This window comes from Streptomyces clavifer, assembly GCF_036345975.1.
GTDB classification, from domain to species: domain Bacteria; phylum Actinomycetota; class Actinomycetes; order Streptomycetales; family Streptomycetaceae; genus Streptomyces; species Streptomyces clavifer.
Genome location: NZ_CP107793.1, coordinates 5,319,680 through 5,377,350 on the forward strand (window position 1 = coordinate 5,319,680; position 57,671 = coordinate 5,377,350).

46 protein-coding genes, 5 tRNA genes and 1 pseudogene (2 of these 52 running past the window's edge) are annotated in these 57,671 nt (G+C 71.1%); 35 read left to right on the forward strand and 17 right to left on the reverse strand.

The features are described from left to right. From OG927_RS23415 to OG927_RS23465, 11 genes and pseudogenes are all read left to right on the forward strand, one after another. On the forward strand, positions 1 to 849 hold the 3' portion of the coding sequence (locus OG927_RS23415) for a branched-chain amino acid aminotransferase (RefSeq protein ID WP_330320727.1). Its footprint begins 255 nt before the window's first position; only the last 849 of its 1,104 coding nucleotides appear in the window; its start codon lies beyond the left edge, outside the window; its stop codon occupies positions 847 to 849. A 400-nt stretch (positions 850 to 1,249) separates the two neighbouring features. After that, on the forward strand, positions 1,250 to 2,857 hold the full coding sequence (cimA, locus tag OG927_RS23420) for a citramalate synthase (protein ID WP_056794629.1): 1,608 nt from the start codon (positions 1,250 to 1,252) through the stop codon (positions 2,855 to 2,857). 1,174 nt (positions 2,858 to 4,031) lie between these two features. Next, the gene (locus OG927_RS23425; RefSeq protein WP_056794631.1) at positions 4,032 to 5,006 is read left to right on the forward strand and encodes a LacI family DNA-binding transcriptional regulator; all 975 of its coding nucleotides are present in this window, start codon (positions 4,032 to 4,034) and stop codon (positions 5,004 to 5,006) included. Positions 5,007 to 5,153: 147 nt separating this feature from the next. Continuing rightward, entirely contained in the window at positions 5,154 to 6,836 is a 1,683-nt protein-coding gene (locus OG927_RS23430; protein WP_056794633.1) for an ABC transporter substrate-binding protein, read from the forward strand. A 19-nt stretch (positions 6,837 to 6,855) separates the two neighbouring features. Next, positions 6,856 to 7,909, forward strand: a pseudogene (locus OG927_RS23435) (ABC transporter ATP-binding protein). Further along, positions 7,906 to 8,886 carry an ABC transporter permease gene (locus OG927_RS23440; protein WP_056794638.1) on the forward strand — a complete coding sequence of 327 codons (981 nt, stop codon included), beginning with the start codon at positions 7,906 to 7,908 and terminating at the stop codon, positions 8,884 to 8,886. The pseudogene OG927_RS23435 and the gene OG927_RS23440 overlap by 4 nt, the downstream one beginning before the upstream one ends. 4 nt (positions 8,887 to 8,890) lie before the next feature. Then, on the forward strand, positions 8,891 to 9,880 hold the full coding sequence (locus tag OG927_RS23445; RefSeq protein WP_056794640.1) for an ABC transporter permease: 990 nt from the start codon (positions 8,891 to 8,893) through the stop codon (positions 9,878 to 9,880). Next, positions 9,877 to 10,872 carry an ABC transporter ATP-binding protein gene (locus OG927_RS23450; protein WP_124281101.1) on the forward strand — a complete coding sequence of 332 codons (996 nt, stop codon included), beginning with the start codon at positions 9,877 to 9,879 and terminating at the stop codon, positions 10,870 to 10,872. Before OG927_RS23445 ends, OG927_RS23450 begins: the two co-directional genes overlap by 4 nt. A 39-nt stretch (positions 10,873 to 10,911) precedes the next feature. After that, positions 10,912 to 12,324 (forward strand): GH1 family beta-glucosidase, encoded by a 1,413-nt coding sequence (locus tag OG927_RS23455; protein ID WP_056794645.1) that lies wholly within the window; start codon positions 10,912 to 10,914, stop codon positions 12,322 to 12,324. A gap of 105 nt (positions 12,325 to 12,429) precedes the next feature. Then, on the forward strand, positions 12,430 to 15,516 hold the full coding sequence (locus OG927_RS23460; protein WP_330320728.1) for a glycoside hydrolase family 3 N-terminal domain-containing protein: 3,087 nt from the start codon (positions 12,430 to 12,432) through the stop codon (positions 15,514 to 15,516). 61 nt (positions 15,517 to 15,577) lie between these two features. Further along, on the forward strand, positions 15,578 to 16,954 hold the full coding sequence (locus OG927_RS23465) for a hypothetical protein (RefSeq protein ID WP_124281099.1): 1,377 nt from the start codon (positions 15,578 to 15,580) through the stop codon (positions 16,952 to 16,954). An 88-nt stretch (positions 16,955 to 17,042) separates the two neighbouring features. Here OG927_RS23465 and OG927_RS23470 read toward each other — a convergent pair whose 3' ends face one another. Further along, a complete protein-coding gene (locus tag OG927_RS23470) occupies positions 17,043 to 17,459 on the reverse strand; it encodes a Fur family transcriptional regulator (RefSeq protein WP_056794650.1) in 417 nt (138 codons plus the stop codon). A 245-nt stretch (positions 17,460 to 17,704) separates the two neighbouring features. Here OG927_RS23470 and OG927_RS23475 point away from each other — a divergent pair, with 245 nt between their 5' ends. The 3 genes from OG927_RS23475 to ppk2 all read left to right on the forward strand — a co-directional run bounded on the left by OG927_RS23475 (position 17,705) and on the right by ppk2 (position 20,770). Continuing rightward, on the forward strand, positions 17,705 to 19,168 hold the full coding sequence (locus OG927_RS23475; protein ID WP_056794653.1) for a catalase: 1,464 nt from the start codon (positions 17,705 to 17,707) through the stop codon (positions 19,166 to 19,168). Between the two features lie 12 nt (positions 19,169 to 19,180). Beyond that, on the forward strand, positions 19,181 to 19,567 hold the full coding sequence (locus tag OG927_RS23480; RefSeq protein ID WP_056794655.1) for an ankyrin repeat domain-containing protein: 387 nt from the start codon (positions 19,181 to 19,183) through the stop codon (positions 19,565 to 19,567). A gap of 252 nt (positions 19,568 to 19,819) precedes the next feature. Further along, complete coding sequence (gene ppk2 / locus OG927_RS23485) at positions 19,820 to 20,770, forward strand: polyphosphate kinase 2 (RefSeq protein ID WP_056794658.1); 951 nt, start codon at positions 19,820 to 19,822, stop codon at positions 20,768 to 20,770. Between the two features lie 345 nt (positions 20,771 to 21,115). Here ppk2 and OG927_RS23490 read toward each other — a convergent pair whose 3' ends face one another. The 5 genes from OG927_RS23490 to OG927_RS23510 form a co-directional block, all read right to left on the reverse strand. Further along, complete coding sequence (locus OG927_RS23490; RefSeq protein ID WP_330320729.1) at positions 21,116 to 22,111, reverse strand: ornithine cyclodeaminase family protein; 996 nt, start codon at positions 22,109 to 22,111, stop codon at positions 21,116 to 21,118. 62 nt (positions 22,112 to 22,173) lie between these two features. Continuing rightward, on the reverse strand, positions 22,174 to 23,097 hold the full coding sequence (locus OG927_RS23495; protein ID WP_319104290.1) for an ABC transporter permease: 924 nt from the start codon (positions 23,095 to 23,097) through the stop codon (positions 22,174 to 22,176). Then, on the reverse strand, positions 23,094 to 24,212 hold the full coding sequence (locus OG927_RS23500) for an ABC transporter permease (protein ID WP_079099435.1): 1,119 nt from the start codon (positions 24,210 to 24,212) through the stop codon (positions 23,094 to 23,096). Before OG927_RS23500 ends, OG927_RS23495 begins: the two co-directional genes overlap by 4 nt. 157 nt (positions 24,213 to 24,369) lie before the next feature. Next, positions 24,370 to 26,046, reverse strand: coding sequence for an ABC transporter ATP-binding protein (locus tag OG927_RS23505; RefSeq protein WP_330320730.1), 1,677 nt, complete (start codon positions 26,044 to 26,046; stop codon positions 24,370 to 24,372). After that, positions 26,043 to 27,053 (reverse strand): BMP family protein, encoded by a 1,011-nt coding sequence (locus OG927_RS23510; protein ID WP_330320731.1) that lies wholly within the window; start codon positions 27,051 to 27,053, stop codon positions 26,043 to 26,045. Before OG927_RS23510 ends, OG927_RS23505 begins: the two co-directional genes overlap by 4 nt. 165 nt (positions 27,054 to 27,218) lie before the next feature. Between OG927_RS23510 and OG927_RS23515 the strand changes: the two genes are divergently transcribed. From OG927_RS23515 to OG927_RS23550, 8 genes are all read left to right on the forward strand, one after another. Further along, on the forward strand, positions 27,219 to 27,974 hold the full coding sequence (locus tag OG927_RS23515; RefSeq protein ID WP_056794667.1) for a GntR family transcriptional regulator: 756 nt from the start codon (positions 27,219 to 27,221) through the stop codon (positions 27,972 to 27,974). A 264-nt stretch (positions 27,975 to 28,238) separates the two neighbouring features. Next, positions 28,239 to 29,438, forward strand: coding sequence for a Cmx/CmrA family chloramphenicol efflux MFS transporter (locus OG927_RS23520; RefSeq protein ID WP_056794669.1), 1,200 nt, complete (start codon positions 28,239 to 28,241; stop codon positions 29,436 to 29,438). A 300-nt stretch (positions 29,439 to 29,738) separates the two neighbouring features. Further along, the gene (locus tag OG927_RS23525; protein ID WP_371612844.1) at positions 29,739 to 30,245 is read left to right on the forward strand and encodes a hypothetical protein; all 507 of its coding nucleotides are present in this window, start codon (positions 29,739 to 29,741) and stop codon (positions 30,243 to 30,245) included. Then, positions 30,242 to 30,640, forward strand: a complete 399-nt coding sequence (locus tag OG927_RS23530) for a transcriptional regulator (protein WP_330320732.1) — start codon at positions 30,242 to 30,244, stop codon at positions 30,638 to 30,640. Before OG927_RS23525 ends, OG927_RS23530 begins: the two co-directional genes overlap by 4 nt. Further along, the gene (locus OG927_RS23535) at positions 30,637 to 31,548 is read left to right on the forward strand and encodes an ABC transporter ATP-binding protein (protein ID WP_124281092.1); all 912 of its coding nucleotides are present in this window, start codon (positions 30,637 to 30,639) and stop codon (positions 31,546 to 31,548) included. The genes OG927_RS23530 and OG927_RS23535 overlap by 4 nt, the downstream gene beginning before the upstream one ends. Next, entirely contained in the window at positions 31,545 to 32,480 is a 936-nt protein-coding gene (locus OG927_RS23540) for an ABC transporter permease (protein WP_079099433.1), read from the forward strand. The genes OG927_RS23535 and OG927_RS23540 overlap by 4 nt, the downstream gene beginning before the upstream one ends. A gap of 150 nt (positions 32,481 to 32,630) precedes the next feature. Next, entirely contained in the window at positions 32,631 to 33,671 is a 1,041-nt protein-coding gene (locus tag OG927_RS23545; protein ID WP_330320733.1) for an NAD(P)/FAD-dependent oxidoreductase, read from the forward strand. Further along, entirely contained in the window at positions 33,668 to 34,309 is a 642-nt protein-coding gene (locus OG927_RS23550; protein ID WP_330320734.1) for a class I SAM-dependent methyltransferase, read from the forward strand. The genes OG927_RS23545 and OG927_RS23550 overlap by 4 nt, the downstream gene beginning before the upstream one ends. A 69-nt stretch (positions 34,310 to 34,378) precedes the next feature. On the opposite strand, the gene OG927_RS23555 is transcribed toward OG927_RS23550, so the two are convergent. Continuing rightward, a complete protein-coding gene (locus OG927_RS23555; RefSeq protein WP_330320735.1) occupies positions 34,379 to 34,996 on the reverse strand; it encodes a YceI family protein in 618 nt (205 codons plus the stop codon). Positions 34,997 to 35,250: 254 nt separating this feature from the next. Here OG927_RS23555 and OG927_RS23560 point away from each other — a divergent pair, with 254 nt between their 5' ends. After that, complete coding sequence (locus tag OG927_RS23560) at positions 35,251 to 35,775, forward strand: hypothetical protein (RefSeq protein WP_124281088.1); 525 nt, start codon at positions 35,251 to 35,253, stop codon at positions 35,773 to 35,775. Positions 35,776 to 35,843: 68 nt separating this feature from the next. Here OG927_RS23560 and OG927_RS23565 read toward each other — a convergent pair whose 3' ends face one another. Further along, positions 35,844 to 37,055, reverse strand: a complete 1,212-nt coding sequence (locus OG927_RS23565) for a glycoside hydrolase family 64 protein (RefSeq protein ID WP_330321346.1) — start codon at positions 37,053 to 37,055, stop codon at positions 35,844 to 35,846. A gap of 835 nt (positions 37,056 to 37,890) precedes the next feature. Between OG927_RS23565 and OG927_RS23570 the strand changes: the two genes are divergently transcribed. Together OG927_RS23570 and OG927_RS23575 are read left to right on the forward strand one after the other, a co-directional pair. Next, entirely contained in the window at positions 37,891 to 39,474 is a 1,584-nt protein-coding gene (locus tag OG927_RS23570; protein WP_056794690.1) for an acyl-CoA carboxylase subunit beta, read from the forward strand. Positions 39,475 to 39,537: 63 nt separating this feature from the next. Next, positions 39,538 to 39,741, forward strand: coding sequence for an acyl-CoA carboxylase subunit epsilon (locus OG927_RS23575; protein ID WP_056794693.1), 204 nt, complete (start codon positions 39,538 to 39,540; stop codon positions 39,739 to 39,741). 101 nt (positions 39,742 to 39,842) lie between these two features. Here OG927_RS23575 and OG927_RS23580 read toward each other — a convergent pair whose 3' ends face one another. The 8 genes from OG927_RS23580 to OG927_RS23615 all read right to left on the reverse strand — a co-directional run bounded on the left by OG927_RS23580 (position 39,843) and on the right by OG927_RS23615 (position 50,377). Beyond that, complete coding sequence (locus OG927_RS23580; RefSeq protein WP_330320736.1) at positions 39,843 to 40,424, reverse strand: GTP-binding protein; 582 nt, start codon at positions 40,422 to 40,424, stop codon at positions 39,843 to 39,845. Continuing rightward, positions 40,405 to 41,052, reverse strand: coding sequence for a DUF742 domain-containing protein (locus tag OG927_RS23585; protein ID WP_330320737.1), 648 nt, complete (start codon positions 41,050 to 41,052; stop codon positions 40,405 to 40,407). The genes OG927_RS23580 and OG927_RS23585 overlap by 20 nt, the downstream gene beginning before the upstream one ends. An 89-nt stretch (positions 41,053 to 41,141) precedes the next feature. Continuing rightward, a complete protein-coding gene (locus OG927_RS23590; protein WP_037649449.1) occupies positions 41,142 to 41,555 on the reverse strand; it encodes a roadblock/LC7 domain-containing protein in 414 nt (137 codons plus the stop codon). 10 nt (positions 41,556 to 41,565) lie between these two features. After that, positions 41,566 to 44,829, reverse strand: coding sequence for a sensor histidine kinase (locus tag OG927_RS23595; protein ID WP_330320738.1), 3,264 nt, complete (start codon positions 44,827 to 44,829; stop codon positions 41,566 to 41,568). 349 nt (positions 44,830 to 45,178) lie between these two features. Beyond that, the gene (locus OG927_RS23600) at positions 45,179 to 45,760 is read right to left on the reverse strand and encodes a GTP-binding protein (RefSeq protein ID WP_209469676.1); all 582 of its coding nucleotides are present in this window, start codon (positions 45,758 to 45,760) and stop codon (positions 45,179 to 45,181) included. Beyond that, complete coding sequence (locus OG927_RS23605) at positions 45,741 to 46,148, reverse strand: DUF742 domain-containing protein (RefSeq protein WP_003966010.1); 408 nt, start codon at positions 46,146 to 46,148, stop codon at positions 45,741 to 45,743. Before OG927_RS23605 ends, OG927_RS23600 begins: the two co-directional genes overlap by 20 nt. A 134-nt stretch (positions 46,149 to 46,282) precedes the next feature. Beyond that, a complete protein-coding gene (locus OG927_RS23610) occupies positions 46,283 to 46,696 on the reverse strand; it encodes a roadblock/LC7 domain-containing protein (RefSeq protein ID WP_006127850.1) in 414 nt (137 codons plus the stop codon). A gap of 9 nt (positions 46,697 to 46,705) precedes the next feature. After that, positions 46,706 to 50,377, reverse strand: coding sequence for a sensor histidine kinase (locus tag OG927_RS23615; protein ID WP_330320739.1), 3,672 nt, complete (start codon positions 50,375 to 50,377; stop codon positions 46,706 to 46,708). Between the two features lie 577 nt (positions 50,378 to 50,954). Between OG927_RS23615 and OG927_RS23620 the strand changes: the two genes are divergently transcribed. The 9 genes from OG927_RS23620 (at position 50,955) to OG927_RS23660 (ending at position 55,078) form a co-directional block, all read left to right on the forward strand. Then, positions 50,955 to 51,137, forward strand: coding sequence for a hypothetical protein (locus tag OG927_RS23620; protein WP_056790980.1), 183 nt, complete (start codon positions 50,955 to 50,957; stop codon positions 51,135 to 51,137). Between the two features lie 261 nt (positions 51,138 to 51,398). Then, positions 51,399 to 52,175 (forward strand): fumarylacetoacetate hydrolase family protein, encoded by a 777-nt coding sequence (locus OG927_RS23625; protein ID WP_056790984.1) that lies wholly within the window; start codon positions 51,399 to 51,401, stop codon positions 52,173 to 52,175. Beyond that, positions 52,168 to 53,640, forward strand: a complete 1,473-nt coding sequence (gene gltX / locus OG927_RS23630; RefSeq protein WP_330320740.1) for a glutamate--tRNA ligase — start codon at positions 52,168 to 52,170, stop codon at positions 53,638 to 53,640. Before OG927_RS23625 ends, gltX begins: the two co-directional genes overlap by 8 nt. A 169-nt stretch (positions 53,641 to 53,809) precedes the next feature. Beyond that, a complete protein-coding gene (locus tag OG927_RS23635) occupies positions 53,810 to 54,520 on the forward strand; it encodes an HAD family hydrolase (protein ID WP_056790994.1) in 711 nt (236 codons plus the stop codon). An 85-nt stretch (positions 54,521 to 54,605) separates the two neighbouring features. Then, a tRNA-Gln gene (locus tag OG927_RS23640) sits at positions 54,606 to 54,677 on the forward strand. Positions 54,678 to 54,696: 19 nt separating this feature from the next. Next, a tRNA-Glu gene (locus tag OG927_RS23645) sits at positions 54,697 to 54,769 on the forward strand. A gap of 60 nt (positions 54,770 to 54,829) precedes the next feature. After that, positions 54,830 to 54,902, forward strand: a tRNA-Glu gene (locus OG927_RS23650). Between the two features lie 12 nt (positions 54,903 to 54,914). Then, a tRNA-Gln gene (locus OG927_RS23655) sits at positions 54,915 to 54,986 on the forward strand. Positions 54,987 to 55,005: 19 nt separating this feature from the next. After that, positions 55,006 to 55,078, forward strand: a tRNA-Glu gene (locus tag OG927_RS23660). A 496-nt stretch (positions 55,079 to 55,574) separates the two neighbouring features. On the opposite strand, the gene ndgR is transcribed toward OG927_RS23660, so the two are convergent. Next, a complete protein-coding gene (gene ndgR / locus OG927_RS23665) occupies positions 55,575 to 56,291 on the reverse strand; it encodes an IclR family transcriptional regulator NdgR (protein WP_014048551.1) in 717 nt (238 codons plus the stop codon). 174 nt (positions 56,292 to 56,465) lie between these two features. On the opposite strand from ndgR, the gene leuC reads away from it, so the two are divergent. Next, on the forward strand, positions 56,466 to 57,671 hold the 5' portion of the coding sequence (leuC, locus tag OG927_RS23670; RefSeq protein WP_056790997.1) for a 3-isopropylmalate dehydratase large subunit. It continues 219 nt past the right edge of the window; 1,206 of the gene's 1,425 nt are visible here — the first part of the coding sequence; the start codon lies at positions 56,466 to 56,468; its stop codon lies off the right edge, out of view.

The window sequence follows — 57,671 nt, forward strand, 5'->3', positions numbered from 1 at the left end:
GGGACGGTCGCCACGTTCCGTCCGGAGTCCAACGCCGCGCGGTTCCAGCGGTCCGCCGCCCGGCTCGCGATGCCCGAGCTCCCGGCCGAGACGTTCATCGAGGCCTGCGACGCCCTCGTCCAGCAGGACAAGGCGTGGGTTCCGGCGCACGGCGGCGAGGAGTCCCTGTACCTGCGCCCGTTCATGATCGCCTCCGAGGTCGGCCTGGGCGTGAAGCCCGCCAACTCGTACCTCTTCCTCGTCATCGCCTCCCCGGCCGGCGCCTACTTCCCCGGCGGTGTGAAGCCCGTCTCGATCTGGCTCTCCCAGGACCGGGTCCGCGCCGTCCCCGGCGGTATGGGCGACGCCAAGACCGGCGGCAACTACGCCGCTTCCCTCCTCGCCCAGGCCGAAGCCGCCGCGAAGGGCTGCGACCAGGTCGCCTACCTCGACGCCGTCGAGCACACCTGGGTCGAGGAGCTGGGCGGCATGAACCTCTACTTCGTGTACGAGCAGGAGGACGGCGGCAAGCGGATCGTCACCCCCTCGCTCACGGGCTCGCTGCTCGCCGGCGTCACGCGTGACTCGCTGCTCACTGTCGCCCGCGACCTCGGCTACACCGCCGAGGAGTCGCGCGTCTCCGTCGACCAGTGGCGTGACGACACCGCGAAGGGCACGCTCACCGAGGTCTTCGCCTGCGGGACCGCCGCGGTCATCACCCCCGTCGGCACCGTCAAGTCCGCGGACGGCGAGTGGACCCAGGGCGACGGCACCCCGGGCGAGGTCACGCTCAAGCTGCGCGAGCGGCTGCTGGACATCCAGCGCGGCACCGCCGAGGACACCCACGGCTGGATGCACCGCCTCGGCTGACCCTTTTGAGGTGCCGTTGTGAGGCAGGGGACAGGAAAATCCGGCATAACGCCCACTTTCCTGTCCGCTGGCTCACAGCGGCCGTCGGCCCACCCCCGCGCCCAACCCCCACGCCCGCATGGTGAGACGGGGCGGAGCGGGGGCGGGGGGCTGTGGGAGACTTCCCGCGTGTCCTCGTTCGCCATGATTATCGGCAGCAGGCGCGCCGGTCCGCAGTGACCGTCCGTACCACCACGTACGGCACGGCCATCGTGCCCCAGACCCGCGCGCAGACCTCTCGCACCCGCGAGGGGTTTTTTCGTTTTCCGGCCCCCACCACGGCCGGGGCGAGGCACACGGGATGATGGGGGCAAGTGGAGCCGATTCGTCCGGATCCGCTCACCGACAGGAGTCAGACAGCATGACCACCAAGGCCACGGCCCCCGACGACAGCTTCCATGTCTTCGACACCACCCTGCGCGACGGTGCGCAGCGTGAAGGCATCAACCTGACGGTCGCGGACAAGCTGACCATCGCCCGGCATCTGGACGACTTCGGTGTGGGATTCATCGAGGGCGGCTGGCCGGGGGCGAATCCCCGCGACACCGAGTTCTTCGCCCGCGCGCAGCAGGAGATCACCTTCGAGCACGCCCAGCTCGTCGCGTTCGGCGCCACCCGCAGAGCGGGCGGAAAGGCCGCCGAGGACCCCCAGGTCCAGGCCCTCCTGACGTCGGGCGCCCCGGTGATCACCCTGGTGGCCAAGTCCCACGACCGCCATGTGGAGCTGGCCCTGCGCACCACCCTGGAGGAGAACCTGGAGATGGTGCGCGACACCGTCTCCCACCTTCGCGAGCAGGGCCGTCGGGTCTTCGTCGACTGCGAGCACTTCTTCGACGGCTACCGCGCCAACCCCGAGTACGCCAAGTCGGTCGTACGCACCGCCTCCGAGGCCGGCGCCGACGTCGTCATCCTCTGCGACACCAACGGCGGCATGCTCCCCGCCCAGGTCCAGGCCGTCGTGGCCACCGTCCTCGCCGACACCGGTGCACGGCTCGGCATCCACGCCCAGGACGACACCGGCTGCGCCGTCGCCAACACCCTGGCCGCCGTGGACGCGGGCGCCACCCATGTGCAGTGCACCGCCAACGGCTACGGCGAGCGGGTCGGCAACGCCAACCTCTTCCCCGTCGTCGCTGCGCTGGAGCTCAAGTACGGCAAGACCGTCCTGCCCGAGGGCGCGCTCGCCGACATGACCCGCGTCTCGCACGCCATCGCCGAGGTCGTCAACCTCACGCCCTCCACCCACCAGCCGTACGTCGGTGTCTCCGCCTTCGCCCACAAGGCCGGACTGCACGCCTCCGCGATCAAGGTCGACCCGGACCTGTACCAGCACATCGACCCGGAACTCGTCGGCAACACCATGCGGATGCTCGTCTCCGACATGGCGGGTCGCGCGTCCATCGAGCTGAAGGGGAAGGAGCTCGGGATCGACCTGGGCGACGACCGCGCGCTCGTCGCACGGGTCGTCGAGCGGGTCAAGGAGCGCGAACTCAAGGGCTACACCTACGAGGCGGCCGACGCCTCCTTCGAACTGCTGCTGCGCGCGGAGGTCGAGGGCAGGCCCCGCCGCTACTTCCGCATCGAGTCCTGGCGGGCCATCGTCGAGGACCGCCCCGACGGCACCCACGCCAACGAGGCGACCGTGAAGCTCTGGGCGAAGGGCGAGCGGATCGTCGCCACCGCCGAGGGCAACGGCCCCGTCAACGCCCTCGACCGGGCACTGCGCGTCGGCCTGGAACGGATCTACCCGCAGCTGGCCAAGCTGGAGCTGGTCGACTACAAGGTCCGCATCCTGGAGGGCCGCACCGGCACCGAATCCACCACCCGGGTGCTGATCACCACGGGCGACGGATCCGGTGACTGGGCGACGGTCGGCGTGGCCGAGAACGTCATCGCCGCCTCCTGGCAGGCCCTTGAGGACGCGTACACCTACGGGCTGCTGCGGGCCGGCGTCGAGCCGACCGACTGACGGACGTCGTCACCGGAGCCGCCACCTCCGGCCGGCGGCTCCGGTGCAGGTCCGGGACCGGGCGCGCGGATGCCGTTCGCCGAGGACCCGCCGGTCACGTCGAGGACCCGCCGGTCACGTCGAGGCGCCTGTGCGCCTAGGCGTCGACCACGTCCCCGGCCGTGTCGTGTCGTGGTACGTCCGGTGGTGCGCTTCCGACCCGTTGCAGGTGTGCAGCCGGGCCTTTGCCGCGTCGGTCTGCCGACCCCGGGATGGCGACCGGGCAGGCGCCGAATACCTGGACCGGGGCGCCCGCGGAGACAGGCCGGTGCCGGGTGCCCGCACCCGTGCGGTCCCGGAACCGGACTGTGCACCGTGTGAACCGGAATGCCACTGTGCGCCGTGTGCAACGGACCGGACTGAGCCAGGCCGCGTGCGGCGCGGTGGAGGCGATGTGGACGGCGCGGTCCGCGGTGGGGCAGCCGCCGTCAGGCCGGGCCGAGCTGCTCGGCCTGCCTGGTGAGCGGCGGTGAGTCCTGCCGACCATGTGCGATCGGGAAGCCCGGGGGAGGAGCCCTGTCGGAATGGCGTACGAGCCGAGCGAGAGGCGGCCGATGCCCTGCGTGGGGGAGCGGAGCCCCGCGTCGTGTCGTCACGGGTCGGCCGGCTGAGCGCACGGCTGCCCTTCGTCAGCCAGAACGCCATGTCCGTGGCCGTGTCCCTGTACGAGGCGGCGCCGCCGCCCGTGCAGGTCCGGTCGCGGGCGTCGGCGGTGATGCCGGCGCCGGAAGCCGGAGCGCTGGTCCCGTGGTCGGCGCCGAGGGCGGCCGGCGTCCGCGCATCGAGGCCGCGGGTGACCTCGTGGCCGCCGCCGTCGGACGTGGTGGTGAGCGCCACGGCAGCGGTCCCGCCCGTGGCCTGCGTGGTACCGGAGGAGAGCCCGGTCGGAACCGCGGTCGCGAGCGCGGGTGATGAAGGCTGCGCGCAGCCGTCAGGAAGTGAACACACGGCTTCCCGATGCCGCCGAGATCAACGGTACGGACCAATGTCGGTGTGAAGTATTGACGCTCCTGTTCCAGCGGGGTTAACTCCAGCCGCAACGCCGGTACCGGTTCCGGTACCGGTTGCGGAACCGGTACCGAAGCCGTGACCATCCGCTTGCCCCGCCCTGTCCTGCCTTGTCCCTGGAGGCCCGTTGCGTGTCACCATCGCCGATGTCGCCCGCCAGGCCGGCGTCAGCAAGACGACCGTGTCACGGGTCGTCAACCTCAAGGGTGAGGTGGACGGCTCCACGGCCGCCCGCGTTCGTGAAGTGATCGCTCATCTCGGCTACGTGCCCAGCTCGGGCGCCGTGGGGCTGGCCCGCGGCAGCAGTCGTACGGTCGGGATGCTGGTGCCCTCGCTGACCTGGCCGTGGATGGGCGAGGTGCTGCAGGGCGTCGTGGACACGGTCGAGGCCGCCGACTACGGGCTGTTGCTCTTCACCTGCAACCGGGGCGCCGAGTCCGTGGAGCGCTTCACCAGCCAGGTGTCGGCGCGTGCCTTCGACGGACTCGTCGTCGTCGAGCCGGAGAACACCCTCGACCACCTGACCGCACTGCACCGGTCCGGCCTGCCGATCGTCCTCATCGACGACCGCGGCCACCACCCCGAATTCCCCTCCGTCGTGACCACCAACCACGAGGGAGGCGCGTCGGCGGCCCGCCATCTGCGGGCTTCGGGACGCACCAGACCCCTGGTCCTCACCGGACCCGAGCACTTCGGCTGCGTACGCGACCGGCTCGCGGGATTCCGGTCGGTCCTGCCCACCGGCCTGGTCGTGCAGGGGGACTTCACCGAGCGCTCCGGCCGGCTCGCCGTGGAGCGGCTCCTGGCGGCCGGGACGGAGTTCGACTCGGTCTTCGCCCACAACGACATCAGTGCGGCGGGCGTCCTGCGGGCCCTGCGCGGCGCCGGCCGCCGGGTCCCGGACGACATCGCGGTGGTCGGCTTCGACGACATCCCGATGGCGGAACACACCGAACCCCCGCTGACCACCGTGCACCAGCCCACGCGGCAGATGGGAGAGACGGCGGCCCGTCTCCTGCTCTCCCACCTCAGCGGCACCGCCGTACCGGACGGGCCGGTCGTGTTGCCCACCGAACTGGTCGTGCGCCACTCGGCGCCGTAACGGAAGGGCCCATGGGCCCGCCCGTCCCTGAGTCCTCCGACACGCACCGCCCCGTCCCGCCCGCAGGACACCGCCCCGCCCGCACCCGGCGCGCCGAGTGCTGCCCACGTCCCGGATCTCCCTGACCCGCAGTCTCCTGGAGTCGACATGTCCGTACACAGCCGTCGCCACACGCTGAGAGCGCTCTCGGCCGCCATCGCCGTGGCAGCACTCGCCACCGGCTGCTCGAACGCCAACTCGGGCGCCAGCAAGGGGGGAGGCGCCGGTGCCTCCGGTGTACTGACCCTCGGCAAGCCGGACGGGCCGCAGACGAACAACAGCAACCCGTTCCTGTCGACCTCCGCGAGCGCGACGCTCGGCTACCGGCACATGATCTACGAGCCGCTGGCGATGACGAACCAGATCCGCCCCACCGACAAGGCCGACCCCTGGCTGGCGACCGACTGGGCGTGGGAGTCCAACTTCACGAAGGTCACCTTCACCCTCGACGACCGGGCGAAGTGGGCCGACGGCAAGCCGCTCACCGCCGCCGACGTCGGGTACACCTTCGAGCTGCTCAAGAAGCACCCGGCGCTCAACGGCAACGGCATCCCGTTCGACGGGGTCGCGGTGGAGGGCGAGAAGGTCGTGCTGACCTTCAAGGAATCGCAGTTCGTCAACCAGAACAAGATCATCCAGACCTACATCGTGCCCAAGCACATCTGGGAGAAGGTCGAGAACCCGGAGACCTGGCCCAACCGCACCCCGGTCGGCTCCGGCCCGTACAAGCTGAAGACGTTCACCCCGCAGACCACCACCCTGACCGCCACGCCCACCTACTGGAAGGGCGAGACGAAGGTCAAGGAGCTCCGCTACACGGCCTACAACGACAACAGCGCGGCCACCACGGCGCTGGCCAACGGCAAGGTCGAGTGGTCGTTCGTCTTCATGCCGAACTACAAGCAGCTGTACATCGCGAAGGACCCGGAGAACCACAAGCTGTGGTTCCCCTCCGGGCTCGGCATCCACGGGCTGTGGTTCAACACTGCGCGCAAGCCGTTCGACAACCCGGCGCTCCGCAAGGCGATGGCCATGGTCGTGGACCGCAAGGCGATCCACGTCCAGGCCCAGGCGACGCTCTACCCGGAGATCACCAACCCGACCGGCATCCCGCTGCCCGCGGGCGACCCGTTCCTTGCGCCGGAGTACAAGAGCGCCACCACGAAGCCCGATGTGGCCGGTGCCAAGAAGCTCCTCGAAGAGGCGGGCTTCACGCTCGGCGGAGGAGTGCTGAAGGACCCGGGCGGCAAGCCGGTGAAGCTGACCTTCACCGACCCGGCCGGCTGGAACGACTACATCACCGGGCTCTCGATCATCAAGGACAGCGTCAAGGAGCTCGGCATCGAGGCCAAGGTCAAGACGCAGACCGCCGAGGCCTGGGGCAACGACGTCGCCACCGGCAACTTCGACGCCACCCTGCACTGGACCAACAGCGGTGCCACGCCGTACGACATGTACCAGAACATCATGGACGGCGCGATCCTCCAGCCCGTCGGCAAGAGCTCCCAGCTCGGCAACTTCGGCCGCTTCAAGAGCCCCGAGGCCACCGCGGCGCTGAAGGACTACGCCAACGCCACGGACGACGCCACGCGCACGAAGGCCATGAACCTCCTCCAGAAGATCATGGTCGAGGAGGCGCCGGTCATCCCGACGGCGGCAGCCCCCATCGGCGCCGAGTACTCCACGAAGAACTGGGTGGGCTGGCCGACCGAGGCCGACCCCTACGCGCCGCCGCAGCACACCCAGCCGACCGCGCTGGAGATCGTGCTGAACCTCAAGCCCGCCAAGTAAGCACGGGGAAGAACCGGCCATGACCACCGAACAGTCCGCAGCCGCGCACACCGGGACCGATGTGGTGCTCGAAGCACGCGGAGTCACCAAGCACTTCCCCGTGCGGCGCACGGGCGGCGACGTCCTCGCCCGCAGACGCCGCACCGTCCACGCCGTCGACGACGTCTCGCTGAAGCTCCGGCGCGGCACCGTCACGGCCCTGGTGGGGGAGTCCGGCTCCGGGAAGTCCACCGTCGCACGGCTGCTCGCCCGGCTGTACCCGCTCACCGCGGGCGAGATCCAGCTGGGCGGCGAGGCGGTCGGGGCCGGACGTGGCCGGTCCTTCCGTACCTACGTGAACCAGGTCCAGCTGATCTTCCAGGACCCGTTCGCCTCGCTCAACCCGGTGCACACCGTGCGCTACCACCTCACCCGGGCGCTGAAGATCCACGGCCGGGCGGGGGACGGGGACGCGGACCTGCGGAAGAACCTGGCCGCCCTGCTGGAACGCGTCCAGCTGACTCCTCCCCATCAGTTCCTGGACAAGTTCCCGCACGAGCTGTCGGGAGGGCAGCGCCAGCGCGTCGCGATCGCGCGCGCTCGGCGCCGACCCCCAGGTCCTGCTGGCCGACGAGCCGGTGTCGATGCTCGACGTGTCGATCCGGCTCGGTGTGCTCAACCTGCTGCGCGACCTCAAGGAGCGGCTGCACCTCGCGATCCTGTACATCACCCACGACATCGCCTCCGCCCGCTACTTCGCGGACACGACCCTGGTGATGTACGCCGGCCGGATCGTCGAGGGAGGGGACAGCGAGACCGTCACCCAGCACCCCGCCCACCCCTACACCCAGCTGCTGATCGCCTCCGCACCCGACCCCGACCGGGTCGCGGACGAGGAGGCGCAGGAAGAGGCCGGGAGCGGTGAGCCGCCCTCACTGATCACCCCGCCGGACGGCTGCCGCTTCCACCCCCGCTGCCCGAAGGCCATGGAGCGCTGCCGCACCGAACCGCCCCCGCGCTTCGACCTGGCGGACGGCCAGTGGGCCGCCTGCTGGCTGTACGACGGAGCCGAGGGACAGGAGGCCGGGAAGTGACGTACGTACTGCAGCGACTGGCCTTCTACACCGTCACCGCGTGGGCCGCGATCACCATCAACTTCATGATCCCGCGCCTGATGCCGGGCGACCCGGTCGAGGCCCTCATGAGCCGCTACCAGGGCCAGCTCGACACCAGCGCCATCGCCTCACTGAAGGCGCTGTTCGGCCTGGACGAGAACAAGTCCGTCTGGGAGCAGTACACCGACTACTGGTCCCACCTCCTGGACGGCGACCTCGGGCTGTCGTTCACCTTCTTCCCGACCCCGGTCGGCGAGGTGATCGCCCAGGCACTGCCGTGGACGCTCGCGCTCGTCGGCATCACGACCCTGATCAGCTTCCTGCTCGGCACCGGGATCGGTGTCTACAGCGGCTGGCGGCGCGGCTCCTGGCTGGACGCGCTGCTGCCCGTCACCACGTTCATCTCCGCCGTCCCGTACTTCTGGCTCGGTCTCATCGCCATCGCGCTGTTCGCCGTGAAGTGGCCGATCTTCCCCTTCGAGGGGGGTTACGACAACTCCCTCGTCCCGGCCTTCGACTGGCCGTTCATCTCCAGCGCGCTGTACCACGGGGTGCTGCCCGGAGTGACGATCGTGCTCAGCGCCATCGCCGGCTGGATCCTCGGCATGCGCAACATGATGGTCACGGTCTCCTCCGAGGACTACGTGATGGTGGCGCAGGCCAAGGGGCTCTCCGAGCGGCGCGTCATGTTCGGCTACGCCGCCCGCAACGCGATCCTGCCCAACATCTCCGGCTTCGCGCTCTCCCTGGGCTTCATCGTCAGCGGCACGCTCCTGGTCGAAATGGTCTTCAACTATCCGGGCATCGGCTTCCAGTTGCTGCAGGCCGTCGGCGCCAAGGACTACCCCCTGATGCAGGGCGTGTTCCTCATCATCACGCTGTCCGTGCTCGCCGCGAACCTGCTGGCGGACATGGCGTACGCCCTCCTCGACCCCCGTACCCGGAAGGAGGCCTGATCCCGTGTCCGTCATCACGACCGACGTCACCGCGCCGGCCGACGTCCCCGCCCCGGCGGCGCCCGGCCGGGCCAGGCTCCGCTTCCTGCGCGGCGGGAAGACCCGCACCGGGCTGCTGATCCTCGCGTTCTTCGCGGTCCTCGCCGTCGCAGGGCCCTGGCTCGCCCCGTACGACCCCGACGCGATGAGCGACGACCTGCTGCAGGCGCCGTCCGCCGCCCACTGGTTCGGCACCACCCACACCGGCCAGGACGTCCTCTCCCAGATCCTCGTCGGCACCCGCGGCGTGCTCGTCGTCGGCTTCCTGGCAGGCTTCCTCGCCACGGTCCTGTCCGTGCTGATCGGGGTCACGTCCGGCTTCCTCGGCGGTGCCGCCGACGAGGCCCTCTCGATGCTGTCCAACATCTTCCTGGTCATCCCCGGACTGCCGCTGATCATCATCATCGCGAGCTTCGTCGAGGACACGACCGATCTGCTGATCGCCGCCGTCATCGCCCTCACCTCCTGGGCGTGGGGATCACGCATCCTGCGCGCCCAGACCCTGTCGCTCAGACGCCGCGACTACGTGGAGGCGGCCCGGGCAACCGGCGAGTCCACCTGGCGGATCATCCTCTTCGAGATCATGCCGAACCTGACCGCGGTCATCGCGTCCGGCTTCGTCGGCACCGTCATCTTCGCGATCCTCTCGGAGATCACCCTCGCCTTCATCGGCGTCGCCGACATCTCCCACTGGAACTGGGGCACCGTGCTCTTCTGGGCCCAGTCCAACCAGGCCCTGGCCCAGGGCGCCTGGTGGTGGTTCGTCCCCGCCGGCCTGTGCATCGCCCTCCTCGGGACCGCCCTCACCCTGATCAACTTCGGCATCGACGAGTTCGTCAACCCGCGGCTGCGCTCCTCGGCCGGCGGCTCGCGGAAGGTCCGGATGCGCGTCGGCTTCACCCCGGTGGCCCGGACCGGCACACCCGGAAAGCCCAGCAAGGAGCAGAGCGAATGACCGCCGAGCCGATCCTCACGATCAGCGGACTGAACGTCGACTACGGCACCGGGCCGACCGGCGTGCACGCGCTGCGCGACGTCGACCTCACCCTGCACCGCGGCGAAGTCCTCGGCCTGGCGGGCGAGTCGGGCTCCGGCAAGTCCACCCTGGCCTACGCCGTCACCCGGCTGCTCTCCCCGCCCGGGGTGATCACCGGCGGGGACGTCCACTACCACCGGCCGGGCGCCGGCCCCGTCGACATCCTCTCCCTCTCCCCGGACGCGTTGCGCGCGTTCCGCTGGCAGGAGCTGTCGATCGTGTTCCAGGGGGCGATGAACTCGCTCAACCCGGTGCACACCGTCCACAGCCAACTCACGGACGTGCTCAAGGCGCACCGCCCCGCCATGCGCTCCGCCGAACGGACCGCGCGGGCCGAGGAGCTGCTGACCCTGGTCGGCATCTCCAGGGACCGGCTGACGGCCTACCCGCACCAGCTCTCCGGCGGCATGCGCCAGCGCGTGATGATCGCGATGGCGCTCGCCCTGGAACCCGAGATCGTCATCATGGACGAACCCACCACCGCCCTGGACGTCGTGATGCAGCGTCAGATCCTGCGGCAGCTGGTCCGGCTGAGGGAGCAGCTCTCCTTCTCCGTCGTGTTCATCACCCACGACATCTCCCTGCTGATCGAGTTCTCGGACCGGATCGCGATCATGTACGGCGGCCGGATCGTGGAACAGGCGGGCGCCTCCGAGATCTACCGCGCCCCCCGCCACCCCTACAGCGAGGGGCTGCTGCACTCCTTCCCCGCGCTGCACGGTCCCCGGCGCGAGCTGACCGGCATCCCCGGCACACCCCCGCACCTGTCCGCGATGCCGGCCGGCTGCGCCTTCCACCCGCGCTGCGGCAAGGCCCACGACCCGTGCGCCGACCAGATCCCCGTCCTCGCCCGGCCGGAGGCGGGCCAGGACAGGGAAGTCGCCTGCTGGCTGCACACCCGGCCCGCCTGACCCTTCACGCCCACCGGACCCACGGAGTTACGGAGAGCCATGAATCCCGCCACGTCCCGCAGCGGCCTGCAGCCCACCGCAGTCCAGGGACTCCCCGCCGACTTCCGCTGGGGCGTCGCCACCTCCTCGTACCAGATCGAGGGGGCCGCCCGGGAGGACGGCCGCACCCCGTCGATCTGGGACACCTACTGCCGGGTCCCGGGCGCCGTGCACAACGCGGAGCACGGCGACACGGCCTGCGACCACTACCACCGCATGCCCCAGGACGTGGAGCTGATCGCGGGCCTCGGCGTCGACACGTACCGCTTCTCGCTGGCCTGGCCGCGCATCCAGCCGGGCGGCAGGGGTCCCGCCAACGCCAAGGGCCTGGACTTCTACAAGCGGCTGGTCGACGAGCTGCGGGGCCGCGGCGTCACCCCGTGGATCACCCTCTACCACTGGGACCTGCCGCAGGAGCTGGAGGACGCCGGCGGCTGGCCCGCCCGCGACACCGCCTTCCGGTTCGCCGAGTACGCCATGCTCGCGTACGAGGCGCTCGGCGACCGGGTCGAGCACTGGACGACGCTGAACGAGCCGTGGTGCTCGGCGATGCTGGGCTACGCCTACGGGGCGCACGCGCCCGGCCGCACCGACCTGGGCGACGCCATGGCCGCCGTCCACCACCTTCTCCTGGGCCACGGTCTCGCCGCCCGGCAGATGCGCGAGGCGGCCGGTGGCAACCCGCTGGAGCTCGGCATCACCCTGAACCTCGGCACCGCCACCCCGGAGACCGGCAGCGAGGCCGACCGCGAGGCCTGCCGCCGTGCCGACGGCATGGGAACCCGCCTCTACCTGGACCCGATCGTCCGCGGCTGCTACCCGCAGGACATCGTCGGCGATCTCGCGGCCCAGGGCATCGAACTGCCCGTGCGGGACGGCGACCTGGCCGCCATCGCCACCCCCCTCGACGTCCTCGGCGTCAACTTCTACCGCGGCGCCCTGTTCTCCGGGGTCACCGAGGACGGATCGCCGACCGACGCCGACGGCCTCCCCGTCACGCGCGGTGTGGAGCGCGACCTGCCCCGCACCGCCATGGACTGGGAGATCACCCCCACCGAGCTCACCGATCTGCTGCTGCGGCTGCAGCGCGACTACGCGCTGCCGACCGTCATCACCGAGAACGGGGCGGCCTTCGACGACACCGTCGCGCCCGACGGCTCCGTGCCCGACGCCGACCGCACCGCCTATCTCGCCGACCACATCGCAGCCGTGTCGGAGGCCCGCCTCCGGGGCGCCGACGTCCGCGGCTACTTCGCCTGGTCGCTGATGGACAACTTCGAGTGGGCCTACGGCTACGACAAGCGGTTCGGGATCGTCCGGGTCGACTACGACACCCAGCGGCGGACGCTCAAGGACAGCGCCAAGTGGTACCGCGACACGATCCGCCTCACCCGCAACGCCCGTCGCGACTGACCGCACCGGAGCACCCTCCACGCCCCCACCTACGGAGACCGCCGGGTGCGGGGCGGGCGGAAGCAAGCCACACCACAGACCGGACACCGGAAGAGACGAGTCGCAATGCCACGCACACCGCACCACAGCGCACGTCGCAGGGCGAGACCGGCCACGGCCGCGCTCGCCGCCGTCACCGTCCTCGCGGGACTGCTCGCCGGGGCGGTCCCCAGCGCCGCGGCCGAGGGAGACGAGCCCGCACCGGTCCTCGTCGACCGCTTCGAGGGCGAGGTCCCGCTCGGCAACCCGCCCGCCGACGCCCTCTTCACCTGGGGCGGCGACGCCGACGACCACCCCGCCCTGGAACTCAAGGAGCGCGCCGACGCCCCCGAGGGGGCCAAGGTCCTCCAGGGCACCTATGACATCAGCGCCTGGGGCGGGCTCAGCCACGAGTTCGCCGTCGACCAGCCGCCCAAGAACTGGACGGCCCACAAGGGCATCCGCTTCTGGTGGTACGGGCAGAACACCGCGCCGCTGCCGCCCGGTTCGGGCAAGCGCGTCAACTTCGAGATCAAGGACGGCGGCGCCAACGGCGGCGCGTCCGAGCTCTGGACCACCTCCTTCACCGACGACTGGGAGGGATGGCACCAGATCGAGATCCCGTTCGCGGACTTCGTCTACCGCGCCGACTACCAGCCCGTCGGAGGCATCGACCAGGTCCTCGGCCTCGACGAGATGTGGGGCTACGCGCTCACGCTGCCGACCGGCGCCCCCGGCGCGTTCGCCATGGACGCCGTCGAGCTGTACGGGAAGGCCGACCCGGCCCTCAAGTCGAGCGTCGTCGTCGACTCCGCCGTGCACCCGGTGAAGGAGGGCGGCACGGCGGACATCAAGATCTCCGTCGCCACCACCGGCTCCGTCCCCATCGAGGAGCCCGTCACCGTCGCCTACACGACCGAGGGCGGCAGCGCCGAGTCCGGCAAGGACTACACCCCGGTCACCGGCACCCACACCTTCCCGGCGGGCACCGCCTCCGGCACCACGCACACGGTCTCCGTGGCCACCGCCAAGGACAGGGGCGCCGAGTCGGCCGAGACGGTCCCGCTCGCCCTCACCGTCACCGGTGCGAAGCCGCCCAAGGAGAATCCGCAGGTCGTCATCGACGCCCACGGCCTTCCGTACCAGAACGCCAGGCTTCCGGTGAAGAAGCGCGTCGCGGACCTGCTGTCCCGGATGTCGCCCGCCGAGAAGGCCGGCCAGATGACCCAGGCCGAGCGCAACGCGCTGCGGTCCCCGGGCGACATCGCCACCTACGACCTCGGCTCGCTGCTCTCCGGCGGCGGTTCCGTACCCACCCCCAACACGGCAGCCGCCTGGGCGAAGATGGTCGACGCCTACCAGCTGCGCGCACAGACGACCCGCTTCCAGATCCCGCTGATCTACGGCGTGGACGCGGTGCACGGCCACAACAACGTGATCGGCTCGACGATCATGCCGCACAACATCGGCATCGGCGCGGGCCGCGACCCGAAGCTCGCCGGGAAGACCGGGGCCGTCACCGCGAGCGAGGTGCGCGCCACCGGCATCCCCTGGGACTTCGCCCCCTGCGTGTGCGTGACCCGCGACGAGCGCTGGGGCCGTTCCTACGAGGCCTACGGCGAGGACCCGGCCCTGGTGGAAGCCATGGAGACGGTCATCACCGGCATGCAGGGCAGCCCCTCCGGCGAGGACCTGGACCGCAACGACAAGGTGCTGGCCAGCGCCAAGCACTTCGTCGGTGACGGCGGCACGGAGTTCGGCTCGTCCACCACCGGCTCGTACACCATCGACCAGGGCGTCACGAAGGTCACCCGCGAGGAGCTCGAAGCGGTGCACCTCGCACCGTTCGCCGAGTCCGTCAAGCGCGGCGTCGGCACGGTCATGCCGTCGTACTCCTCGCTCGACATCATCGGCGACGACGCCGGCCCGCTGAAGATGCACGCCCACGACGAGATGATCAACGGCGTGCTGAAGGACCGGATGGGTTTCGAGGGCTTCGTCATCAGCGACTGGCAGGCCATCGACCAGATCCCCGGCGACTACGCCAGTGACGTGCGGACGTCCGTGAACGCCGGACTCGACATGATCATGGTGCCGACCGCGTACCAGGACTTCACGAAGACCCTCCGCGAGGAGGTCACCGCCGGGCGGATCGGCCAGGCCCGGATCGACGACGCGGTGTCCCGGATCCTGACCCAGAAGTTCCGCCTGGGCCTCTTCGAGAAGCCGTACGCCGACACCTCCAACCTGGACAGGGTCGGCTCGGCCGCCCACCGTGCCGTCGCCCGTGAGGCTGCCGCCAAGTCCCAGGTCCTGCTGAAGAACGACGGCGCGGTCCTCCCGCTCAAGCCGTCCCAGAAGGTGTACGTCGCCGGATCCAACGCCGACGACCTGGGCAACCAGGCCGGCGGCTGGACCGTCAGCTGGCAGGGCGCCTCCGGCGCGACCACCACGGGCACGACGATCCTGCAGGGCATCGAGAAGAACACCTCGTCGGCCACCTTCTCCAAGGACGCCTCCACCCCGACCGAGGGGTACGACACCGGAGTCGTGGTCGTCGGGGAGAAGCCGTACGCCGAGGGCATCGGGGACGTCGGCAACGGCCACGACCTGGAGCTGTCCGACGCCGACAAGGCGGCGGTCGACACGGTCTGCGCAGCCATGAAGTGCGCGGTCCTGATCGTGTCCGGGCGCCCGCAGCTCATCGGTGACCGGCTCGGCGACATCGACGCCCTGGTCGCCTCCTGGCTGCCGGGCACCGAGGGCGACGGCGTGGCCGACGTGCTCTACGGCAAGAAGGCCTTCACCGGACAGCTCCCGGTGACCTGGCCGAAGTCCGAGGCGCAGCTGCCGATCAACGTCGGCGACGCGGCCTACGACCCGCAGTTCCCGTACGGCTGGGGACTGACCACCCTGAAGAAGGCCCCGGGAGGCGGCGAGCTCACCCTCACCGCCCTCGCCGCCGCCGCGAAGCTCGCGCAGAAGGCGGGCCTCGGCAGGACCGCGGCGGGCAAGGAGATCGTGGACCGGGCCAGGCTGCTGGTCCAGCAGAAGACCGGCGGGAAGCCGACCGCGGCGGTGTCCAAGCCGTTCGCCGAGGCCGACCACCTGCTGCTCACCGGTGACCTCACCGGAGCGGTGGCGAAGCTGCGCACGGCGTACCGCGCCGTGTAACCGCGGGGGAGCGACCCGGGTGGGCGGTGCATCCGTCGCCCATCCGGGTTACTTTCGGAGTATGCGGAAGAGGCTGTTCGCTCCCCTGTGGGCCTGCCTGCTGCTGATCCTCACGGCGGCCGTGCTGGCGATGTCCCCGGCTGCTCCGGCCGCCGCCCCCGCCACGGTCGACGAGGTGGGCCAGGCCCTGCGCGAGGATCCGGTGTACGTGGACCCGGCGGCGGCCGGCCGGCTCTCGGCGGCCCAGGAGGGTGCCCTGGAGCGGAAGATCCTGAACGCCGACAAGCCCGTGTTCGTGGCGGTGCTCCCGGCGACCTCCGAGTTCCCCGAGCAGAACCTCCTCCAGAACATCCGTACCGACACCGGTATCACCGGCGTCTACGCGGTACGCCTGGGCGACGGATTCGACGCGGGCGCCGACCCGCAGGTGATGCCGGTCCGGGCGGTCGACAACCTCACCACGGCCGTGAAGGCCCCCGCCGTGGACACGGACACCGTCACCCAGCTCAACGCCTTCGTGGACCGGGCCGTCGAACAGGCCCGGGGCAGCGCCCCCGCCTCCTGGTCGGACGGCGGCGGCGACACGGCGGGCGGAACGGCCACGACCGGCCTCGTCGTGCTCGGCGCGGTGGCCGTGGCGGGCGGTGCCGGCGCGTACGCGGTCGTCCGCCGCAACCGGAGGCGCAAGGAGGAGGAGGAGCGGGCCTCCCTCGAGAAGCTCCGGGTCGTCGTCGACGAGGACATCACCGCGTACGGGGAGACCCTGGACCGGCTCGACTTCCACCCCGGCGAGGCGGGCGCCGACGACGAGATGCGCGCGGACTACGAACGGGCGCTCGACTCCTACGAGGACGCCAAATCCCGGATGGGCGACGCCCGGCACCCCTCCGACGTACGCGGAGTCACCAGGGCTCTGGAGGACGGCCGCTTCTCCCTCGCCGTCCTGGAGGCGCGGCGCAGGGGGCGTGAACTCCCGGCCAGGCGCCCGCCCTGCTTCTTCGACCCGCGCCACGGCCCCTCCGTCGCCGACGTCCGGTGGACCCCGTCCGGCGGCGCGGCCCGCGAGGTCCCGGTCTGCGGCGCCGACGCGGTGCGGCTGCGCGAGGGCGAGGAGCCGATGGGCCGCACGGTCGACGTCGGCGACGGGCGGCGCCGCCCGTACTGGGAGGCGGGCCCGGCGTACGGCCCCTGGGCGGGTGGCTACTTCGGCGGCGGCCTGCTGCCGGGCCTGCTGGTCGGCACGGTGCTCGGCTCGATGCTCGCGACCCCGGCGTACGCGGCGGAGTACGGCGGCGGTGACTTCGGCGGTGGCGGCGGGGAGTGGAGCGGCGGCGACTTCTCCGGCTCCGACTTCGACTCGTCCGGTTTCGGCGGTGGCGGCGGTTTCGGCGACGGTGGCGGTTTCGGCGGTGGCGGTTTCGACGGCGGCGGGTTCTAGGAGCTCGACGCGTGGCCGGTCCTGTGAGCGGCCCCGGCCGCCCGGCTCACCGCACGGACAGGGGCCGGTGAAGCGACCGGGCGTCCGGCTACGCCGTCACGCAGCCGGGGCACACGCCCCGGTACGTCACTTCCGCTTCGGAGACCGTGAAGCCGAAACGCTCCGCCTGCGGCAGTGCCGCCAGGGGGTCGCCCACCGGATGCACGTCGCGGATCGCGCCGCAGCGGGCGCAGACCAGGTGCTGGTGCGGGCGGTGCGCGTTCGGGTCGTACCGCTTGGCACGGCGGTCGGTCGACACCTCCAGCACCTCGCCGAGGCTCACCAGCTCGCCCAGCGCGTTGTAGACGGTCGCCCGCGAGATCTCCGGAAGCCTCTTCACGGCGCGCGCGTGCACCTCGTCGGCGGTCAGATGCACATGGTCGCCGTCGAGGACCTCGGCCACCACACGCCGCTGTGCGGTCATGCGCCAGCCCCGTACGCGGAGTCGTGCCAGGAGGTCACTCATACGAGCCAGCCTAACAGTGACCAGTAATAATTCCCGAACGGATATGGCTTTGGATGACTGCTTGACTTGGATCGAGTCCAATGTAGGGTTGGTCCCGGCAGACGCCGAGGGGGCGGAGCACCGTCCGGGCGGACGACCACACCATCAGGTCGGCCGTACGCGCAGTGTCCGGGCCGGCCGGTTGCGCGACCGGCGAGGCAGCAGGTCTCGACGCACGCGACGAACAACTCACCGAGGAGCGAGCTTTGCCCGAGAACAACCAGAAGCCGTTGACCACGGTCGCCGGCGCACCGGTTCCCGACAACCAGAACTCCCTGACCGCCGGTCCGCGGGGCCCGATGCTCCTGCAGGACGTGTGGTTCCTGGAGAAGCTCGCGCACTTCGACCGCGAGGTCATCCCGGAGCGCAGGATGCACGCGAAGGGGTCGGGCGCGTTCGGGACCCTCACGGTGACCCATGACATCACCCGCTACACCAGTGCCAAGGTCTTCTCCGAGGTCGGCAAGAAGACCGAGATGTTCGCGCGCTTCTCCACGGTCGCGGGCGAGCGGGGCGCGGCGGACGCCGAGCGCGACATCCGCGGTTTCGCGCTGAAGTTCTACACCGACGAGGGCAACTGGGACCTCGTGGGGAACAACACCCCGGTGTTCTTCTTCCGCGACCCCCTGAAGTTCCCCGACCTCAACCACGCCGTGAAGCGGGACCCGCGCACCAACCTGCGTGACGCCGAGAACAACTGGGACTTCTGGACCAACCTCCCCGAGGCGCTGCACCAGGTCACCATCGTGATGTCCGACCGCGGCATCCCCGCGTCCTACCGGCACATGCACGGCTTCGGCTCGCACACCTACAGCCTGATCAACGCCGAGGGCGAGCGGTTCTGGGTCAAGTTCCACCACCGCACCCAGCAGGGCATCAAGAACCTCACCGACGCCGAGGCGGAGGCCCTGGTCGGCAAGGACCGCGAGTCCCACCAGCGCGACCTCTTCGACGCGATCGAGGACGGCGACTTCCCGAAGTGGAAGCTGTTCATCCAGGTCATGCCGGAGGCCGACGCCGAGAACTACCGGTACCACCCCTTCGACCTCACCAAGGTCTGGTCGAAGAAGGACTACCCGCTGATCGAGGTCGGCGAGTGGGAGCTCAACCGCAACCCCGACAACTACTTCGCCGACGTGGAGCAGGTCGCCTTCACCCCGGCCAACGTGGTCCCGGGCATCAGCTACTCGCCCGACCGCATGCTGCAGGGCCGGCTGTTCTCCTACGGGGACGCCCAGCGCTACCGCCTGGGCGTCAACCACCACCAGATCCCGGTCAACGCGCCGAAGAACCCGGTGAACTCCTACCACCGCGACGGCGCCATGCGCGTCGACGGCAACCAGGGCGCCACCCCCGGCATCGAGCCGAACTCGTACGGCCGCTGGCGGGAGCAGCCCGCCTACCGCGACCCGGCCCAGGCCGTGGGAGCGATCGCCGACCGGTTCAACTTCCGCGAGGACGACGACAACTACTTCGAGCAGCCCGGCATCCTGTTCCGCAACATGAGCCCCGAGCAGCAGCAGGTGCTGTTCGCGAACACCGCGCGGGCGATCGACGGCGCTTCGCAGGCGACCGTCGAGCGGCACATAGGCAACTGCACCCAGGCCGACCCGGCCTACGGCGAAGGCGTGCGCAAGGCGATCGACGCGCTGGCCGCCGGAACGCTCTGAGCGGAGGTACCGATGAACGACGCCGGACTCACCCCCGAACAGACCGGCCAGGTCGTGGACATCGCCATGGAGCTGGCCCGGTCGGGCCGCACCGAGCAACTGGCGGAGTTCGTCGACCACGGGCTCCCGGTCGACTCGGCCGACCCGGACGCCAACACGCTCCTCATGCTCGCGGCCTACCACGGGCACGCCGGGACGGTGAGCGCGCTGCTCGACCGCGGCGCGAATCCGGACCTGCGCAACGCGCGCGACCAGGCTCCCCTCGCCGGCGCGCTGTTCAAGGGTGAGGACGAGATCGTCGCCCTGCTGCGCGCGGCCGGTGCCGACCTCGACGCGGGGACGCCGAGCGCACGGGCTGCCGCGGCCATGTTCGGCCGGGAGCACCTGCTGGCCGGCTGAACCGCCCGGGAGGGCTACGACTTCGGCGGGCGGCCGCGGGCCGCGGTCCAGGCCCTGCGCGGCCCGCGGCACCGCCCGCCGTCGAGGAAGGGGCCGGATCTCCGTCCAGGGGGCCGGCCCCTTCCGCCTGTCCGGGCAGCCCTCCGCGACCACTTGTCCGGCGTGCGGCCCTGGGGCCCGAGGGCGGCGAGGCCGCCCGGACGGATACCGGGCCCTGTGGCAATCGAGCCGAACGGGTGTCAGGCTGGGCAGGTGGACCGTGATCAAGTGGGCAAGCAACTGCTGGACGGGCTGACCGTCGACACGAGCAGGCCGGAACGGCCGATCCTGCTCGACGAACAGGGCCGGCCGATCAAGACCTGGCGGGAGAACTACCCCTACGACCGCAAGGTCCGCCGCAAGGAGTACGAGCGGGCCAAGCGCGTCCTGCAGATCGAGATGCTGAAGCTGCAGCGCTGGACCAAGGAGACCGGGGCGCGGGTCGTCGTGGTGTGCGAGGGCCGTGACGCGGCCGGCAAGGGCGGCACCATCCAGCGCTTCACCGAACGCCTCAACCCCCGTGGCGCGCGCATCGTCGCCCTGGACAAGCCCACGGACCGTGAGCGCGGGCAGTGGTACTTCCAGCGGTACGTGGCCCACATGCCGGCCCGCGGTGAGATCGTCTTCTTCGACCGCTCCTGGTACAACCGGGCCGGCGTGGAACGCGTCATGGGCTTCTGCACCCCGCCCGAGTACGAGCTGTTCCTCAGGCAGTGCCCGGCGTTCGAGGAGATGCTGGTGGACGACGGCGTCATCCTGGTGAAGTTCTGGTTCTCCGTCTCCCGGGCCGAACAGCGCACGCGTTTCGCGATACGCCAGGTCGATCCCGTCCGCCAGTGGAAGCTCTCCCCGACGGACGTCGACTCGCTCGACCGCTGGGACGACTACACCACGGCGAAGATCCACATGTTCCGGGCCACCGACACCGGACACGCTCCCTGGACCGTCGTGAAGAGCAACGACAAGCGGCGTGCCCGCCTCGAAGCCATGCGCAGCCTGCTCGCGCGGATCGACTACACGCCCAAGGACGCCGACGCCGTCGGTGCGCCCGACCCCCTGGTCGTGGGCCCGGCAGCCACCCTGCTGGAGCCGGGCGAGGAGGACACGGTGCTGTCACCCACCCCGCTCGCGGGGCACACCGAGGGTCCGGGAGCACATCCGTAGACCTGACCGGCGAGCGCGGTTCCCGAGGGCGGCACTTTCGGCAGGCCGGTCCGTCCGGGGGCCCGAGGGCTGCGCGCAGCGGGAGGCCGATCCCGTGGACTGCTTCGCCAGGTCCGACCTCCACGTCGAGGTGGCCTACCAGCCGGCCGACCGCTACTGGACGTTCCAGTGGATCGAGACGGCGGTTTCCTCGTCATGGCCGGACTTGTGACCGGCTTCTGCGCCTGGTGGCTGCGCCGCCGACTGAACTGACGGGGAACGCGGAGGGCGGCCGAAGCCAACGCAACTGGCTTCGGCCGCCCCCGCGACTCTACGGGTTCGTCCCCCGCGCGCCCGGGGCCGCCGTCAGCCGGAGAGGTCGATCCGGGTTCCCGAACCCCGCTCGTGGGCGAGGTCGATCAGCAGCCGGGCCACGGCCAGGTCCTGGAGTCCGACACCCACCGAGTCGAAGAGGGTGAGGTCGGAGTCGGCTGTGCGGCCCGGCTCGCGGCCCGCGAGTACGTCACCCAGTTCGCGGCGGAAGTCGTCCTCGCCGAGTGCGCCCTCGGCGAGCGGGATCAGGACCTCGCCGGACTTCGCCCGGGCCGTGGAGTAGGCGTCGACGACGATCCGGCAGCGGACGACGCCCTCCGTGTCGATCTCCCGGTGATCGGGGCGCGGCGGGGCGCCGACGGCGTTGATGTGCTGGCCCGGGGACAGCCACGCACCCCGGATCAGCGGCTCGCGCGACGGCGTCAGCGTGCACAGGACGTCCGCGGACTCCGTCACGGCCTGCGGTCCGGCCAGCACGCGCGCCTCGACGCCGAGTTCGGCGGTGATCCAGCCGGCCAGCTCCCGGCTCCGGGCAGGCGTACGGCCCCACAGCACGACCTGCTCGTAGGCGCGCCCCGGCAGCAGCGCGCGGGCGTGGGCGCGGGCCAGCGGACCGGTGCCGACGAGTCCGAGGACGCGGGCGTCCTGCCGGGCGAGTACGCGGGTGGCGACCGCGGTGGCCGCGGCGGTCCGCGCGCGGGTGATCTCGGCCCCGTCGACGAGCGCCTCGCACGCACCGGTCCGCGCCGACACCGCGAGGACGGCCGACCGCTGCACGGGAAGCCCCCGTTCGCGGTTGCCGGGCAGGTCGGCCAGCAGCTTCACCGCTGCCAGCCCGGCCGGGCCGGACGCCGACGCCATCGCGAGGAAGGTCCCGTCCGAGCCCTGGAGCCGCATGGCCGGCGGGGGCGGCAGGACGGCTCTGCCCCCGGCGAGATCCAGGTGGCACCGCTCCACCGCCGCCTCGACGTCCTCCAGGGCGTCCGCGAGCAGGGCGACGACGTCGGAGCGGGTCAGGATCAGTGTCATGTCTTCGTTCCTTACGGAGAGTTGCGCGCGTGCGGGTGCGCGTCCGGGTGCGGTGGGCGCGGTCAGCTGCCGCGCAGGAAGGGGACGGTCAGCCCCGAGGGCGCCCGGCTGCGGCCGACCAGTCCGCTGACCGCGAGCAGCGCGACGACGTACGGCAGCGTCGTCAGGAGCGGCGCGGACACGTGCAGTCCGAGAGCCGGTGCCGCGAACTGGAGGGACTGCGCCACGCCGAAGAACAGGCAGGCCAGGATCGTGGGCCAGGCCAGCCAGCGTCCCGCGATCACCGCGACGACCGCCAGGTAGCCGATGCCCCCGGTGATGTTGTCGCTGAAGGCGTGCACCTCCGACAGCGCCAGCTGGGCGCCCGCCAGGCCCGAGACGGCGCCGGTGAGCAGCACGGCCGCGAAGCGGACGGCCCGTACCGGGAGGCCGCACCGGTCCGCGGTGGTCGCGTCCTCGCCGATCGCGTCGACCGCCAGGCCCCACCCCGTACGGCGGCTGAATCCCAGGGCCAGGGCCGCGGCGACGGCGAAGGCGGCGTAGCCGAGGGCCGTCTGCTCGAAGAGGGCCGGCCCCAGGACGGGGATGCGGTGCAGGCCGGGCACGGGGATCGGATCGAACCCGGGCACCGAGTCGGCGGAGGCATCGCCGAACACGAGACGGGATCCGTACGTCGTCGCGCCGAGGGCGAGGGCGTTCGCGGTGATGCCCGTGACGATCTGGTCGGCGCGCAGGACGACGCTGAGCAGCGCCTGGAGGGCGGCGAAGAGCAACCCCGCGGCGAGGGCGGTCAGCACCCCCACGCCCGCGCTCCCCGAGGCGAGGGCCCCGGCGGCACCCGCGAAGGCACCGGTCAGCATCATGCCCTCGACGGAGAGGTTGAGTACGCCCGCCCGTTCGCTGAGCAGTTCGCCCGACGAGGCGAGCAGGAGAGGGATGGCCAGGCGCACCCCGCCCGCGGCGAGTTCGTCCAGGACCGCACTCATGAGGTACTCCGGTTACGTGTGGTGGCGAACATGGCCGCGGCGACGAACAGCACGAGCAGGCTCTGCACGATCTGTACGGAGGAGGCGGGGACCCCGGCCGCCAGCTGGAGGTTGATGCCGCCGTTGGTGAGGAAGCCGAAGAGGAGTGACACGGCGGCCACGGCGGTGAGCGATCCGCGGGCCAGCAGGCCCACCACCAGTCCGGAGAAGCCGTACCCGGAGGAGAAGTGCTCGGCCAGCACGTACGGGGCCATGGCGACGAGGCCCGCGCCCGCCACGCCCGCCGCGCCCCCGGCGAAGGCCAGACCGCCCGTCTCCAGCCGTGCCACGGGCAGACCCAGTCGGGCGGACGCGGCGGGGGAGTGCCCGACGGAGCGCAGACGCAGACCGACGGCCGTGCGGCGCAGCACCACCCCGGTGATGACGGCGGCCAGCGCCGCGATGACCACGATCGCGGTGGCGGGCGACTCGATTCCGCCGATCAGCGGCAGCCGGGCCCCTTCGGGCAGGGGCGCGGACTGCGGCAGCGTCTCGGACGACGTCACGGGCTGGCGCAGCAGAGCCTCTTCGTGGACGGCCACCGAGACGAGGCCGACGCCGATGAAGTTGAGGAGCAGCGTCGTGATGACCTCGCTGGTGCCCCTCCTCGTGCGCAGCCGGGCGGCGATCCCGGCCCAGGCCGCTCCCGCCGCGAAACCGGCCACGAGGACCAACGGCACTCCGAGCACGGCGGGCACGCCCGCGGGCAGTGCCAGGCCGACGGCCGCGGCTGCCAGCCCGCCCGCGCAGAGCTGTCCTTCGCCGCCGACGTTCACCAGCCCGGCACGGTGCGCGACGGTGAAGCCGGTGGCGATGAGGGCCAGCACGGCCGCCGAGTTGAGGGAGCTCCCGATGGCGTACGGCGAGCCGAACATGCCCTCGGCCAGGGCGTTCCAGGCGGTCGCCGGCGTGGTCCCGGCTCCCAGCACGAGCCCGAGGCCCGCCGCGCCCGCGAGCACGACGGCGAGCAGGCCGACGCTGACGGGGTGCCCCAGGAGAGGGGCGAGACGGGGCAGCGCCGCGCGCGGGGCGGAGGAGGGAGCGGGGGCGGACGGGGGAAGCGGTGGGGGAGGCATGGCGGCTCCTTCGGACGGGGCGGGGTGCGCGCGGCCGGGCAGCGGACGCGGGAGTGCCGGCGCGCGGGTGCGGCGTACGTGGTGCGGGGTTCGGGGTTCGGCTTCCCGGGGGACGTCCCCCGGGAAGACGCCGTGGGGTGGCTGAGGCGTGGGTGGTTCAGTGCCGGGGAGCGTCGCCGGGCACGGGCCGGGGGGCGGTCGCGGCCGCGCGGCCGGCGCCTTTCGTACCGGATCCCGCAGGGTGGTCGGCGCCGAGCATCAGGGCGCCGATCCGCTCCCGGGCATCCGGCTGCGACGGGTCGACCGGGCCCAGCAGCTTCCCGCGGTAGGCCACGACGATCCGGTCGCACAGGACGAGGAGTTCGGACAGCTCGCTGGAGACCACCAGCACGGCCGTTCCCTTCGCGGACGCCTGGCGGATACGGGAGTGCACGGCGCCCACCGCCCCGATGTCCAGGCCGCGGGTGGGCTGGGCGGCGGCCAGGCACACCAGCGGGTCGAGCGCCAGTTCCCTGGCCAGCACCACCTTCTGCTGGTTGCCGCCGGACAGCGACGACATGAGGGCCCCCGGGCCGCCCGACCGGATGCCGTGCCCGGTGATCACGGCATCGGCTGCGCGGCCCATGGCCCGCCTGTCCAGGAACACCCCGTACCTGCGGAACCGGTCGAGCCGGCCGAGGAAGAGGTTCTCGGCCACCGGGAGTTGAGGGACGCATCCCTCCCGGTGGCGGTCCTCCGGCACCACGCCCAGACCCGCCCGGGTCCGCTCCCGCGGGGCCGCGCGCGTGATGTCGCGTCCGGCGAGTTCCACCCGCCCGGTGTCGGGGGCGAGCGCGCCGCCGAGCAGGGCCATGAGCTCGCTCTGCCCGTTGCCCTCGACCCCGGCGATCCCGACGATCTCCCCGAACCCGACGTCCAGGGAGGTCCTGTCCAGTGCGTACGACCCGTCGGCGCGCCGTACACCGACGTCGCTGAGGCGCAGCGCCCCCGGCCCGCGGCGGCGCTCCGCGCCGGACGTGCCGGTCTCGGGGGAGGTCCCGGTCCCCGGCCCGGCCGACGCCCCGGCCCCGGGGGAGGGCCTGTCCTCCGTCAGGCCGATCGTGCCCGCGAGCCCCGCGTCCAGCGAGGCGGCGGGCCGTCCGATCATCAGCGGGACCAGCCGTTCCGGGGGCAGTTCGGCCAGCGGTCCGCCACCTGCCACCCGTCCCACGCGCAGGACGGTCGCCGCATCCCCCGCCCGTGCCGCCTCGCCGAGTTTGTGCGTCACCAGGACCACCGCGTGCCCCGCCGCCGCGATCCGGCGGCAGGTCGCCAGCAGGGCGTCCGTCTCCGCCGGCCCGAGGACACCGGTCGGCTCGTCCAGCACGAGGAGCCGGGGCTCCCGCAGGAGCGCCTTGACGATCTCGACGCGCTGTCGCACGCCGACGGGCAGATCACTCACCCGCGCGTCGAGGTCCGGTTCGAGGCCGTACTCCTCGCGCACGCGCGCCACCCGCCGCGGCAGGTCCCGCAGCCGCAGGAGGCGCAGGTTCTCGCCGACCGTCAGGGTCGGCACGAGGCTGAAGTGCTGGTGGACCATGGCGATCCCGGCAGCGAGCGCGTCGGCGGGGCGACGGGGCGCGTAGGGCGTGCCGTACAGCCGCAGCACGCCCTTGTCCGGGACGAGGGCGCCGCCCACCACGTGGCACAGGGTCGATTTGCCGGCGCCGTTCTCCCCGAGCACGCAGTGCACGGTGCCTGCCTCGACGACGAGGCGCACATCGTCCAGGGCCCGCATCGTGCCGAAGGACTTGGTGAGCCCGGAGATCTCCAGTGCGGGTGCCGTCGCGCTCATCGGGTGGTGATCTCCCCGGCCGTGATCTTCCGCTTCAGCTCGTCGAGCTTCTCGCCCACGGCCGGGCCGGGGTCGCCGCAGAGCACGATGTCGTTGTGCGGCTCCGCGAACGTCAGCCCGAAGTGGACGGCCTCCGCCTTCCAGTCCCCGGCGACGAGGTGGTCCACCGCGTACTCGATCTCCGCGCCGACGTCCGTCTCCACGTACGCGGCGAACGCCGGGTCGGACCCGCACTCCCGGGCAATGGGTCCGCCGACCAGCGCCCCGTCGCGCTGCCCGGCGGCCTGGGCGACCCCCTTGTGGCCGAGGTTGAGGATCTGCCCCAGCACATCCGCGCCCGCGCCGAAGCCGGCCAGAGCGGACTGCTTGGCCTTGGCCACGTCGTTGAAGTCGCCCACGTACTGCGGGGTGAGGACCTTCACGTCCGGGTCGGCCGCCTCGGCCCCCTTCCGGTACTCCTTCGCGGCGTTCACGATCGCCGGGAGCTCCGCACCGCCTATGAACCCGACCGTGCCGGTCTTCGAGAGCAGCGCGGAGGCCGCGCCGGACAGGAAGGCCGCCTCGGCCTGCTGCGGGTCGTACACGGAGAGGTTCGCCCCCGGCTTTCCGTCGGCGGGGCCCCCGATCTCGGCGAACTTCACCTTCGGGAAGCGTGCCGCGACGTTGCGGACGTCCGCGTCCGTCTGCCCGCCGAGGGAGATCACCAGGTCCGAGGTGGTGGCAAAGCGGACCAGGGCCTTCTCGTAGTCGGCTGTCGCCACCTGCTCGACCTTGCTGAACCGCACCGCGCCGGCGTGCTTCTCCGCGGCCCGCTGGTAGCCGAGGTACGCCGACTCCATGAAGCCGTCGTCGGAGAGCGAACCGGGGAAGAGGACGCCGACCTCGAGCGTGTCACCGCCGTCCGCGCCGTCGGCCGCGGAGGAGCCGCCGCAACCGGTCAGCAGGAGGAGACCCGCCACCGCGGCGGCGACGGCGACGAGGGAGGGAAGAGTTCGGGAAGGTGCCACTGGGGTGCCTCCAGGAGACGGGGCCCGCGAGCCGGTTAGTGGTATACCGCTATGTGGCCCCAGTTTCCGGGTGGGATGTTGCCGCTGTGTTAGCGAGCGGTTAGCAGTAGTGGACCTGCTGCCCGGTCCGATTACGGTGGGAGCGTTCCGACCGCGGAGGAAGCCTTGGAGTCAGCAGCGCAACCGTCCGGCCCGGGACGCCGCTCACTGCGCGACCACGCGTACGAGACCCTGCGGCGACGCATCATCGAGGTCGAACTCCGGCCGGGGGAAAGGCTCGTGGAGCGCGACCTGGCCACGGAGCTGCGGGTCTCGCGCATCCCGCTTCGCGAGGCACTGCGCCTCCTGGCGGCCGAGGGCCTGGTCCTGCTGGTGCCGCACCGGGGCGCCCTGGTCGCGCCGTTCACCCCGAGCGACGTCCGTGACCTCTTCGACGTACGCGAGTCCCTGGAGTCCCTCGCGGCCCGTCTGGCGGCGGAACGGGCGGACGAGGAGGGGTTGCGGCGCCTCGCGGCCCGCCTCGACGCCGCCCGCACGGCGACCCGCGAGCACGACCGCCCCACGATCGCCGCCGCCAACGCGGCCTTCCACACCGACATCGTCGATCTCGCGGCCAACGCGCTGCTCAGCGGGGTGATGCGCCCCCTGGAGGCGCGCATGCACTGGCTCTTCCACCTGACGGCCCAGCGCGATCCCGCCCAGCAGTGCGCGGAACACGAGCGCCTGTACGAGGCCATCGCCGCTCGCGACGGTGACCGTGCGGCCCGCCTGGCGCACGAACACGTCGCGGACGGACGCCCGGCCAGCCTGGCCCTGGCCGCCCGGTGGTCCATGCCGGACATCGACCCGGAGGCGATCGCCGCACGGCGGCGACGCGGACGGGCCGAAGCGGGCAAGCGGGGGGCGGCGGGAGACGCCTAGCCGGCGCGGGACATGGCGCCGCGGCACCCGCCGGCCCCCGTATAACCACGTGCCGCGACGGGCGTCGGTCGGGTAGCGTGCGGGACATGTCGAGTCCTGAGTCGGACGAGGTGGGGGCTTTCGGTCACGCCGTCAGCCCCCTGAACCACTGAGCTCGAAGCCCTGTCGTCGCGCCGCGTCCGCGGACGGGACGAGGCGCTGCTGCCGGGGTTGACCGCGGTGACGAGATGACCCTCTCGTTCCTCCTCACCCCGGAGCCACTCGATGCCACTCCCGCTGTATCTGCTTGCCGTGGCGGTCTTCGCCATGGGCACCTCCGAGTTCATGCTCGCCGGCCTCCTGCCGGACATCGCCTCGGACTTCGATGTCACCGTCGGGACCGCGGGCGTACTCACCTCCGCCTTCGCGATCGGCATGGTCGTCGGCGCGCCCCTCGTGGCCGCACTGGCCCGCAACTGGCCCCGGCGCTCCAGCCTGCTCGGTTTCCTCCTCGCTTTCGCGGCGGCTCACGCCGTGGGCGCCTGCACCACGAGCTTCCCCGTGCTGCTGGCCACCCGGATCACCGCCGCGCTGGCGAACGCGGGGTTCCTCGCCGTCGCTCTGACGGCTGCCGCCACCCTGGTCCCGCCCGACCGGAAGGGACGCGCGCTGGCCGTGCTGCTGTCCGGCACCACGCTCGCCACGATCGCCGGTGTCCCCGGCGGTTCGGTGCTCGGCACGCTGTTCGGCTGGCGGGCCACCTTCTGGGCCGTCGCGGTCCTCTGCCTGCCCGCGGCTCTCGGCGTCCTGAAGGGCATCCAGGACGTACGTGCGCGGGAACAGGCCACTGACGGGCCGGACCTGCGGGCCGAGCTCGCCCAGACGGCAAGGCCGCAGCTGATCCTGATGATGCTGCTGGGCGCGCTGGTGAACGCCGCCACCTTCGCCGGCTTCACGTTCCTCGCCCCCGTCGTGACCGGCACCGCCGGGCTGAGCGCGTTGTGGATCTCCGTCGCCCTGGTGCTCTTCGGTCTCGGCTCCTTCGTCGGCGTCACCGTTGCCGGGCGGCTGTCCGACCAGTACCCCGGTCCGGTCGTCGCGGTCGCCGGCCCGCTGCTGCTCATCGGGTGGCCGGCCCTGGCCGTGCTGGCCGACAGGCCGGCCGCCCTGCTCGTCCTCGTGTTCGTCCAGGGCGCTCTGTCGTTCGCGCTGGGCAGCACGCTGATCACACGGGTCCTCTACGCCGCCGCAGGAGCCCCCACCATGGCCGGTTCGTACGCGACGGCGGCACTCAACGTCGGCGCCGCCGTCGGCCCCCTCGTCGCCGCGGCCACGCTCGGCACCGCAGCCGGGAACCTCGGGCCGTTGTGGGCGAGCGGGTCCCTGGTCGCCCTCGCACTGCTCATCGCGTTCCCCTTCCGTGCGCTGATCGCGGCCGGCCGAAGCGCGGAGGCGCCGGGGCAGCCCCTGCGCCTCTCCCCCTGACCACAGGGGAAGGCGAAGACCCGCACCGCCGCGCCCGGCACCGCACTCCGGTCCGCGCAGGGCCCGAGGGGCTGTCCGATCACGCCCGGACAGCCCCTCGGCGCGATCTTCGCGGTCCTGCCCCCCCGACTTGCCTGAGAGGAAAGCCGAAGGTAGCTTTCCTGGTGGGAAAGTCGGGGGGTGGTCGTTCCGCGCGGGTGTACGCCGCCGTCCCGGACCCTCCCGCAGCTCTTTCGAACCACCCGGCACCGCACCTGAAGTGCCGTGAACCGACGTGATCGTCAAGGGAAGGCGACGGCTGTGAGCACACCGATGAGTGCCGAACAGGCGTGGAGGGACCTGCAGCGCATCCGGGTGCCGCAGGAACGGGTGTACGACGAAGTGGAGCGGTCCGCCTCCGGCGGCCGCCGCGCCGCATACGCCACGGCCGCGATCATGTGGGTCTTCCTGGCCGGCCTGGGCCTCGACCTGCCCCGATGGGGCGTCTGGCTGATGGTGGCCGCCTACCTCGTGCTGCTGAGCGTGCCGGCCGTGCACCACCACCGCAGGAGCCAGGTGCTGCTGCACCACTCCCACTGCACCTGGCGGATGTTCGCCACCTTCGCCGCGGGGGCGGTGGTGACCGGCGGGACGGCCCTGCTGTCCGGGCGCCTGACGGAGTCGCTGGCGCCGATGACCGCCGGCCTGATCCAGGCCACGGCCTCGGCCACCGCGTTCCTGCTGTTCGTCGGGCCCGCGAGCCGCTGGGCGGTCGGCTCGCTGCGACGCCCCGGCGCACGGACCTACCGAGCGGGAGCGGACCGATGAGTGCCCCCGCCGGTTTCGACGAGCTGATCCACCCGGCCACCCGGCTGTCGCTCGTCGCCCTGCTCGCCACCACCGAGTGGGCCGACTTCGCGTTCGTCCGCGACAGCCTCTCCCTCAGCGACTCCGCGCTCTCCAAACAGCTCCACACCCTGGAAGAGGCCGGTTACCTCGAGATCCACAAGGAGGGAGGCGGCCGCAAGCGACGCACGAGGGTACGGCTGACGGACCACGGCCGCACCGCCTTCGACGGCCATGTCTCGGCGCTCCGGGCGATCGTCGAGGGCGCCGGGCTCACCGCGGCGGCCGGCGCCGCAGCAGCGGCGGACGGCATCCCCGTGCCGACTGCGAGCGGCTCGACACCACCACGGCAGGACCATGCGGAGGCAGGACGATGACGACGCCCACCACGACCGCCCGACCTGTCGTCCGGGCACGCGACGTGACCATGTCGTACGGCGGCATCGACGTCCTCCACGGCGTCGACCTGGACATCCACCGCGGTGAGGTCTTCGCACTGCTCGGGCCCAACGGCGCCGGGAAGACCACCACCGTCGAGATCCTCGAGGGCTTCCGGCGGCGCTCCGCCGGTGAGGTCAGCGTCCTCGGCGCGGACCCGGAGCGGGGCGACGACGCATGGCGCGGCCGCATCGGACTGGTCCTGCAGTCCTGGCGCGACCACCGCCGCTGGCGGGTCGCCGAGCTGCTGACGCACTTCGCGACGTACTACCCCGACCCGCGCGACCCGGCCGCACTACTGGCGCTGGTGGGCCTCACCGGCCAGGCCGGGCAGCAGGTGGACCGGCTGTCCGGCGGCCAACGCCGACGGCTCGACGTCGCACTCGGCATCGTCGGCCGCCCCGAACTCCTCTTCCTGGACGAGCCGACCACCGGCTTCGACCCCGAGGCCCGCCACGAGTTCCACGTCCTGGTCGAACGGCTGGCCCGCGAGGAAGGTGTCACCGTGCTGCTCACCACGCACGACCTGGTGGAGGCCGAGCGGCTCGCCGACCGGATAGCCATGCTGGTCGGCGGCCGGATCCGGGCCTGCGGCACCCCGACGGAACTGGCCCTGCGGGCCGCCGCGCAGGCCGAGGTCCGCTGGACGGCCGACGACGGAACGCCCCGCCGTGAACGCACCGAGGACCCCTCGCGGCTGGTCTGGGAACTCCACCGCGACGCGGACGGACCGATCGCCGGGCTCGAGGTCCGCCGCCCGACGCTGGAGGACACCTATCTGCACATGGTGCATCAGGAGAACGACGGCACGGACGGCGCCGTGAACGGGAAGGTACGGGCCGCATGAGGGGGACACGCGTGACGAACGAGCCGGACACGGCCGACGTGGACGAAGCACCGGGCGGGACGAACGGGCCGCGCCGCCCCACCCGCCGCTACTGGCGGGCCGGCCTCCTCCGCGGCGGCATCGAGCTGCGGCACCTGCTCCGCAATCCCAAGGAGATGTCCGGCCACCTGCTCAATGTCGTCGTCGCCCTGCTGATCGCCGCCTACGTCAGCGACGACGTCCCCGGCACCAGCACCCCGATGGCGCACCTGGTGCTCGCGGGTTTCGCCGCCTATCTGCTGTTCCAGGTCGGGCTCGTCAACCTCCCGCAGATGCTCGTGACCGAAAGGGAGGAGGGAGCCCTCCTGCGGCTGCGCGCCACACCCGGCGGGATACCGGCCTACCTCGTCGCCAAGTGCCTGCTGGTGGTCGTCACCGCGGTCGGCACCCTGCTCCTGCTCCTGCTGTCCGCGGCGCTGATCGCGGACGGACCACTGCCGCAGGGGGCGGCAGGCTGGCTGACGCTGCTGTGGGTCACCACGCTGGGGCTGCTCGCGGTCGTACCGCTGGGCGCGGCCATCGGTGCCGTGCTGCCCAACCCGCGTGAGGCACTGGCGTTGATCATGCTGCCGACGATGGGGCTGCTGATCACCTCGGGAACGGTGTTCCCCATCACCTCGCTGCCCGTGCCGGTCCAGCAGGTGGCCTCCGTCTTCCCGCTGAAGTGGATGGCGCAGGGCCTGCGTTCGTCCCTGCTGCCGGACTCCGCACGGGCCGCCGAGCCGGCCGGCTCCTGGGAACTGCCCATGGTCGCCCTGGTGCTGACCGCCTGGGCAGTCCTCGGCTTCCTCCTGGCAGTCCCCTTGTTGCGCCGCGCCGCCCGCCGCGAGTCCGGCTCCCGCCTGACCGCGCGCCACGACAAGGCGGCGCGGAGCGGGGCGCCTGTCGCGTAGAGCGCGCTCACGGACCCCGCTCCTGCACGACAGCGGGCGCCCGGGGCGTGGGGAGCGGGATCCGAGGCGGGCAGGTTTGCCGCTTCGGCAAGTAAGTTTGTCGAAGCGGGACGTCGCGCGCATCATCTCCGGTAGATGGAGGTGTTTCGCATGAGCGACAAGAACCAGCGGTACGACGTGGTGGTGGTGGGCGGCGGTGCCGCCGGTCTGAGTGGGGCCCTGACACTGTCCCGGGCGCGGCGTTCCGTGCTCGTGATCGACGCGGGCAGCCCGCGCAACGCGCCCGCGGGCCATGTGCACAACTACCTGGGCCGCGAGGGCACCCCGCCCGCGGAGCTGCTGGCCATCGGCCGGGCCGAGGCGGCGGACTACGGCGCCGAGATCGTCCGGGGCAACGTGGTCTCGGCCGAGAAACTTCCCGACGGCTTCCGTGTCGTGCGGGAGGACGGAAGCACCGTCCACGCCCGCCGCCTGCTCGTCACCACCGGGATCGTCGACGAGCTGCCGGCCGTGGAGGGCCTGGCCGAGCGCTGGGGCAAGGAGGTGCTGCACTGCCCGTACTGCCACGGGTGGGAGGTGCGGGACCGGGCCATCGGCATTCTGGCGGTCAGCCCCATGGCCCTGCACCACGCCCTGCTCTGGCGGCAGTGGTCCGACGACGTGGTCCTGTTCCGGCACGACCAGCCCGACTTCAGCGACGAGGAGTACGAGCAGCTCGCCGCCCGCGGCATCTCCGTCGTGGACGGCGAGGTTGCCGCGCTGGAGGTGACCGACGACCGGGTCATCGGTGTGCGGCTGACCGGAGGCACGGTGATCCCGCGCGCGGCGCTCGTGGTCCAGCCACGCTTCACCGCCCGCTCGGCGGTCCTGGAGGCCCTTGGCCTGCGGCCCACCGAGATGGAGATCGGCGGCCACGTCGTCGGCACGTACATCGCGGCCGACCCCGCCGGGGCGACCGAGGTGCCCGGCCTGTGGGTGGCCGGTAACGTCGCCAACCTCATGGAGCAGGTCGTCGGAGCGGCGGCCGCCGGGCTGAAGGCGGCTTCGATGATCAACATGGACCTCGTCAACGAGGACACCCGCCGCGCGGTCTACGCCCGCCGCACACCCTTCTCGGCCGAGGCCGAGCGACAGGTCGCCGAGCGTGTGCTCGGAGACCGCCGTCACGGACTTCAGGAGACATCACGATGACCACCGACAGCACCCGCACCGACGCGGAGGTCTGGGACGACCGCTACCGGGAGAGCGACCGGATCTGGAGCGGGAACCCCAACGTCGCCCTCGTGCGTGAAGTGGAGGGCCTGAAGCCGGGACGCGCCCTCGACCTCGGGTGCGGGGAGGGTGCGGACGCGGTCTGGCTCGCCCGGTGGGGCTGGCAGGTCACCGCCACCGACATCTCCCGCGTCGCCCTGGAGCGGGCTGCGGTCCACGCAGCCGAGGCAGATGTCGCGGGGCGGATCGACTGGCAGTGGCACGACCTGGGGGCCTCGTTCCCCGAGGGGGAGTACGACCTGGTCTCCGCCCAGTTCCTGCACTCCATGGTTGATCTGCCGCGCGAGGAGATCCTGCGCAGGGCCGCCGCGGCCGTCGCGCCCGGTGGTGTCCTCCTGGTCGTCGGACACTCCGGCTTCCCCGCGTGGGAGGAGAATCCGCATCCCGAGGTGGTGTTCCCGACCCCGGACGAGGTCCTGGCCTCCCTCGAGCTCCCCGAGGCGGAGTGGGAGGTGCTGCTCAGCGAGGAGCACCAGCGGACCCAGAACGACCCCGAGGGCCGCCCCACCACCCGCACCGACAACACGCTGAAGATCCGCCGCACGGCAGGCCCGTGACGACGAGCGCCCGCCCCGCTCCCCGATCGGGAGTGGCGGCGGGCGCGCTCGGTCCGGGCGCTGCGGGGGTCAGGCCTGCGGGGCGGCCTTGATCGCGGAGATGTCGAAGGTCAGCTTCACCTTGTCGCTGACCATCACGCCGCCGGTCTCCAGCGCCGCGTTCCAGGTCAGGCCCCAGTCGGAGCGCAGGATGTCGGCGCTGCCCTCGAAGCCGACACGCTCGGCGCCGTACACGTCGGTGGCGGAGCCGTTGAACTCCAGGTCGATGGAGAGCGGACGGGTGACGTCCTTGATGGTGAGGTCGCCGGTGACGCGGTACGTGTCGCCGCCCAGCTGCTCGGCCCGGGTGGAGCGGAAGGTCATGAGGGGGAACTTCTCGGCGTCGAAGAAGTCGCCGCTGACCAGGTGGCCGTCACGGTCGGCGATCCCGGTGTCGACGCTGGCGATCCTGACGTCGATGGACGCGGAGGAGTTGGCCGGGTCGGCGCCGTCCAGCTTCAGGGTGCCCTCGTGCTCGCCGAAGGAGCCGCGGACGTTGGTGACCATGGCGTGGCGCACGGTGAAACCGATGCTGCTGTGGGCCGGGTCGATCGAGTAGTCGCCGGTCAGGGCCGCCAGCGCCGGGTCCACCACGAGGGTGGCGGTGGTGGACGGGGCGACGTTGTTCTTGCGGTTGAACAGAGCCATGGCTCCTCCTCGGGGGACGTGTGAAACGAGTGGCCGTCGAAGTTCTTGTTTAACCTTCAACGAGATTTACTGTAGCGGCATCTTGTTCAAAGTTCAACATCTAGGTCGGGTGGGCGGTCCGGGTGCCAGGACGTTCGCCGAACGGTCACGGGCGCCCCTCTGGCGGACGCGCGTAGAACCCGGCAGGATCTCCCTGCTCGACCCGCACGGCGCAGCGCGTCCCCCAATTTGTCATGAGCAGGAGGAATCCCCCCATGCTGACCCGTCCGAGACTCCGCTCGGCCCTGACCGCACTCGTCCTCGTCCTCGGCGCACTCTTCGTGCCCGGCGTCGGCGCCCTCGGCGGCGGCGCGACCGAGGCCCACGCCGTCACCAAGCTCACCCACTCCCAGGCCACGTCCCGCTTCACCTCGTCCGGGGTCACCTGGTCGTCGTCCGGCGGCTGCTCCGACCGGAACGTCTCCACCTGCACGTCCTTCGACCAGCTCAACCTGACCAGCGCCCAGGGAGCCCAGACGCTGAAGAGCGCCACGGGCTGCGCGCTCAACATCACCGGCGGCACCGAGACCGGCCACGCGGGTGGTACGTACTCGCACTGGAACGGCTACAAGCTCGACTTCGGCAAGAGCACCTGTCTGACCAACTACGTGAAGGGTGTGTTCACCTACATCGGTGTGCGCGGCGACGGCGCCCCCCAGTACCGGTCCGGCTCCGGCAACGTCTACGCGGACGAGGGCAACCACTGGGACGTCACGTACTACAACTGCGGCGGCTGCTGACTCCCGCACGCACGAGGTGCCCCCGTCCGGCGGGACGGGGGCACCAGGCGTGCGGGGGACGGTCCGCGTCAGGAGCCGACGCTCACCGTGAAGCGCCGCGGGTTGCCGTCGTGCGCGGCGCCGGAGACGTCCGGCTGCCCGTCCGGACGCACGTCGTCGTACGGGAAGGCGTACCCGATCGGCGAGTTGGCGTGGACGACGCGCGACCAGTGGTTGGTCACCGCGCCCGTGTAGTAGTCCGCCACCGTCGTGCCGTCGGGCTGCTGGGGGTGGCTGAGCATGATCGACCGGTTGAAGCCCGCCGCGATCCTGGCCAGGAGTGCCTTCTTGTCGTCCGAGTCACCCGGGTTGTTGGTGAACGGCCCGTGGTTGCAGGTGAAGACGTCCTTCGAGGTCGGCCTGGTGAACGTGTGCCCGCCCTCGAAGGTCAGCGTGTCACCGCTGACCCGTCCCGCCAGGGTGCCCCGGCCGCCCTGGAGATCGATCCGCAGATCCGTGGAGCGGTACTTCTCCCATACCGCGTCGATCTGCGCCGTGAACAGGTCGCGGAACGGCATCTCGTCCGGCCGGTCGAAGAACGGTGCCATCAGGTTCTGCGGTGAGACCACCCGCAGGACCTCGCCGTCCGAGCCGCGGGTCACCAGCTTGTCCCACGGCTGCCCGTCGGCGGCGGCCTGTGCTGTGAGGTCGTCGGCGATGCGCTGCACCGCGCCGTCCGGCAGCGGCGCCACGGTGTGCGTGGTGTCGCCCTCCAGGGTCAGCCCGATCGGCAGCGCGGTCACGAGGTCGACGTAGCTGATGTTCGCGTAGATCTGCTGCGGGTTGAAGGTGAACTCGCAGAACGACCAGGTCCGCCCGTAGTTCGGGTCGGTGGGCGTCGCGAAGGCCGGCTCGACCAGCGACGGCCCCGGGTTGAGGTAGAAGTCCAGCTTGTCGTCGCGTACGAAGTAGACCCGCGCCCCGTACATCTGGGGCAGTGTCAGCACGACCGGGCCCGCCCCGGCCGCCTTCAGCGGGATGGCGCAGTCCACCGGTAGCGGGGTCTGCGGGGCGCCGGGCGAGTCCGGGCGGTAGACGCCGCCGTCGGGCCGCAACAGCACCCAGCGGTCGGTGCCCTGCTCGTGGCCGGTGACGTACGCGTGCACCGTGCCCGGCAACGACCGGTTCTCCAGGGCCAGTTCGCAGGTGGCCGGCGCTGCTGAGGCGCGCGGGCTCAGGGCGCTGCCCCAGAGCGGATAGCTGAGCGCGGTCGCGGAGGCGGCGGCGCCGGTCAGAAACATTCTGCGCGAGATCACGAAGGGACTCCTGAGGTGTGGGGGGCCGCAGACGGAGTCATGGGGGGTGGCGTGGGGAGGTGGAGCGGTGGGGGGTGTCTGCGGTGCGCACCACTCTCGTCATGCCCACCGCAAGCGTCAAGACTTAGGGCTGAGAGCGCTCTCACGGGCTGAACTTCTTCACAACTCGACGTCGCCGCCGAGGCGATGGCGACCCTGGGCCGCCCGCCGTACGCGCGCGGTGCACGGGAACCGAACACGGCAGCGACGCGTGTCGACCCGACCCGGTGCGGCGCGCGGCGGTCGTCGCACCGGCGGGGCCCGGGGCCGTGGGCCCTTCGACCCGGTGTCCGGATCCGGGGCCGCTCGGCGCCCCGGCCGCCCGGAGGCCGGGGTCGCCGGCTCGGTCGCGGTCCCCTCGTCCTGCGGGGGTCGAGGCTCCCCGGTGCAGCCGCCGATCCGCCGCGGTCACCGGCGCGGCGGGGGAGCTCGCCGCCGGGTGCCTTTCGTGCCTTCACCGCGTCTGCGCAGTCGACCCGGTGCCGTCCGTGTGGACCGCCCGGCACCGCCCCCGCGCCCGGGCGCCGGGCCGCTGCCGCCCTCTGCCATTCTGGTGTGCGAGGGCACCCCTACCGGTGCTTCCACGGCGTGGCGCGCGGACCGCTGTGTGTGCTCCACGGCACAGACCCCCTTTGTCGGGGCCCTACAAAGGAAGTGCCCCATGAGCTGGCAGATGGGTTGCACGACCCCAGCCTTCTGTCAGGTGCCACCAGGAAACGAGGCAGGAGACTGTTCGGAATCGACGGCAGGGTTTCCTCGGTCGGGTTCGTAGGGTCGATGCATGACCGTTGTGGACGAAATCCCGGGCGAGCCGAGCGACACGCGTGGCCGCGTGGCGGAACTGCTGGCGCTTCGCGAGCAGGCACGGCGCGGACCGAGCGACCGGGCGACCGAGGCACAGCACGCCAAGGGCAAGCTGACCGCCCGGGAGCGCATCGAGCTGCTCCTCGACCCCGGCACGTTCAAGGAGGTCGAGCAGCTGCGCCGGCACCGGGCGACCGGGTTCGGCCTGGAGACCAAGAAGCCGTACACCGACGGTGTCATCACCGGCTGGGGCACGGTCGAGGGCCGCACGGTCTTCGTCTACGCGCACGACTTCCGGATCTTCGGCGGCGCGCTGGGCGAGGCCCACGCCACCAAGATCCACAAGATCATGGACATGGCCATCTCGGCCGGAGCCCCGCTGGTCTCGCTGAACGACGGCGCCGGCGCCCGCATCCAGGAGGGTGTGAGCGCGCTCGCCGGATACGGCGGGATCTTCCAGCGCAACACCCGTGCCTCCGGTGTCATCCCGCAGATCTCGGTGATGCTCGGCCCGTGTGCGGGCGGCGCGGCCTACAGCCCCGCCCTCACCGACTTCGTGTTCATGGTCCGTGAGACCTCGCAGATGTTCATCACCGGACCGGACGTCGTCAAGGCGGTCACCGGCGAGGAGATCACGCAGAACGGCCTCGGCGGCGCCGACGTGCACGCCGAGACCTCGGGCGTCGCGCACTTCGCGTACGACGACGAGGAGACCTGCATCGCCGAGGTCCGCTACCTGATCGGGATGCTGCCGTCCAACAACCGGGAGAACCCGCCCGTCGTACCCAGCGACGACCCGGCCGACCGGCGCGGCGACGTGCTGCTCGACCTGGTCCCGGCCGACGGCAACCGCCCCTACGACATGCACAAGGTCATCGAGGAGCTCGTCGACGACGGCGACTTCCTGGAGATCCACGAGCGCTGGGCCCGCAACATCATCTGCGCCCTGGCCCGGCTCGACGGCCAGGTCGTCGGCATCGTGGCCAATCAGCCGCAGGCGCTGGCCGGTGTCCTGGACATCGAGGCGTCCGAGAAGGCCGCGCGATTCGTCCAGATGTGTGATGCCTTCAACATTCCGATCGTCACTCTCCTGGACGTACCCGGCTTCCTTCCCGGCGTCGATCAGGAGCACGGTGGAATCATCCGCCACGGTGCGAAGCTCCTGTACGCGTACTGCAACGCCACCGTGCCGAGGATCTCGCTGATCCTGCGCAAGGCATACGGAGGCGCTTACATCGTCATGGACAGCCAGTCCATCGGGGCCGACCTCACCTACGCGTGGCCCACCAACGAGATCGCGGTGATGGGCGCCGAAGGTGCCGCCAACGTCATCTTCCGCCGTCAGATCGCGGACGCCGAGGACCCGGAAGCCATGCGGGCCCGCATGGTCAAGGAGTACAAGGCCGAGCTGATGCACCCCTACTACGCCGCGGAGCGCGGCCTGGTCGACGACGTCATCGACCCCGCCGAGACGCGCGAGGTGCTGATCGCCTCCCTCGCGATGCTCCGCAACAAGCACGCCGACCTGCCGTCCCGCAAGCACGGCAACCCGCCGCAGTAGTCGCAGCCGCCGCGGCGACCCCGCCCGCGTCCACGACCCCACTGCCCAGAAGACGGAGACACCATGACCGCCACTTCCGCCGAGTCCGTCCTGCGCGTCGAGAAGGGCCAGGCCGGCCCCGAGGAGCTCGCGGCCATCACCGCGGTCCTGCTCGCCCGCGCCGCCGCCCAGCCCGACGCCCCTGCCCACCGAGGCCGTGACACCGCCGGGTGGCGCCGACTGGAGCGCACCCCCGGCTTCCGTGCCCCGCACAGCTGGCAGGGCTGAGAGCGGCCTTCCCGGGCCGTTTCCGGGTCCGCCCGGCGCCCGCGGTATGACGAAGGCCCCGTACTCCTCAGGAGTACGGGGCCTTCGTCATACCGCCGCCGTCAGCGCAGGCGGGCCATCAGGGCGTGCTCGACGAGCGTGATGAGCGCGCTCTTGGCGTCCGTGCGGTGACGGGCGTCCGTCACCAGTATGGGCGTGTCCGGTCCGATCTGCAGGGCCTCGCGCACCTCGTCCGGGGTGTAGGGCTGGTACCCGTCGAAGCCGTTGAGGGCGATGACGAAGGGGAGGCCGCTGTTCTCGAAGTAGTCGACCGCGGGGAAGCAGTCGGCGAGGCGGCGGGTGTCGACGAGGACGACGGCGCCGATGGCGCCGCGGACCAGGTCGTCCCACATGAACCAGAAGCGGTCCTGTCCGGGGGTCCCGAACAGGTACAGGATCAGGTCCTGGTCCAGGGTGATGCGTCCGAAGTCCATGGCCACCGTGGTGGTGGTCTTGTCCCCGGTGTGGGTCAGGTCGTCGATGCCCGCGGACGCGGACGTCATCACGGCTTCGGTGCGCAGCGGGTTGATCTCCGAAACGGCACCGACAAACGTGGTCTTACCCACGCCGAAGCCCCCTGCCACCACGATCTTCGCCGAGGTAGTGGAGCGGGCTGCTCCGCCGCTAGAGCTTGCGAAGTCCACTGAGCACCCTTTCGAGCAGTGTCACATCTGGTTGGCCGCCGGCGGTCTCGTCGCCGCCGGGCTGATGGATAGCGACGAGTCCGGCCTCGGCCAGGTCGGCGACGAGGATCCGGGCAACGCCGAGAGGGATCGAGAGAAGGGCCGAAATCTCGGCCACCGACTTGATCTCGATGCAGAGCCGGCAGATCCGCTGGTGCTCGGGCAACTGCCCTTGCAGCCGGGACGGATCCGCCGTGGTGCTGACCAGTGCCTCGATGGCGAGCTGGTACCGGGGCCGGGTCCGGCCACCGGTCATGGCGTACGGACGGACCAGCGGGTTGTGCGCCTCCGGCGCCGACGGCTCGGGAGCCTGACGCTGGACCGGCTGGATGCGCGACGACGGGTCGTCGTACCGCTGGGGCTGCTGCTGCGGCCACCCTGACCGCTGCGGCTGCGGCTGCGGCTGCTGCTGCGGCTGCTGCTGCCACCCGCCCTGGGAGTCCTGCTGCTGGTACGGCCGGTATGGCTGGTAAGGCTCGTTCGAACCCTGTCTGCCGGGCACGGAGGGGGTGTCGAAACGGTGGCCACCCTGCTCACCCGGAACCCGCTGACCACCCTCGTACGGGTGTCCACCTGTGGGTGCTGTCACGTTTCCTCCTCCGACTGCCTGTCGCCATTCCAGTGGTGCCGCGCCACCGCACCTTATGGCGCGGTGACGAGAAACGCACTGTCTGTCTATTAGTTAAGAAGACTTCCCTGGAGTTCGGCGCGGAGGTCCGGCGTGAGGACACTTCCTGCACGGTCCACGAGAAGTGCCATTTCATACCCAACCAGGCCGATATCGGCCTCCGGGTGGGCGAGCACGGCGAGTGAGGATCCGTCGGAGATGGACATGAGGAAGAGGAATCCTCGCTCCATCTCCACAACGGTCTGATTCACGGCGCCGCCCTCGAAGATCCGGGAGGCGCCCGCCGTCAGCGACGTCAGACCGGAGGCGACGGCCGCCAGCTGATCGGCGCGGTCGCGCGGGAAGCCTTCGGACATCGCCAGCAGGAGTCCGTCGGCGGAGACCACCACCGTGTGCGACACCCCTGGGGTGTTGTCCACGAAGTTGGTGATCAACCAGTTGAGATTCTGCGCCGCCTGGCTCATCGGGCTCACACTAACGCTCCTGGTTGTAGGTAGTACTTGTGTCCGACCCCGCGGTACGTCCCCGCAGTACGCCGCGGCGCAGGTTGCTCAACCTGCCCCGGATGTCCTCGGGTGCGCGGGAGACCTGTGGGCCGCCCTGCTGGGTCTGCTCCGCAGTGCCCTCGACCAGATTGGCCTTGGGCACGCGCCGGGGGAGCCCGGACGGGGTGATGCCGCCCGCCTTCGGCTCCCGGAGCTTCTCGGCACGCTCCCAGCGCTCGTCGTTGGCCGAGCGCCAGTCGTCGGTGCCGTCCCCGTTCGCCTGCTCTTCGTGCCGCTGTTCCTGCTGGGGGCGCTGCCGCTGCTCCGGCGGGGCGGGCTGATCGTTGCCCCGGCCGGTGGGCTGCCAGTGCTGCTGCCCGGCACCCCGGCGCGGGAGACCCGCGTCGGTCAGTTCGTGGCCGTCCTTCGGGGCCGGACCCGACGGGTCGAAGCCTACGGGCTCCGGCGCCTCTTCGGGAGTGCTCGGCGCCGATTCCGCTTGCGGCTGCCCGAGGGGGTCGTACCCGCCCTGATACGTGCCCTGATCCGTCCACTCGCCCTGGTCGGGCTGCTCGGAGCCGGGTGTGAACGGATCGGCGTACTGCTCCTGCTGGGCCTCCGGGGCGGCGTACGCGGATTCCGTATAGCCGTTCTGCTGGGGCTGCTGGGGCTGCTGCTGGTAACCGCCGTCGGGGGCGTACTGGTCGTAGCCGCCGTCGTAGCCCGGCTGCGCGTAGCCCTGCTGCTGCTCCTGCGCGTACGGCTGCTCCTGCGCGTACGGCTGCTCCTGCGCGTACGGCTGCTCCTGCGCGTACGGCTGCTCGGGGGCGTACGGCTGCCCGCCGTAGGTCTCCTGGGCGAACTGCTGCTGCGCGGCCGGATCCTGGAACGCCGGACGCTCGCCGCCCGTCTGCGCCTCCAGTGCGGCCCGCCGCTCCTCACGCATCAGCGAGCGGTTGACCGGGTCCAGCCGAGGCGAGTCCGCCGCAGGGGTGTCGTAGCGCGAGTCGTCGAAGCCGAGCTCCGCCGCCGTGCGCATGGGGAGCTGCTGCTGCGGCATCGGTTCGAACGCCTGCGGCTGCGGCTGCTGCTGCTCGGCCATGATCGAGGAGACGGTGAAGTCGCTCTGCGGAGTGGACTCGCCACCGCCACCGTGGGTGATGGGGTCCGGCAGCATGACCAGCGAGGTGGTCCCCGCCTGCTCGCCCGAGGGGCGCAGCTGGACGCGGATGCCGTGCCGGTCGGCCAGCCGGCCGACCACGAACAGGCCCATGCGCTGGGACACCGCGGCGTCCACGGTCGGCGGGTTGGCCAGCTTGTGGTTGATGTCCGCGAAGTCCTCGGCGGTGAGGCCGATTCCCTTGTCGTGGATCTCGACCATGACACGGCCGTCGGGCAGCCGGGTCGCGGTCACCCGCACCTTGGTCTGGGGGGAGGAGAACGTGGTGGCGTTCTCCAGCAGCTCGGCCAGCAGGTGCACGAGGTCGGTCACGGCCTGGCCGTGGATCTCGCTCTCCGGTACACCGGTGAGCTCGATGCGCTCGTAGGACTCCACCTCGGAGGAGGCGGCGCGCAGCACGTCGACGAGCGGCACCGGCTGGTTCCAGCGGCGGCCGGGCTCCTCGCCCGCGAGGACGAGGAGGTTCTCGCCGTTGCGGCGCATACGGGTGGCCAGGTGGTCCAGCTTGAAGAGGCTGTCGAGCTGGTCCGGGTCGGCCTCGTTGTTCTCCAGGTCGGTGATGAGGGTCAGCTGGCCCTCGATGAGCGACTGGTTGCGGCGCGACAGGTTGGTGAAGATCGCGTTGACGTTGCCCCGCAGCATGGCCTGCTCGGCAGCGAGCCGGACCGCCTCGCGGTGTACCTGGTCGAAGGCGCGGGCGACCTCGCCGATCTCGTCCTGGGTGTTGATCGGGATCGGCTGCACCCGGGTGTCCACCCGGCCGGGCTCGGTCCGCGACAACTGGTCGACGAGCATCGGCAGGCGCTGCTCGGCGATGCCGAACGCGGCGGTGCGCAGCTGCCGCATCGAGCGGCTCATCTGGCGGGCCATCAGACCGGCGATGATGAAGGCGGCCAGCAGCGCGATGATCACGATCGCGGCGTTGATGATCGCGTCGTTCCTGGCGCTGGAGGAGATCTCAGCGGCCTCGGTCACCGCCTTGTCGACGAGCTCGTCCTCGACCGTGGTGTAGCCGTCGAACTTCGCCGTGGCAGCGGCCATCCAGGTCTCGGGGGTGATCCCCTTGGCCTTCAGCTGCTCGGGGCTCTTGCCCAGACCGATCTGCTGGGCCATGCCGTCGAAGACCGAACCGTCGATGCTCGGCGGCATCACGAACGGCTCGCCGGTCGCCTCGGCCCGGGTCCTGGCCTCCTTGAGCTGCGTGGCACCCTCGGCGGCCTTGCCGGCCATGACTTCCTTGAGCCGGGCCGCGTCGGCCTCCGTACCACCGGAGACGAACTCGCCGAGGGCGATCTGCTCCAGGTAGTTGTACGAGCCGAACGCCTTGACCTGGTCGTTGAACTTGCCCTGCTCCTGGCTCGGGCGCACCAGAAGGTGCATGCCGATCGAGCGCTGGAGCGATTCTGCGGCCTTGGCCAGCTCGATCGCGTAGACGGTCCGGCCGTAACTGGTGATGTTGCCCGTACCCAGGCCGAGCTCGTTGGAGAACTCCATCAGCGAGTGCTGGACCTTGGTGTAGCCCTCTTCCGTCTTCACCGGGTCCATCGCCTCGGCGTAGGCGGCCTTGCGCAGTTCGGGGAGCAGCGGCTCCTCCACCTTGAACAGCTTGAGGCGGCGCTTTAGGCCCTGCTTCTCCGGCATGTTCTGCACGGCGGCGTCGAACTGCTCCGCGGTCTCGTCCGTCTTCGCGCGCACCTGCTCCACCTCGGCGGCGGTGCGTTCGTTGGACAGCAGCGGCTGGGCGGTGAGGTCACGCTCGTTCAGCAGCGCCTGTCCGTACGCGGAGGCGGCTCGCACGACCTGCGCCGTCTTCTCCGCGTCCTGGGCCTCGTTCCAGGTGTCGATCGACCCCTTCACCTGGAAGCCGCCCATGACCAGGCCGACCAGGGCGGGTATCAGGAGGATCGCGTTCAGCCGGGTGGGCACCCGCCAGTTGCGCGGGGCCAGCCGGCTGGTGCTGCCACCTGCCGGCTCCGGCAGGGACGTGTCCGCAGGCGACGCGTCAGCGCGCGGCGGCGGGGTGAAGTTTCCCCGCTCCGACTGCGCCGCGGAGCCCTCGTTGCTTCGCCTCACTCGACCAACAACCTCTCGGCGTCGGCACCAACGTTGTGCCGGATTATTCGTTCAGGGCCGTACTGCTCAGTAGTTCGAGGCATTGCAGCATGCGGACGGGCCGCCTTCCAAACAGTCGGAATATTTGATTCCGGGTGGCCCATGTCTCGCATAAAACGGGCATAAAGAGCGAGCCCCGTCAAAAGGCGGGGCTCAGGTGAGCGCAGTGGTACTGATCGGATGCGTCGGGTGGCGTTGTGGTTCCGATTCTCTGTCGAAATGTTATGAACACGGGGGCGGATCGTGTCATAGGACACAGTCCGCCCCCGCTCGACTACAACAACTTCCGTAGATCAATCCCGAATTGCGGTCACTTGAGCCGGGCCATCAGTGCGTGCTCCACGAGCGTGATCAGACCGCTCTTGGCGTCGGCGCGGTGACGGGCGTCCGTCGTGATGATCGGTGCGTCCGGTCCGATCTGCAAGGCCTCGCGCACCTCCTCGGGGGTGTAGGGCTGGTGTCCGTCGAAGCCGTTGAGGGCGATGACGAAGGGGAGGCCGCTGTTCTCGAAGTAGTCGACCGCGGGGAAGCAGTCGGCGAGGCGGCGGGTGTCGACGAGGACGACGGCGCCGATGGCGCCGCGGACCAGGTCGTCCCACATGAACCAGAAGCGGTCCTGTCCGGGGGTTCCGAACAGGTACAGGATCAGGTCCTGGTCCAGGGTGATGCGTCCGAAGTCCATGGCCACCGTGGTGGTGGTCTTGTCCCCGGTGTGGGTCAGGTCGTCGATGCCCGCGGACGCGGACGTCATCACGGCTTCGGTGCGCAGCGGGTTGATCTCCGAAACGGCACCGACGAACGTGGTCTTACCCACGCCGAAGCCGCCCGCCACGACGATCTTCGCCGAAGTGGTAGCGCGGCCCGTGCCGCCACTAGAGCTTGCGAAGTCCACTGAGCACCCTTTCGAGCAGTGTCACATCCGGCGCGCCGCCGGCCTCTCCATTGCCCGGCTGGTGGATGGCCACCATGCCGGCTTCCGCCAGGTCCGCAACGAGGATCCTGGCCACGCCCAAGGGCATGGACAGCAGGGCCGAGACCTCGGCCACCGACTTGACCTCGCGGCAGAGGTGGCAGATCCGCTGATGCTCCGGGAGCAGGGTCCCGAGGTGAGCGGGGTCCGCTGTTGTGCTGACCAGCGCCTCTATCGCGAGCTGGTAGCGGGGCCGTGTCCGGCCGCCGGTCATTGCGTAGGGACGGACCAGCGGCTGGTCGCCTTCACCGTCGTACGACGCGTGGTGCAGTGCGCCGTACGGATCAGGTGAGGCGGGTGGCGGGGTCATGAATCCTCCGGGCGTGACAGCAGGGTGTCGCCTTGCCGTCGAAAGGGGCCGGTGAGGGGGCTGGGGCGGCCGGACGGGTGAGGGTTTTGAGTAGTACCTGGGGGGATCGTGTCAGCTGTCTGCTGCATGGCCGCCTAGTGGAGCAGACTGCCTTGTAGTTCAGCGCGGAGGTCGGGGGTGAGGACGGTCCCCGCGCGGTCGACGAGGAGTGCCATCTCGTATCCGACCAGACCGATGTCGGCGTCCGGATGGGCGAGGACGGCGAGGGACGATCCGTCGGAGATGGACATGAGGAAGAGGAATCCTCGCTCCATCTCCACAACGGTCTGGCTCACGGCGCCGCCTTCGAAGATCCGGGAGGCGCCCGCCGTCAGCGACGTCAGACCGGAGGCGACGGCCGCCAGCTGATCGGCGCGGTCGCGCGGGAAACCTTCGGACATCGCCAGCAGCAGGCCATCCGCGGAGACCACCACCGTGTGCGACACCCCTGGGGTGTTGTCCACGAAATTGGTGATCAGCCAGTTCAGATTCTGCGCGGCCTGACTCATGGGGCTCAACTAACGCTCCTGCTGGTGAGTGGGGCCGAGATGGATACTGCCGGTAGACGGACCGTTGTTGGCCTGTCGTCCCTGCTGGATGCCCCGGCGGAGATTGGTCAGACGGCCGCGTACGTCATCGGGCGCACGCGAGACCTGGGGTCCGGACTGATGATTCTGCTGCTGAGCAGTGCCCGGCACCAAATTGGCACGTGGAACACGGCGGGGAAGTCCGGACGTTGTGATCCCGCCCGCTGCGGGCTTCTTGACGCGCTCCGCCTGCCGGACGAGTTCGTCGTTCGGCGAAGTGCGCCAGGAACTGGTGGGGGCGGTGTCGGCCGCACCACGCCGTGGCATGGGCGGAGCGGGGGTGTCCGCCGCCTCCGGAGCGGCCGGTGCCTGCGGCTGCTCGGCAGCGGGCGGCTGGCCGCCCTGCTGCACGCCGTGGAACCAGTTCGTCTCCAGCGTGTCGTACAGCGGCGTACGCCCGTCCCCCGGACCGGCCGGCGGCAGGGCCTCGTGCTGCTGCGGCAGCGCAGGGCGCTGCTGCAGCTCTCCGCCGGCCGGAGCCGGCGGGAGAGGTGCGCCGAAGTCGGCGTTGTCGCGCTGACGGGGTGCGGGCATCTGCTGGTACTGCGGAGGCTGGGCTCCGTAGCCCTGGTCCTGCGACAGCGGGGCGTCGTAGTCGGGGCGGGCGAACTGGGCGGTGCTCGCCGGGTCCGGCGCCTGCGGTGCCTGCGGCGCGGAGAAGTCCGGCCGGGCGAACTCCGACGTGGCGGCGGGGCCCTGACGGTCGTTCATCGGCGGACGCTGGTGCGGCGCGTCGAAGGGCTGGTGCGGGGCGGAGGTACCCGGGCGGGCGAACCTGCCGGAGTCGGGCTCCTCGTGCCCGCGCGGAGCGTCCAACGGCGTATACGCCGGCGCGGCCTGCTCCTCGACGCCCCAGCTCGTGTTCTGGGGACGCTGCTGCTGAGGGTTGCCGCCGGGCAGCTCGGCCCGCGGCGCCCCGGTGGGCGGCAGCTGGCGGCCGGGCTGCTGGAAGCCGCCCTGGTCGCCCTGTCCGTGCTGGGCCTGCTGCGGCTGCGGAGCCTGCCGTGCGGGCGGACCGCTCTGCTGGCCCGGCTGACCCGGACCGGAGTGGCCGAACAGGTTGGGCCGGTTCGGGTCCGTACCCGCGGAGTCCTGCTGACCGCGTGCGCCCATCCGGGCACCGCCGAAGGCACCGGAGAGTCCGCCGCCCTGACGCGGGCCCTCGGGCCTGCCCTGGCTCGGCAGACCGGGAGCCTGCTGGCCGCCCGGGCCGGGGAATCCGGCGCCCGGCTGCTGGGGCTGACGGGGTCCGCCGTCGCGCGAGGGCAGCGCGGCCCGCGGACCGGAGCCCGCGCCGACCTGCCCGCGCGGCCCGGAACCGGAACCCAGGCCCTTGGCGGGAGCCGCCGGTGAACCGCCGGGACCGGGACGCTGGCCGCCGGGAGCGCCGCCACCGGCGAGGAGTCCGCCGGGAGCGCCGGGCTGCTGGCCCTGCTTGGACGGCGGCTGCTTGCCGCCGTGCGCGACCTCCATGGGCAGCATGACCAGTGCGGTCGTACCACCGGAGTCGGAGGGGCGCAGCTGGATCCGGATGCCGTGACGCAGGGACAGCCGGCCGACCACGAACAGACCCATGCGACGGGAGACCGAGACGTCCACGGTGGGCGGCGAGGCGAGCCGCTCGTTGATCGCGGCCAGGTCCTCGGGGGAGAGGCCGATGCCGGTGTCGTGGATCTCGACGAGCACACGTCCGTCGGGCAGTGCGTGACCGGTGACCCTGACCTTCGTCTGCGGGGAGGAGAACGAGGTGGCGTTCTCCAGCAGCTCGGCGAGGAGGTGCACGAGGTCGTTGACGATCCGGCCGGCCACTTCGGTGGCGGGCACCGCGGCCAGTTCGATGCGCTCGTACTGCTCCACCTCGGAGGCGGCGGCACGGAGCACGTCGACCAGCGGGACGGGACGGGTCCAGCGGCGGCCGGGTTCCTCGCCCGCGAGGACGAGGAGGTTCTCGCCGTTACGGCGCATACGGGTCGCGAGGTGGTCGAGCTTGAAGAGGGAGGACAGCTGGTCCGGGTCGGCCTCGCGCGCCTCCAGTTCGGAGATGAGCGAGAGCTGACGCTGGATGAGGCCCTGGCTGCGGCGCGAGAGGTTGGTGAACATCGCGTTGACGTTGCCTCGCAGCAGCGCCTGCTCGGCGGCCAGTCGGACAGCCTCGCGGTGCACGTCGTCGAAGGCCGCGGCCACCTGGCCGATCTCGTCCCGGGAGTGCACACCGACCGATTCGACGGAGGTGTCGACGTCCTGCGGGTCGGTCTCGGAGAGCTGCCGGACGAGCTCGGGGAGCCGGTCCTGGGCGACCCGCGTCGCGGTGTCCTGCAGCCGTCGCAGCGACCGGATCATGGACCGTGCCACGACGAAGGCGCCGACCAGCGACACACCGAGGACGATGAGGATGACCGCACCGTTGATGAGGGCGTCGCGCTGCGACTCCTCACGCAGTTCGCGGGCCTTGGTCTCCATCTCACCGAGGAGCGAGGCCTCGATGGTCTTCATGGCCTGGATCTTGTTCGAGCTCTGGTCGTACCAGTCCATGTACGTACGGGCGGCGCTGCCCTGCATGCCCAGCGGGCTGTCGAGCACCTTCTTCGCGTACATGTCCGCGGAGGTGATCTCGGGGTTGCCGTTGTCCAGCGAGGCCAGCAGCTCCGTGGCGTCGGCCCCGGTGCTCGCGTAGGTGGCCTCGAACGTCTTGCGCGTCAGGTCTTCCTTGCTGAGCGCGTTGCGTCCGAAGGTCTTGTCGTTCTCGTCGAGGTCCGCCTTGGAGCCGTCGCCCCCCGGCAGGGCCGCGGCGATGATCGCGCGCTGGACCGACGCGTACTCCTTGGAGGCCGAGAAGGCCGCCAGGGCGCGGGTGCGCTTGATCATGTCCGGGTTGCTGGTCGCCTGCGCCATGTCCTGCGAGAGGCTCAGCAGCGAGTTGATCAGCTGGCTGTACCGGTCGACCGTGTTGAGGCTGGGGGCGCCCTCGGCGTACGCGTCCTTGCGGATGCTGATGATCTGGCCGAGCTGGTTGCCGATCTGGCTGACGCTGGTGTGGATGCTGTCCAGCGCTTCGTCGCCCGGCGTGTTGCCGATCTTGTCGGTGGCCTCGAAGAAGGCGTCCTTGGCCCGGTCGGTCCGCTTCCGGGGGTCGGTGACCTTGAAGTCGGTCGCCTTCACGCCGTTCGACAGGGGGCCGGCCGACTTGTCGCGCTCCTCCTGGAGCGCGTTGGCGAGCGCCGTCGCCTGCTTGGTCATCTCGGTGAGGATCTGCATGTGCTCCAACTGGTCCATGTCGTTCATGGACTGGTTGATGCGCATTCCACCCAGGGTGGTCGCCGCGACCACGGGAAGGGCGAGCAGGGAGACGAGGCGCGTGCTGATGCGCCAGTTGCGCAGGGCCAGGCGTGAGCCGGTGCTGTTGGGACCTGCGGCCGTGGAGGGTGTGGGCGTCTCCGCGTCACTGCCGCTCGTCGTGCCCGATCGCTGTGTGCGGTCGCCGCTGTCGCCGGCTGCGGCCGGCCCGGGGTTCTGGGCGCGCTGGGGCGAGGAACCGCGGTCCGTCCCGCCGCGCGGCTCCTGTTCCGCCGGAGCGGTGCCTTCCCTCTTGAAACGTCCCTGCACTAGCGTCGCAACCTCTGGACCAGGCGTCCCCTCCGCGTTGAGCGGGTGGGACGGTGTCGGCGTCGTGGGGCGCTGGACGCGCCCCATGGTGGTCGTGAGTGACCGGCGTACTTCCCCCTCCCGCCGCCACTCGGCGCTGCGTTGCGCCCCTGCGCGCCGGGCCTGAAACCCGCGGCGGTGCGTGGAATTCCAGCACAGAGGAGGATCTCCAACAAGGCCCACGTACCGGGCTGTGACCTGGATGACACGGTGTGATGGATGAGTAACAAGCCGTGGAAGGCGTTCGGGGGCAAAACGTCCGAAGAGGGGCGGTCCTCGGGGGTGCGCCCGGTGTCCCAGACGGCATGATCGGGAGCGGAATAAGAGATTCAGTGACGCATTGTCCGTTTTGATTCCAGTGACCCGCTGCCCGTAATGGCCCGTTTGTCGGCAACTTCGTGAGCAAACTCACATGATGATCGTCGTCTCTTCCCGGCTTGCCCGGGGAATCGGATGTTTAGCCTGGCGCTTTACAGGGATAGCGAATCCGACAACCGGCGCCCTCCGGGCGCCCCAGCGACAAGGGTCCACACGGCAGATGAAGACGACGATGACGTTCCGCAACATTGCCAACCCCCGGCGCACCACCCTGGCGCACCTCAAGGACGCCGAAGCGCTGCAGAGGCCGGAGCAGCCGGAGCACGCCGTCGATCTGCCGACCCAGACGGCCAACCCCCGCCGCACCATCCTCATGGAAGCCCCCGCCGCGGTCGGCGGCTGAGTCGCGACGCCCGCGCGGGTACGACCGGGGGGACAGGTCCCGCCGCGCGCTCCCGGCGCCGGCCCCGAGCCCGCGTCGGCCCTTCCCGGCGTCCCTGCCCCGTTCGAGTCCCGTGGGCGGGGAAGGCGCTGACCGAGCGCTTCCCCCTGGTGGCCGCACGCGCCGGACGGCGCCCCTTTCGGGGCAAACCCCGCCCGGGCAAGGCGCTAGCCTGAAGCGTCAGTCTTCAGCCAGCCAGCAAGTGAGGGGCGACAGCATCCCGTGCGCATCGCCAGGTTCTCCATCGACGGCAATGTCGCCTTCGGCGCGGTCGAGGGCGACAGCCCCGACAGCCTCGTCCTCGACATCATCAAGGGCATCCCGTACGCCGACTTCGAGCTCTCCGGGACCAAGGTCCCGCTGAAGAAGGTCCGGCTGCTGCCGCCCGTGCTTCCCAACAAGGTCGTGGCCATCGGCCGCAACTACGCGGAACACGCCGCCGAGCTCGGCAACGAGGTCCCGGATGTCCCCATCACTTTCTTCAAGCCCACCACCTCGGTGATCGGCTCGGGCGACGCCATCGAGTACCCCTCCTTCTCCGACGACCTCCACCACGAGGCCGAACTGGCCGTGGTGATCGGCCGCATGTGCCGCGAGGTTCCGCGTGAGCGTGTCAAGGACGTCATCTTCGGCTACACGTGCGCCAACGACGTCACCGCCCGCGACGTCCAGCAGCGCGAGAAGCAGTGGGCCCGGGCGAAGGGCTTCGACACCTCCTGCCCGCTCGGCCCCTGGGTGGAGACCGACGTCGACCCCGGCAATCTGGCCATCCAGGCCACCGTCAACGGCGAGCAGCGCCAGCTGGGCCGCACGAGCGACATGATCCGCTCCATCGAGGACCTGGTCGTCCACATCACGGAAGCCATGACGCTGCTCCCGGGCGACGTGATCCTCACCGGAACCCCCGCAGGGGTCGGACCCCTGCACGTCGGCGACGAAGTCGCCGTCACCATCGAAGGCATCGGCACTCTCACCAACAAGGTGATCAAGCGTGGTTAACGGTCCTGTCCGTGTACGTTTCTGTCCCTCCCCGACCGGTAACCCCCACGTGGGCCTGGTCCGGACCGCTCTCTTCAACTGGGCCTTCGCCCGGCACCACCAGGGCACCCTGGTCTTCCGCATCGAGGACACCGACGCGGCCCGGGACTCCGAGGAGTCCTACGAGCAGCTGCTCGACTCGATGCGCTGGCTCGGTCTCGACTGGGACGAGGGCCCCGAGATCGGCGGCCCGCACGCCCCGTACCGCCAGTCGCAGCGGATGGACCTCTACAAGGACGTCGCCGGGAAGCTGCTGGCCGCCGGTCACGCGTACCACTGCTACTGCACGACCGAGGAGCTCGACGCCCGCCGCGACGCCGCCCGCGCGGCCGGAAGGCCGTCGGGCTACGACGGCCACTGCCGGGACCTGACCGCCGAGCAGACCGCGGCGTACGAGGCCGAGGGCCGCACCTCGATCGTCCGCTTCCGGATGCCCGACGAGGCGATCACCTTCACCGACCTGGTCCGCGGCGACATCACCGTCCAGCCGGAGAACACGCCGGACTACGGCATCGTCCGCGCCAACGGCGCCCCGCTCTACACGCTCGTCAACCCGGTCGACGACGCCCTGATGGAGATCACCCACGTCCTGCGCGGCGAGGACCTGCTGTCCTCCACCCCGCGCCAGATCGCCCTGTACCGGGCGCTCATCGAGCTGGGCGTCGCCAAGGACACCCCCGCCTTCGGCCACCTCCCGTACGTCATGGGGGAGGGCAACAAGAAGCTCTCCAAGCGCGACCCCCAGGCCTCGCTCAACCTGTACCGCGAGCGCGGCTTCCTGGCCGAGGGGCTGGTCAACTACCTGTCGCTCCTCGGCTGGTCGATCGCCGAGGACCGCGACATCTTCACCCGTGACGAGCTGGTGGCCGCGTTCGACATCGCGGACGTCAACGCCAACCCGGCACGCTTCGACCTGAAGAAGGCCGAGCACGTCAACGCGGAGCACCTGCGGATGCTCGACGTGAAGACCTTCACCGAGGCCTGCGGCCCGTGGCTGAAGGCTCCGTTCGCCCCCTGGGCGCCGGAGGCCTTCGACGCGGCGCAGTTCGCGGAGATCGCCCCGCACGCCCAGACGCGTGTGACGGTCCTCTCGGACATCACGGCCAACGTGGACTTCCTCTTCCTGGACGAGCCCGTCGAGGACGAGGCGTCCTGGGCGAAGGCCATGAAGGCGGGCTCCGACGCCCTGCTCGTCACGGCCCGCGCGAAGCTGCTCTCCGCCGAGTGGAACGCCGAGGCGCTCAAGGCCGCGGTCCTCGCCGCCGGTGAGGAGCACGGCCTGAAGCTCGGCAAGGCGCAGGCCCCGGTCCGCGTGGCCGTCACCGGCCGGACGGTCGGCCTGCCGCTCTTCGAGTCCCTGGAGATCCTTGGCCGCGAGAAGACGATCGCCCGCGTCGACGCCGCGCTGGCGAAGCTCGCCGCGTAGCTGTTCCGCACACGCCGGAGGCCGGGTTCCCCAGGGGGAGCCCGGCCTCCGGCCGTTCACGGCACCTGCGGGCCGGTACGGCCCCCGGCGGTTCCGCGGCCCAACCCCTCCGGGTGCGCGGGCGGCGGAACCGGCACCGGGAAGCCTCGCGGCGGGTAGGTTCTGGGGCATGGCGATTCGCGCGGTCCTCTGGGACGTGGACGACACGATCTTCGACTACGCGGGATCGGACCGCACCGGTCTGCTGCGGCATCTGCGGGCGGAAGGGCTGCCCGACAGTGACGAGGACCACCACGACCGCTGGATGCGCATCGCCTCCGTCCACTGGGCGCGGGTCGCCGCCGGGGAGTCCGACTGGCACGCGCACTGCCGGGACCGGGTGCGGGAGTTCCTGGACGCGGAGCTCAGCGACGGGGACGCCGAGGCGTGGTTCACCCGGTACGTCGGGCACTACGAGAGCTCCTGGGAGCTCTTCCCGGACACGGTGCCGGTGCTCGACGCCCTGGCCGGCACACACCGGCACGCGATCCTGTCGAACTCCTCCCTCGACCACCAGGAGCGCAAACTGCGGGCGCTCGGGGTGCGCGACCGCTTCGAGGTGCTGCTGTGCGCGCAGGAACTCGGCGTCTACAAGCCGGACGCCAGGGCCTTCCGCGCGGCCTGCGAGGCGATGGAGCTCGATCCCCACGAGGTGGTCTACGTCGGGGACGAGCCCGACATCGACGCCGCCGGAGCCGTGGCCGCCGGGCTCACCGGGGTCTGGCTGGACCGTCGGGGGCGGGGCGGACGGCCCGAACTCGTGCGGATCACGGGCCTCGGCGAACTCCCCGGGCTGCTCGCCGCCAATACCCGTTTTGGAGCGCCGGACACCTTCAGGTAATGTTCTTCCTGCGCCGCCCGAGCGGGCCGAAAGATCCGGCCGGGAAGCGCAGACAGAAACAAAACCCTCAGAGGTTGCGTTTCAGTGGGCTATGGTGTAATTGGCAACACTACGGTTTCTGGTACCGTCATTCTAGGTTCGAGTCCTGGTAGCCCAGCGCAAGACCGAAGTAACAAGCCCCCGTTGTGTAGCGGCCTAGCACGCTGCCCTCTCACGGCAGTAGCGCCGGTTCGAATCCGGTCGGGGGTACAGATCCTTCCCGCGAGAACACCTGGGTCGCACCCACGTTCTTGATGCAGGATCGCTAGGGCCCCCGTTGTGTAGCGGCCTAGCACGCTGCCCTCTCACGGCAGTAGCGCCGGTTCGAATCCGGTCGGGGGTACTTGTAACACCATGGGCTATGGTGTAATTGGCAACACTACGGTTTCTGGTACCGTCATTCTAGGTTCGAGTCCTGGTAGCCCAGCGCAAGACCGAAGTAACAAGCCCCCGTTGTGTAGCGGCCTAGCACGCTGCCCTCTCACGGCAGTAGCGCCGGTTCGAATCCGGTCGGGGGTACAACAGATCGATTCGAGAAGGCCCTTCACCTCGGTGAAGGGCCTTCTTCGTGTGTGACGTCGCCCCGATGCGCTGCGCGCCCCACGCGCAGCCGACCGGCCCAATCCGGCCCGTCCCGGGGTCACTTCGGCGCCCGCGCCGGCCACGGTCCGCGTCCTGTGCGGCCATGCCGGGGCGTATCACGTGCCGGCTGTCCGGTCGGCGATACCGGGCTTGCTGCGGGGAGTTGGGCAGGAAGCCGGACCGGGGCCTGCCCGGTTCCGTGCGGCTGTCCGGCTCGCCACGGACGTACGTCAGCGTCCGGTAGCGGAAGACGGAGGAGAAGCGGATGCCTTGCCGCGGCGGGGACTTCCGGCCGGGCGGGCCGTCTCGCGCGCCGTACGTCCGGGGAGCGGGCACCGGGACGCCGGGGGACGGCGGAGGGGCGTGTGTCGGAAGTAGGGGGCCGCCACGACACTGGGGCAGCCTCGGGAGCAGAGGGAGGGGCGGGCGCTACTCAGCCCGTGCGGCGCAGGGCCTCGCTCAGGCGGGCCGCCGAGTCGATGACCGCCTGGGCGTGCATCCGGCCCGGGTGGCGGGTCAGTCGCTCGATCGGTCCGGAGACGGAGACGGCGGCGACCACCCGGTTCGACGGCCCGCGCACGGGTGCCGACACCGAGGCCACGCCCGGCTCGCGCTCACCGATCGACTGGGCCCAGCCACGCCGCCGTACGCCCGACAGGGCCGTCGCCGTAAAGCGGGCCCCCTGCAGACCGCGGTGCAGGCGCTCCGGCTCCTCCCACGCCATCAGGATCTGCGCGGAGGATCCCGCCTTCATGGTGAGCGTGGAGCCGACCGGCACGGTGTCCCGCAGCCCGGACAGCCGCTCCGCCGCCGCCACGCAGATCCGCATGTCGCCCTGCCGGCGGTAGAGCTGCGCGCTCTCGCCGGTGATGTCGCGGAGATGGGTGAGTACGGGCCCGGCCGTCGCGAGGAGACGGTCCTCGCCGGCCGCGGCAGCGAGCTCCGCCAGCCGGGGGCCGAGAATGAAACGGCCCTGCATGTCCCTCGCCACCATGCGGTGGTGTTCGAGTGCCACGGCCAGCCGATGTGCCGTGGGCCGTGCGAGCCCTGTCGCCGCGACCAGCCCGGCGAGGGTGGCCGGACCGGACTCCAGGGCGCTCAATACCAGAGCTGCCTTGTCGAGAACGCCGACGCCACTAGAGTTGTCCATACGACGATACTCGCGTCTCACTCTGTGAAACGCAAGTTCAATTTTCTCCGGAAGTTGCGAACCTGTACGTGCGGCCACACGACGGCCCGTAGCCACCGCCCCGCTCGGGGGTCCGGACGGCGGCGCACCGAATCTCTAGTTGGGCCGGCGAAGACGCCGGCCGGAGGGAAAGCGATGGGTAGGACACTCGCGGAAAAGGTCTGGGACGACCACGTCGTCCGGCGCGCGGAGGGCGAGCCCGACCTTCTCTTCATCGATCTGCACCTGCTGCACGAGGTGACCAGCCCCCAGGCGTTCGACGGCCTGCGGCAGGCGGGGCGCCCGGTCCGGCGCGTCGACCTCACCATCGCCACCGAGGACCACAACACCCCGACCCTCGACATCGACAAGCCGATCGCGGACCCGGTGTCCCGCGTCCAGCTGGAGACCCTGCGCAAGAACTGCGCGGACTTCGGCGTGCGGCTGCACTCCCTGGGCGACGTCGAGCAGGGCGTCGTGCACGTGGTCGGCCCGCAGCTGGGCCTGACCCAGCCCGGCACCACGGTCGTCTGCGGCGACTCGCACACCTCCACCCACGGCGCGTTCGGTGCGCTGGCCTTCGGTATCGGCACCAGCCAGGTCGAGCACGTCCTGGCGACCCAGACGCTGCCCCTGGCCCGCCCCAGGACCATGGCGATCACCGTCGAGGGCGAACTCCCCGACAGCGTCACCGCCAAGGACCTGATCCTGGCGGTCATCGCCCGGATCGGTACCGGCGGCGGTCAGGGCTACATCCTCGAATACCGCGGCTCCGCCATCGAGAAGCTCTCGATGGAGGCCCGGATGACCATCTGCAACATGTCGATCGAGGCCGGCGCCCGCGCGGGCATGATCGCCCCCGACCGGACCACCTTCGACTACCTGCAGGGCCGCGACCACGCGCCGCAGGGCGAGGACTGGGACGCCGCCGTGGCGTACTGGGAGACGCTGCGCACCGACGACGACGCCGTCTTCGACGCCGAGGTCGTCATCGACGCGACCGAGCTGGCGCCGTTCGTCACGTGGGGCACCAACCCCGGCCAGGGCGCGCCCCTGTCGGCCAACGTCCCCGACCCCGCTTCGTACGAAGACGCCTCGGAGCGCAACGCCGCCGAAAAGGCCCTGGAGTACATGGGGTTGACCGCAGGCCAGCCGCTGCGTGAGATCAACGTCGACACCGTCTTCGTAGGTTCCTGCACCAACGGCCGCATCGAGGACCTGCGCAACGCGGCCTCGATCCTGGACGGCCGCAAAGTCGCCGACGGCGTACGGATGCTGGTCGTCCCGGGCTCGGTCCGGGTCGCCCTGCAGGCCGTCGAGGAGGGCCTGGACAAGGTCTTCACCGCCGCGGGCGCCGAATGG

Bases quoted from the DNA above. Each gene is read 5' to 3' on its own strand.
- cimA (WP_056794629.1), top strand. From the start codon at position 1,250: ATGACCACCAAGGCCACGGCCCCCGACGACAGCTTCCATGTCTTCGAC.
- OG927_RS23430 (WP_056794633.1), top strand. From the start codon at position 5,154: ATGTCCGTACACAGCCGTCGCCACACGCTGAGAGCGCTCTCGGCCGCC.
- OG927_RS23450 (WP_124281101.1), top strand. From the start codon at position 9,877: ATGACCGCCGAGCCGATCCTCACGATCAGCGGACTGAACGTCGACTAC.
- OG927_RS23455 (WP_056794645.1), top strand. From the start codon at position 10,912: ATGAATCCCGCCACGTCCCGCAGCGGCCTGCAGCCCACCGCAGTCCAG.
- OG927_RS23460 (WP_330320728.1), top strand. From the start codon at position 12,430: ATGCCACGCACACCGCACCACAGCGCACGTCGCAGGGCGAGACCGGCC.
- OG927_RS23465 (WP_124281099.1), top strand. From the start codon at position 15,578: ATGCGGAAGAGGCTGTTCGCTCCCCTGTGGGCCTGCCTGCTGCTGATC.
- OG927_RS23470 (WP_056794650.1), bottom strand. From the start codon at position 17,459: ATGAGTGACCTCCTGGCACGACTCCGCGTACGGGGCTGGCGCATGACC.
- OG927_RS23480 (WP_056794655.1), top strand. From the start codon at position 19,181: ATGAACGACGCCGGACTCACCCCCGAACAGACCGGCCAGGTCGTGGAC.
- OG927_RS23490 (WP_330320729.1), bottom strand. From the start codon at position 22,111: ATGACACTGATCCTGACCCGCTCCGACGTCGTCGCCCTGCTCGCGGAC.
- OG927_RS23495 (WP_319104290.1), bottom strand. From the start codon at position 23,097: ATGAGTGCGGTCCTGGACGAACTCGCCGCGGGCGGGGTGCGCCTGGCC.
- OG927_RS23500 (WP_079099435.1), bottom strand. From the start codon at position 24,212: ATGCCTCCCCCACCGCTTCCCCCGTCCGCCCCCGCTCCCTCCTCCGCC.
- OG927_RS23505 (WP_330320730.1), bottom strand. From the start codon at position 26,046: ATGAGCGCGACGGCACCCGCACTGGAGATCTCCGGGCTCACCAAGTCC.
- OG927_RS23520 (WP_056794669.1), top strand. From the start codon at position 28,239: ATGCCACTCCCGCTGTATCTGCTTGCCGTGGCGGTCTTCGCCATGGGC.
- OG927_RS23530 (WP_330320732.1), top strand. From the start codon at position 30,242: ATGAGTGCCCCCGCCGGTTTCGACGAGCTGATCCACCCGGCCACCCGG.
- OG927_RS23535 (WP_124281092.1), top strand. From the start codon at position 30,637: ATGACGACGCCCACCACGACCGCCCGACCTGTCGTCCGGGCACGCGAC.
- OG927_RS23540 (WP_079099433.1), top strand. From the start codon at position 31,545: ATGAGGGGGACACGCGTGACGAACGAGCCGGACACGGCCGACGTGGAC.
- OG927_RS23545 (WP_330320733.1), top strand. From the start codon at position 32,631: ATGAGCGACAAGAACCAGCGGTACGACGTGGTGGTGGTGGGCGGCGGT.
- OG927_RS23550 (WP_330320734.1), top strand. From the start codon at position 33,668: ATGACCACCGACAGCACCCGCACCGACGCGGAGGTCTGGGACGACCGC.
- OG927_RS23555 (WP_330320735.1), bottom strand. From the start codon at position 34,996: ATGGCTCTGTTCAACCGCAAGAACAACGTCGCCCCGTCCACCACCGCC.
- OG927_RS23560 (WP_124281088.1), top strand. From the start codon at position 35,251: ATGCTGACCCGTCCGAGACTCCGCTCGGCCCTGACCGCACTCGTCCTC.
- OG927_RS23565 (WP_330321346.1), bottom strand. From the start codon at position 37,055: ATGTTTCTGACCGGCGCCGCCGCCTCCGCGACCGCGCTCAGCTATCCG.
- OG927_RS23570 (WP_056794690.1), top strand. From the start codon at position 37,891: ATGACCGTTGTGGACGAAATCCCGGGCGAGCCGAGCGACACGCGTGGC.
- OG927_RS23575 (WP_056794693.1), top strand. From the start codon at position 39,538: ATGACCGCCACTTCCGCCGAGTCCGTCCTGCGCGTCGAGAAGGGCCAG.
- OG927_RS23590 (WP_037649449.1), bottom strand. From the start codon at position 41,555: ATGAGCCAGGCGGCGCAGAATCTCAACTGGTTGATCACCAACTTCGTG.
- OG927_RS23605 (WP_003966010.1), bottom strand. From the start codon at position 46,148: ATGACCCCGCCACCCGCCTCACCTGATCCGTACGGCGCACTGCACCAC.
- OG927_RS23610 (WP_006127850.1), bottom strand. From the start codon at position 46,696: ATGAGTCAGGCCGCGCAGAATCTGAACTGGCTGATCACCAATTTCGTG.
- OG927_RS23620 (WP_056790980.1), top strand. From the start codon at position 50,955: ATGAAGACGACGATGACGTTCCGCAACATTGCCAACCCCCGGCGCACC.
- OG927_RS23635 (WP_056790994.1), top strand. From the start codon at position 53,810: ATGGCGATTCGCGCGGTCCTCTGGGACGTGGACGACACGATCTTCGAC.
- ndgR (WP_014048551.1), bottom strand. From the start codon at position 56,291: ATGGACAACTCTAGTGGCGTCGGCGTTCTCGACAAGGCAGCTCTGGTA.